A 49293-nucleotide genomic window follows, 5' to 3' on the forward strand; every position below is an offset into this window, starting at 1 on the left:
GCGTACGTCAGCGCCCCGGGTAAGCCTGCACCGCAGACTGGAACGCCGGTACCCCTCGAGCCGACGACCGCACCCATCGCTCCCACTCGCTGAGCAGGGCGGAGCGGCCAAGGAAGCGTGCAACGTCCGCTTCTGCCGCTAACGGTTAGTCCGGATCAGGCCCTTCGGCACCGCTACGGTCGGCGAATGGATGTGTTCCTCGTGTGGCACGTACGGCACGCTCGCAACCTCGATGGCTCGCCAACCGAACACCGTGACGAGGACGGCGAGCTGGCGTACGACGAGGAGTACGACGACTTCAAGATCATCGGCGCCTACGAGGATGAATAGGCGGCCGAAGCAGCGATGGCCCGAACCAGACAACTGCCGGGCTTCAAAGATGAGCCGGACTGGTTCATGATCGACGGCTATACGCTCGGGGAAGACCGCTGGACCGAAGGCTTCGTGAGCGAGCCACGCGAGTCTGACTGACCCGCCAGGCCACTGCCGTCAGAACGTCCGCTACTGCCGCGTTGAGTTCGCGCCCTGCCCGGGCGGATATGGTCGTCGTATGGGCATGGTGTTCGTGGGAGCTGCTCTCCTCCTCATGGCGTTCTTCGCCTTCACCGGGGGTGCACTGGCTACGACCATCGTGCTCGCTGTCGCCGGGCTCGTCCTCTTGGTGACCGGGGCCCTCCTGGATGCCCGTTCGATGGATGGCTGACTAGCCGCCAAAGCCTTCCGCTCATGCCGCTCGGCGAGCGCATCGACTGCAGTGGGCTCCGGGCGGACGTCAGTCCGGTGTGCCCTGGACGGCGGCCGTGAGCAGGACCACGGTGTCCTCGAGCGCCTCGAAGGAGTCCCACTGGAGCGGGATCACCGCGTAGTCGCCCGCGACCAACTCAACTGCATCGGACGCCGCAAGGACCCGCGCGCGGCCGCGAATCAACTGGAGCGTCACCTCGCCGGTGTTCTCGTGCTCGTCGAGTGTGTGGCCGGCTTCGACCCCGATCAGCGTCTGGCGCAGCGAATGAACGTGTCCCCCGTGGATGGTGACTCCGTACCGGCCGCTCGAGGCAGACCGAGCCTCGGCCAACAACTTCTCGCCCAGTACGCCGATCGCAACAGTCTCCATGGAAGTTCCCTTCGACAACCTCACCGTAGCGAGGCCGCGCGGTCGACGTCAGCCGTGTAGTCCTGGCAACCCCTCACCAAAACGCCCGCTAAGGTCTGGGCGCCAACGCAGTAGACCGGTGGACACTGGGGTGAGCGCTGACCAAATAGCCCGTTCACCGGCCCACGTGAATGGCCGCCGAGCGTCAGTTCGAGCTGATGCACGGGCCACAGCCGGGTTGCGACGCTTCCGCCGCGAGTTAGCGATAACCCTCACCCGCGCCGCGGCCCCAAATATCGGCGTTCGACGGCGAGGAGCGATTCCTTGCGGAAGCATGCGGCTGTGGGAATCCTTGGCTATCGCAGCGCCGACAGATCAGTGTTGCGCACCAGCACGGTGGAGAAGGCGCTCGCGGAGCGTCCCGCCGGGCTCACGCTGAGTTCACTAGCGCAGCGTCTAGGCCCGAGGTTCGATGTTGGCGACGTCCTCATCGTTCTGAATCGACGGCCGGATCTCTTCCTGAAGTGGGACGGACGCTGGCTGAGTCGGGGGGCCTCGCTCGACCAGAGTCCGCGGCAGCTCCGGTGGTCCTTCACCGATAGCCAAGTTCCCGAAGAGTGGCGGCTGTTCCACAACCCCTCCGGCGCCGCCGGTGGCTGGCGAACCTACCGTGAACGCATCCAGAACCGGGCGTTCGACCCTCAGACCGCACACATCGCTCTATCCGTCAATGAGGGCCGCCACCCTGGCTTGCGGCTTCACGTTGACCACACCATCTTGCTCGGGCGCGCAGCATGGGTGCTATGGGCGGTTACTGATGACGCCCATGTAGCCACCAGCCTGGAAACTTCCGGATTCTTCTTGTGGAAGCAGGCGGACCTTGGGGCGATGGTCGATGTGACCCATCGGGTGAAGCTAGACCAAGGGCCCCTCCTAGGTCCCGTGCTTGCGACTTGGGTCCTACGCACACCGCTGGAGGTCGCGGACAGCCTCACCTTTCTCTTGGTCAAACGCCTGGGCCTTTTGTCGCCAAAGTCCGTCCATCATCAGGTCGACACTGTTGACCTCGCCAAGAATGACCTACGAGCATTCCACGTGGCGCGACGACTTTGGCAAAGACGGCAAGCCGGTGAAACGATCTCACATTGCCTTCAATGCGGCCATGCGCTTTCCGATCCGAACTCGGCGGCTTTGGGTTACGGTCCGGATTGCGCCGCCCGCTTGGGGCTTGGCGTCGTGCGAGCATTGGCGCGAGGCCAGGACGGCGTGCTCCACATGGGAGCACTCCCCCTAACGACGGTCCGAGAACGGATGCGCCGTGAAACGGCGCCCAGAATCACGACGCGATCGACCGCCGGTCACCAAGCGACTAAGGAACCACCCCCAACGGCGAGTTGATCGACTCCAGCCAGTAGAACACCATGGCCGATGGGTCTTTGCGCCGCGAGCACGGCGCCGACCTCACCCCGTGAGTACCGTTACGGAATGGCCAGAGGTCACTGCGAGACGGCTTTCGCGTTGGCGGCTCAACAGGACGGGGTCGAACTGACCCGCGCCCGGGTCCCGTGGCTGAACCAACGTGGCCACTTCGGTCTGCCGGAACAGGCATCGCCCGCAGTCGCAGCCATGCGAGCCATCTTCGAGGCCCTCGGCGGGATTGAGTGGGAGATGGCAGGAAAGCGGATGACCGCTTTGCCCGGCGACTTCGTCCACCTCGAGACAGGAGTCTACGTCGAGGTCGACGAGAGCCAGCACTTCACGTCATTCCGGCTCGTCACCTTGAACCTGTACCCAGAGACCACTCCCCTCGGCTTCGATCTTCCTGAGTACAAGCGTCTCTGTCAGCAGCTCGCCCCACGCTCAGACCGGTACCGACGGGATAAGCCTGCTGTTGGATTTGGTCCAGGCGGCCGACAGAGGCAGCGCGCCTACAACGATGCGCTTCGAGACCTCATGACACCCGCGATGGGATATGCGCCGGTTATCCGCGTCGCAGCACCGGATGGCGACGGTGTGACCGCGTACGTGTCGGTCCGCACTCGCCTTCGAGCCGCCACCGGAATCGCATAGGAGGCTCGCGTCTTTTCGCCGCTTGTCGGCGTGCGGTTTCACCTACATGCCGATGAGCGGACAGCAGTCGGGCGTCAGTCTTCGGGAACTCGTGGGATTCCCAACGCATCGCTCACCCGTCATCTAGCCACCGGTAGCTGGCCAACGCCCAGTCGCCGCAGGGCTGAATCTCACCCGGGAGGCGATTCTGCTGAAGGTCCACGTATCGAGCTCGGGCCGCATCCCAGAAGCAGTGCTGCGGCAGTACCGCGACCTCGTCCAAGAACTCATGCCCCACGGTCTCGAAGTAGCCCTTTGTCCAGGGCATGCGGTTGATGAACACCGGGGGCAGCAGCAGCCGATCGGGCCGCAGCGTCACGGAGGACGGCTCTTTCCTTAGCGAGCGGTCCGCGTACACGTAGATGAGGTAGGAGAGCGGCATGGGCGCCGGCGTCGGCTGCGCTCTGATGACTCGCCCGAACAAGAAAGCGTGATCAGGTTGCATCACGAAGAGGTCGCCCTGTCGAGGCTTCCTGTTAGAGCGACGAAGAACCTTCAGGTTCGTCTGTGGCTGACGCACGACTTAATACTCTAGGCGCGGGCCGCTCATGCCGCAGGGCGGCCGATTTAGGCTCGCGGCATGGTTGCCTCGGTACTCGCGTTCGCAGACATAGCCGGGCTCTGGGATCAGGTTGCTGATGTCCTGAGGACCGAGGGCGCCCTTGTCACCAGGGACGGCCACATACGGACTGCTAGTGACAGCCGGGAATCGAGCGCGCTGATCTACGCCATAGCCCTCTCCCGGGAGGAGCGCGTCGGTCTTGACCGGCTCACCACTGCCAACGGCGACCGCGCCCCGGACCTCACCAGCTTCGAGGCGCTGATGGTCGAGTGCGCTTCAGGCGAGGAGGTCGCCCGGCTCGGGCGGCTGATCGCGACACGACTCCCCGCGCGGTCTGGTTCGTTGACAGCTCCGACCAAGCATGGCCAGCCAGCGCCGTTGATCCGCTCCGGCTGACCTTGACCTAGTCCGAAGGTGTCCGCTCATGCCGCTCCGCGAGCGCATCGACTGCAGTGGGCTCCGGGCGGACGTCAGTCCGGTGTGCCCTGGACGGCGGCCGTGAGCAGGACCACGGTGTCCTCGAGCGCCTCGAAGGAGTCCCACTGGAGCGGGATCACGACGTAGTCGCCCGCAACCAACTCAACTGCATCGGACGCCGCGACGACCCGCGCGCGGCCGCGAATCAACTGGAGCGTCACCTCGCCGGTGTTCTCGTGCTCGTCGAGTGTGTGGCCGGCTTCGACCCCGATCAGCGTCTGGCGCAGCGAATGAACGTGTCCCCCCTGGATGGTGACTCCGTACCGGCCGCTCGAGGCAGACCGAGCCTCCGCCAACAACTTCTCGCCCAGTACGCCGATCGCAACAGTCTCCATGGAAGTTCCCTTCGACAACCTCACCGTAGCGAGGCCGCGCGGTCGACGTCAGCCGTGTAGTCCTGGCAACCCCTCACCAAACGCCCGCTAAAAGGTCTGGGCGCCAACGCAGTAGACCGGTGGACACTGGGGTGAGCGCTGACCAAATAGCCCGTTCACCGGCACACGTGAATGGCCGCTGAGCGTCAGTTCGAGCTGATGCACGGGCCACAGCCGGGTTGCGTCTTTCCGCCGCCTGTGGTTTCGGCTGTGGCGCTCGAACGCAAGTGAGCTTCCTCGACCGAAGTGCGCATGGCATCAGTTGGCCTGGGCATTCTGGGTCTGTCTGTCCGTCCCACACTGCTGGCTATGGAGCGAGCATGCTGATCGATCACCTCATCCATGCCCATCCCGACCTCCACGCTGCTGTGGCTTTACTGCATCGCCACGTGGGTGTCGAAGCGACCGGGGGCGGCAAACACCGGGCCGAGGCACTCACAACAAGCTGCTTGCGTTGGGGCCGAGGACCTACCTGGAGCTCATTGCCCCAGACCCCAGCCAGCCGGCGCCGGCGACGCCTCGGCCTTACGGCGTTGAGGGCATCACCCAGGGAGGCTTGGTTGGATGGGCGGTCGCAGTCGACGACATCGAGGCCGCGCGTACGTACGCGCGCTCGCGCGGATTCGATCCCGGCCCTGTGGTCGACGGGCACCGGGAGGACGCAACCGGCAGCCGGCTGCGCTGGCGGGTGACCGCCAATGCGCAGGTTGCCGGCCTGATTCTGTTCCTCATCAGTTGGGGAGACACCCGCCAGCCGGCGGCCGATGCGCCGGTCGGCCTCAGCCTGAGTTCTCTATCGGTGGAACACCCCGATCCGGCTGAGATCAGAACGGCCTTGGCTGCGATGGGCGCCGACGTGGAGGTCCGTCGAGCACCCCGACCCGCGCTCGTGGCCCGGATTGACGGCCCCCATGGCGACAGGGAACTACGCTTACGAGGACTGCTTGGAGGCAGTCCACGGGTACTGCAATGCTCCAAGCGACCGTCACCGCAGCCGTCCGATCATGCCGACGTTGGTGAGTCGCGGTTCCCGAGCATGGGGTCAATACATCTCGTCCGGCGTCTGGGTGGACTCGTATCGCGTGCGGTCCGCGTGCTCGGTGCGCTCCTCCGACTCGGTGAGACTCGCGCGGGCCTGCGTCTAGGGTCATCGCTGCCTGCTGCCGGCTCCTCGGGAAGAAACTCAGCGCGGGTTCGGACGGGGTCCTTGGCAGGTTCTTGGCTCATCGCCGACAGTAGGCGTGGACGTTCCGCGATGCGACCGTCGCCCTTAGGCCCCCTCCAGCAGAACGCGGCCCTGCATGTGCTTGCCATGAACGCGGAACGCAGGCCAGCCGTGAGGTCCGGTCGAGCTCCGGCGGCAGGGGCTTCAGGCGAGTGGAGTGTCGCCCAGACCCTTCGCGAGGTCGCCGGGAGTGTCGTAGATGGCAATGGCACCAGCGTCTGTGAGCTCATCGTCGCCGAAGCCGCCCGACCGGACAACGATCGCGGGCATCCCGGCCCTCTTTGCCGCCTCGACGTCCCACACCGAGTCGCCGACCATCACGCTCGCCGCGTCGGGCGGCGCGCCCACCTTCTTCAGCGCCACCTGGAGCAGGTCCGGCGCCGGCTTGGATGCCTCGACGTCCGCGCTCGTGGTCCAGTCGTCGACGATGTCACGGGCATCGAGCAGGTCCAGGAAGAAGTCCACGTGACGCTGCTGACCAGAGCTGGCCAGCACCAGCCGGTGGCCGCGCTCCTTGATCGCCACGAGCAGATCGCGGGCCCCGGGCAACGGCGCCATCTCCTCCAGCAGCGCATCGACCTCCCTGCCCTGCTGCTCCCGCGCCTGGTCGCCGACCCTGCGCTCAAGGTCCTCGCCTCCAACAGCGATGACCACGTGGTCCCCGCCCATGCCGATCAGCCGGTGCAGCCGCCACACTGGGAAGGTCTCCCCCACCGAGCGCAGCGCCCGGTACCAAGCGAGCGCGTGATGGTAGTTGGAGTCGACAAGCGTTCCGTCGATGTCGAGGACGGCGATGACGGAGTCGGTCATGCTCACGAGGTACCCGCCGCTCCGCTGCCGAAAACGACACGGGCTCATCTTGCCCTTGTGGCCTAAAGGGCAGGTCGCTGGTAGGCGCATGTCATGAAGGGCCTGAAGAACAGCACCACGCCGTCGCTCTCCTCTTCCCAGCGGCCCAAAGAACGGCCGGCTACGGGCCCCACATCCCGCGATCGCCTCGTTCAAGCGGTGGTCGCAAGCCGCGTCTTTCCGCCGCGTTCAACGCTTTTGTTCGTGCGGATCCCCAGGCCTTGGGCCGATCTAGTGAAGCGCTGCAGATGGAGGTGGCGCCGATGCGGGCCGGATGATGCGCTTTGACATGATGCAAGCATGCCGAGACATGAGGCGCCGGGCAGCCGCCGCTTCGCTAGAAGCCCAACAACTCTGGAGGACGGCGGGCGTCAATGACTGAGTACCGGCCTTCAGCTCCATGCGCGAACTCGTTCTGCCCACGGCCGTCGACCCGCGCTGAGTCGTGATGCCCCCACCCGGTGATGTCGATGGGGACCAGCGAGCCGAGACGCGCGCCCTGTTGGCTGAGCTCGGTACTGCCAGGATCGCAGCCGGGCAGCCGGCACAGGAGATCGAGGAGGAGCTGGCCGAGGTAGGCGTCCAGCTCGGCTTTCCCGGTATCCAGGCGGCAGTTGGCCCCACAGGTCTGCTCGTCACCCTGACCGAGGGAGGTCCCACGACCTATCGCTCGGCTCCGCCCGGTTTGCGCCTCCACCAGGCCGCGAGCGTCCGCCTCATCCGCCACCAAGTGGTCCACGGCGAGCTGGGACCTGGCGCCGCCCGCGAACAGTTGGCGGCGGTCGCGCATCGTCCAGTCCAGCAACCGTCGTGGTTGCTCGCCCTGGCCTGGCCCGTGCTCGCCGTAGGGATCGCGCTGATCCTGCAACCCGGCTGGGCCAACGTCGCTGCGGCCGCGGCCGGCGCAGTCCTCGTATTCGGGCTCGTTCAACTGGCCGAGCGGTACGAAGTCGTCAAGGCCCTGCTTCCCACCCTTGCCGCGTTCGCCGTGTCCTTGGCCGTGTTCGGCGCCGCCAACGCCGGACTGCTCGGCGGTCCCTTGCGCACAGTCTTGCCCCCACTGGCGGTCCTGCTTCCCGGAGCGCTCGTCGTCAACGGAATGTCAGAGCTCGCCGCCGGGCACATGCAGGCGGGTTCGGCCAGGCTGACCTACGGTCTGGTGCAACTCGGGTTGTTCGCGCTGGGACTGCTCGTGGCCACGGCCTTGCTGCGTGTGCCGGCCTCGAGCCTGGTAAACCTCCGGGTGGACGAGATCGGCTGGGCCGCCGCTCCTGTTGGTTTGGTGCTCATCGGGTCGAGCATCTGCCTGATGGAGGGAGTTCCGCTGCGCATGCAGGGTTGGGTCCTGCTCGTGCTGAGTCTGGCCTTCGGGGCTCAGCTCGCCGGGCAACAGCTCGGCTCGATCGGCCTCGGGGGCTTCCTCGGGGCGATTGCGGCCAGCCTCGGCTCCAGCGTGGTCGAGCTTCGACGCCCACAGCTGCCCCGTCTCGTGCTCTTCCTCCCAGCGTTCTGGCTCCTCGTACCGGGAAGCCTGGGCCTTGTGGGTGTCACGGAGCTGGCTGCGGGTCGTGAGTCCGCCTCCGACGTCGCTCTCGGTCTGCTGGGCGTTGCCATCGCGATCTCTCTCGGCCTGCTGGTGGGCTCCTCCGTGGGCCGGGCCCTGCGCGGGCAGCTTGCTGCACCCGCCGCATAGGGGATCCGTTCGTTCCGTTTTCCGGGCACGAGGGCCGCGGCTTCCCGCCGCGAGAAGGCGTTGGTCGACGCCCTAAGCCAGAGATCGCCGCGGTCGCCTTGGCTTCCTCAGGCCGGCCCGGCGTCGGCGTGGGTGGCGGCGATGGTGATGAGCACATCATGGCCGAGCGAGGAATCGACATTGACGTGCAGCCCGAGGTCGATGATCCGGCCGTCGTTCGGATGCCAGTCTCGATCCGGTCGAGTGCGCCCGAGCAGCGGATCAAGGGCGTCGATCGTGGGCTTCCAGAGGTTGAGCCAGTTGCGGCGCGGACCGACGACGAAGGCGAGCTCCAGATGCACGCCACCCGGCGGGAGCTCGGTGGCGTGAGCCACCGAGGATCGCACCTGCTCCTTGTAGGCCTTGGTCTGGGACGAGGCACTGGTGCGCTTGGTGAAGGTCGTTTCCGGGGCGGCCACCTCCTGCGCGCGGACCACGAGGGGCCCGTGAGGTCTCCGCGTGTCGCTTGGTGCACCACACCGACACCAGGTCCTGGCTGCGCAGTAGGGTGGCGGGAAGGCGTAGTTGTCCAGGTCGGCCAGATCGATGAGGTTGCGCCCCGTGGGCAGGCCGACGTCGAGTCGAAGCGCCCACGGACCTCTCATGAGGGAGGGGGCGAGCAACTCGGCCGTGTCCTTCAGGTATTCGCGCAACCTGACTTGGTCGGGATCTGTGGCCTTGTTCCAGCTTGCCAGTTGCGGGGCCTTCCGGAGCGTGAGCCCCTCGCCTTCCGGTCGCGCGAACCACCGGGCGCCGATCACGGCCGATCCTCCATGCCGTTCTGATCGACCCACCACACCTCGATCTGCGCCGCGGCCAGCGAGCCGGCCGTTTCAGAATGCAAGTCGCGGTAGCGCGGGAAGTTCGGCAGCGCGACGACGCTGCGCCACGTCGGCTCCTTGCCACGCAACCGCATCGCGGCCAATATCGCCTGCGAATACCAGTGGGCGGCTTGGGTACTCGGCTGGGTGCGCTTGATCTCACCGGCGCGCGCTGGGTCGGCGTAACCGCGGCTGGGATAGCCCTTGACTTCGATACCGAGCGTCTGACCGTCGCGGGAGGCGATCACGTCGATGCCATGCTCCCTAGTCGCCGTGTTGGCCACCGACAAGATCCGCCACCCGTCGGCTGCCAGCGCGGTTACGACGGACGCCTGGACATTTGCCTCGGTGTGCCAGTCCTCGGATCCGGCCGACGCCTCCTTAATTGGTGCCGTCGATGTCAACTCAATCTTTGCCCGCGTCGGGGTACCAAGTTCCTGAGGGCTATCCTCCACCGCTGGCGAATGTCCGTCAGAGACCGGCAGGTGCTGAAGCTGTAGGGCCCGCCAGTGCTCAACCTCGTCCAACGTCGCCGCTCTAAAGAGGCCGCGGTCGAGCCGAGTGAGGAAGGGCTCCCTATGTGAGAACTGCGATCGGTCGCCGACGTTCCAGCACGCGCCACGGACATGAGTGCGCACAGTCCGCTCATTTGCCTTGGAGGGCGCATGGCGTCGAAACCACGACAACACCTCTTGGGACGTGAAAGTTCCAGGCTGACTCTTCGCGTAGCGCCGGAGCCAATCCCAGACTGTCAGCCGCTCGTTCTCGGCCACGTGTCAAGACTTGCACACATGATCAGCGGTGAAGTATTGCTAGCGGACCGGCCGCTGAGTTTGGCGCAGACACCCGCGTCTTACCGCCGCCAACGGGTGGCTGCTCCCCCGTCGTAACAGCCACCTACGGCTACGCACTCACCAAGGACGACGGCACAATCGGACTGCTCGGCATCGCCGGTCCTGTTGTTCGCGAGGCTCGACGCCAACTACCTCCGCCAGGAGCAGGCGTACCGCAAGCTCTACGTCGCAGTTGCCAACCGGGCTCCGAAGTCTGGCTGTCCTGATCCATCGCACCGTTCTACGGCGGCCTGGTCTCGATCGGGCTCCTCATCGCGCTGACCGCTTGACTCCTCTCAGCAAGCGCGCACCCGAGCCAGTCGGAACCAGTGGTCCGGTAGGGCACGGATGACTACCTTGACTGCGTGCCGATTCCGAAGCTCAACGAGCCGACGCGACGCGCCGGCGACAAGGGAGGTCCTTTCTCGGGTGAAGGACCCCTGCGCGTCCTCATCGACCTCCCTGCCGACCTCCGCCAGGTGGAAGCCGGCCCTTGGGAAGGCCCAACTGCGCCCGTGCTCGAGCACATCCTCTGGTCCCTCTGCCAGGGGTCGTCCGACATCGAGCTGCACTGGCTCGCCCAGCCCGGAGAGACCGGTACCGGCGCCGTCCACTTCCAGGAACCTGACCTGTCCAGCGACCACTGGCCGTTCATGTTCTCGAAGAACGACGGTGGCGAGTGGCTCGGTGCCGTCCCGATGTACCGCCAGCTCAAACGGATAGCTGACGAGGATCCCACCAGATCCCTTGACAGCTATGCCAAGGCAGCCCTGTCCGGAGACCTTCGCGCCCACATCACCGTTACCAACGACCCGGACTTACTCAACCTGACCGGCTTCTACGCACGCAACATCAACGCGCTGACCGCGGCGGAAGCGCTCGCGGTCGTTGGGCTGTACCTGCGCAAGGACGACCCGTACGTGGGCGCCTGGGCGCCCAAAGTCAGTTTCAACCTCGGTACGCACGACGCGGCCTGGGTCGCCGTCCGTTCCCAACTCCCCAGCGGGTGGCGGTGGAGCAGCGCCCTGGTCGACCACAGCAAGGCCACGGACGACGACTACGCAACGCTCCTCTTCGGGTCATTCTTCGAACGCCTGGTCCGGATGCTCAACCACCGGGACAATATCCACCGCGCCATCCTTCAGCGGGCCGACAATCAGACTGGGCACGACGCCACCGAGGCTCTCGACACCTTCATGTTCAACGTCGTTGGAGCTTTCGACGCCGCAGCCATCGCGGCCCACTTGGGAGCCGGCCGCCAGTTCGACGACCGCCGGAGAGCCGGATGGCAATCGAAGGACTGGCGCAAGGGACTTGGCGTGCCGCCCTTGTACGAGATGTTCCACAGGAACAGGCCCGCCGACGACCTCTTCGCCGTCTGCCGGCTCCTCCGCAACACAGTCCACGGCGCCGGCCTCGGTTCCGTGGTCGCCTCCAGCGGGTCCGTCAGAGAAACCCTTGTACGACTTCCGCACGCCGAGGCCGCCGAATTCGTCGACCGCCTGAGCCGCCTTGCGCCGGCCCATACTTGGGGAATCACCGAACGCCACCCTGAGCAGCTCTACGTCGACCCGTCCCGGCTCGTCGAAGGACTCATCCCGTACATCTTTTCGACCCTTGAGGAAGTCCTCGAACATACGCCCCTCGAAGACCTGGCCCGAACCGGTGTCGTTCGCGAGGGCGTCCCCACCGACGGCGCTTTCGACCTCAGCACCCGCACCCGCACGAGCCTCCTGTACGGTCTCACACCGCCATCGTGCTGAGCCGGATCAGTCCGCTCGGCGACCGGTCCGCCGGTCTCAGCCTGGCGCGTCATTCCGCCGCTTGTCGGTACGCACGGTTGTACCCACATGGCTCCTCTCTGTGTCAAGACGCAGGCACGAGTGGGGCTCTACGCTGGCTGATGGCGGGTCCGGGGAGTGGCTTGTCCGAAGAGTCGGTGGTGAGTTGTGAGCCGGCCGCGCTGGAGTCAGAGTCGTTACTCGGTTGCCCTCCCGGGCCCGTCCCGGCTGCCTTGCTCAGGTCTTCGAGCATGGTCGCAAAGACGAGGTCAGACAGGCGCCGTTTGAGGCAGCGCATGGCCTCCATGGATGACTTACCGGTCGCCTTCTTCCGGTCGAAGTAGGCGCGCCCCTCGGTCGCGTGACGCAACTGGACGGTGGCCATGATGTGCAGCACCCGGTTGACCGGCCACGAGCCGCACCCCGACTAGCCCGTGCCGCGGGCTAGTCGACGAAGGCTTGCTCACTTGAGACCGGCGAGCCGGACGCCGTTGACGATGTAGCGCTGGAAGACGAGCACGAGCACGATCGTCGGCAGGGCCGCGACGGTCGAGCCGGCCATGAGCATGCCCCACTCGTTGCCGCGCGCGGACCGGAACGTGGCGAGGTACTGCATGATCTGCGTCAGGTCGGGGTTCGACACGACGAGGACCGGCCACACGTACGAGTTCCAGTAGGCGAGGAACGACGCGATGCCCACGACGACGAACGGCCCGAGCGACTGCGGCACGAAGATCCGCAGGAAGATCTGCCACCGGGTCGCCCCGTCGATGAGCGCGGCCTCCTCCACCGCCGACGGCATGTTCAGGTAGAACTGCCGCAGGAAGAACATCTGCCCGCTCGCCGCGACGCCCGGGATGATGAGCACCGCGAGGGTGTCGAGCATCCCGAGCTTGCTCACGACGACGAACGACGTCAGCAGGATCGCCATGGCGGGGATGAACATCGGCGTGATGCAGACGACCCACCAGAGGCCCTTGCCGGCGAAGTCGAGTCGGGCGAACGCATACGCCGCCATGGAGTTCACGACGAGGCTCGCCGCGGTGAAGAGGACCGCCCCGACGAACGTGATCCCCATGGCGCGCACGAAGGCCGGGTCTTCGAGGATCGCGCGGTAGCTGTTGACGTTCCACACGTCGGGGAAGAACTGGAAGGGGCTGCGCAGCACCTCGGTCTGGCCCTTGAAGCCCGAGATCGCCATCCAGGCGAGGGGGAAGAGCGCGGTGACGGCGATGACGGCCGCGAGCAGGTAGGAGAGGAGCCGGCGCGGGGCATACCACTGACGGTTCATCGGAGGTCCTTTCGGTGACGCATCACGCGTCCGACGACTTCTCGGAGCTGACGACCCGGAAGATGATGATCGAGATGGTGCCGATGACGATGAACAGCAGCAGCGCCGCGGTAAGCGAGTAGCTCGTCGCGTACGGCGTCCCGTCGCGGAAGCTGTTGAAGATGTAGAGGTTCGGCGTGTTCGTCGCGTTGACGGGCCCGCCGTTCGTCATGACGAGGGGCAGCTGGAACTCCTGGATCGTCAGCGTGATGCCGGTGACGAGCAGGTAGAGGATGACGTTGCGCAGCGACGGGATCGTGATGAAGCGGGTGCGCTGCCAGAAGTTCGCGCCGTCGAGCTTGGCCGACTCGTAGTAGCTGTCGGGGATGTCGAGGATGCCGGCGAGCATGATGAGGGTCGAGACGCCGAAGCCGAGCCAGATCGCCGGGATCGCGACTGCCGGAAGGGCGCTGCCCTCGGTGTTGAGCCAGGCGATCGGCCCCTTGCCGAGCAGGCCGACGAACCAGTTCGCGACGCCCTCGTCCTGGTAGATGAAGACGAAGATGATGGCGGCGACGACGCTCGAGACGACCGCGGGCACGTAGACGATCGTCTTCATGAACGCCGCCATCCGCTTCGACAGCGTCGCGATGAAGCTCGCGAGCAGCAGCGCGAGGACGAGGATCGCCGGCACCACCATGAGCGCGAACCTGAAGCCGATCCCGAGGGACTCGTAGAACTCGGGGTCGGTGAGCACGTACTGGTAGAAGTCGAGCCCGACGAACTCGGCGTCCTTGTAGAAGCTGATCTCGAAGAAGCTGAGGTAGAACGCGTACACGAGCGGCCAGATGACGAAGATCCCGAGCAGCACCACCATCGGCGCGATCATGACGTATGCCGTGCGGTTCGACCGCAGGTGCCGCGGCGTCTGCTCGGACCCCCTGACGCGACGCCGGAGTCGACGACGCGACGTGCCGCTCGGGTCGGTCAGCTCGGTGGCCTGGGCCGTCGGCTGTGCCGACACGTCGATCATGGTCATGAGGGTCCTCCGGGTTCGTGCGTGGTGCTGCGTCGGGCTCCGGGAGGGCGTGGCCGGCGTGGCCGCCGCCCTCCCGGTGCCGGGTTGGTGCCGTGTTGGTGGGGCGATCAGCCCGCCTGTGGCGCGGTGCCGGCGAGCCGTTGTTGCTTGATGACGCGGTCGATCGCGTCCGTCGCTGTCTGCGTGGCCGTCGGGATGTCGGCCTTGCCCTTCATGACCGACTCGATGGCCGTGGAGAACGCGAGCGACACGTCGAACGGGTAGGCGGGTTCCGCCTTGCCGGTGGCGACGACCTTCTCGCTGATGATCTTCATGAACGGGTCGGACGTCGCGTCCTTGTCGGAGGCGAGGGCCTCGTCGACCGACGTGCGCACGGTGTATTTCGAGAAGCCGCTCTGCTTGAAGAAGTCAGCCATGATCGCGGGGTCACCGGCGAGCAGGTACTCGATGAACTTCGCCGCGGCCGCCTTGTTCTTCGACTTGGAGTCGACCGTGAGCGTCCAGCCGCCGAGCGTGGCGGTCGGCTTGCTCGGGTCGCCGTCGACCGACGGGAACGGCGCGACGGCGGTGTTCGGGATCATCTTCGGGTAGCTCTGCTTGAGCTGCCCGACAGCCCACGATCCGTTGGCCATCATCGCGACCTGGCCCTGGCCGTACGGCGTCGCGTCGGGGTAGCCGACCTTCGGCTGCTGCGGCATCCAGCCCCTCTGGAAGAGCGTCTGGTAGAGCTCGAAGAGCTTCGTGTAGCACGGGTCCTTGGCGTTGGCGGCGGACCAGTCGTCGCTGATCGGCAGGTGGCCACACGCGTTGTACTGCAGACCCCAGCTCGACCAGCCGAGGTCGGGTGCGACGGAGGCGATCGTCATGCCCTTGACGTTCCCCTTCGTCAGCTTCTCGGCCCACATGAGCAGCTCGTCCCACGTCTTGGGGGGCGTGTTCGGGTCGAGCCCGGCGGCCTTCACGAGGTCGGTGCGGTAGTAGAGCACCGTCGAGGGCTCGACGAGCATCGGGTACGCGTAGTGCTTGCCGCCGACCTGGACGAAGCTGCTGACGTTCGACGTGATGTCGCCCCAAGCCTTGTCGGGGATGAGCCCGTCGAGCTCGGCGAACTGGCCGTTGGTGACGCCGGCCGGGATGCCCCCGTAGTTCGTCGTCGCGACGTCGGGCTGCGTGCCGGCAGCCTGGGCGGCCTTGAGCTTCTGCGTCCACGTGTCGCCGGGGACGACCTGCAGCTTGACCTTGACGGCGGTCTGCGACGCGTTGAACTTGTCGACGTACGACTTGAACCACTTCTGCTGGTACGGCTCGAACTGCTGCTGCCAGAAGGTGATCTCGGCGGTCCCCCCGTTGCCGCCGTTGCTGCCGGCCCCGCCGGAGCCGCCGCCGCAGCCTGCGAGGACGAGCGAGGCGGACACCGCCGCGGATGCGACGAGGATCGTGAGTCTCCGTTGACGCATGGTCCTTGCTCCTCTGTTTCTCATGGTTGATGGTGCGGGTGTGTCGTGCATGTGCGCGTCCTAGGCCGTGCGCTTGAGGTCGGCGCGGTACCAGAGGACGTTGTAGGGGCCCCACTGCGAGATCGTGAAGTAGACGGTGCGACCGCCGTTCGTCACGTACCTCGGGTGCAGGTAGGGCGAGTAGAGCCCGGGCAGGTCGGCCTGGGTGACGAGGGGTTGCGGTTCGCCCCACGGCCCCCAGGGCGTGATGCCTTCGCGGATGACGGCTGCCTCCGCGGCACCGTCGGTGGAGGTCATGAGCCAGCGGCCCAGGTAGTCGTTCCACACGACCGACAGCTCACCGACCGTGCCCTCGACGACCCGGTGGGCCTTGGCCGGGTCGCTGCCCCAGACGGGCTCGCCGTCCTCGACGCCGGTGAGGTACGCGTACGCGTCGTGCCGCTCGACGTCGGCCTCGGCGACCCGCATGAGCGCGACGCCGCCGAAACGGCCGTGGGTGACGCCCCAGAAGTAGAGGGTGCCGTCGAGGTTGGTGACGCTGACCTGCACGAAGTTCGACGTGCCGCCCCAGCGGGGCGCGGCGAGTGGCGTCCACGTCTGGCCCCGGTCGGTAGACTTCGCGAGGCCGGCGTAGTTGGTCTCCCACTCGCCGGGGTCGCCCCAGTGGCGGACCGACATGTACGCGAGGTACATGGCTCCGTTGGCGGCGAACCCGTAGGTGGGAATGATCGTCATCTCGTCGTTGTCGACCTTCTTGCCGGGGATGACCTCCTTGGCCCGGCCCTGCTCGTCGAGCACGTAGCCACCGAAGGTGATGCCGTCGGTCGGGTCGGTGTCGGTGGTCCAGGCGAGCGTGTTGGACCGCCATTCGGTGCCGCCGCCGCCGAACTGGTCGGCGTCGCGCTGGCCGAACGTGTCGCCGAAGACGAACCATGTCTTGCCGTCGGCGTCGAACATCGAGCCGAGGTCCTGGCCGACGACCTGGACGTCCGCGGTCCGGTTCATCGAGTCGTGTCCGGTGAGCTGGGCGACCTTCGTCAGACCCTCGACGCCGGCGAGGACGAAGGGTGCCTTCGCGTCGCCGTCGAGTCGCCGGTCGGCGGCCGCCGGCGGGGTGCTCGAGCAGGTTGCCGTGGCCGCAAGCGCAAAGCACGCGAGTGCGACGGTGAGGACGAGGCCGGGCACGTCAGACCGCCACGTCGCCGCAGAGGTGCACGCGGACGCCGAGGGCGTCGAACATCGCCGCCTTGGCCGTGAGCGCGCGGTCCGCGGTCTCGGCATCGGGGGCGTAGACGACGTTGACGTGGTTCGCCTTGTGGCGGGCCATGAACTGGTCGCGGTCGATGCCGTGCAGCACAGCGTGCATGATCGGCCACTGCTTGTCCGTGGCCTCGAGGCGACGCTGCGTCTCCCCGGCGGGCAGCTCGACGGCGGAGGCGCGGCCCAGGTCGACGTGCAGCACGCCGTCCATGATGAACACCCGCGACCACACGACCTCACCCGGCTTCGAGACGCCCGAGAGCGTGCCGCCGCCGAGCGGGAAGAACATCGGGGGCTGGCGCATGCTGTACGACTTGTCGTAGCCGCCGTTGTGCGAGGCCGGCACCGAGCCGGAGATCTCGAAGACCCAGACGAAGTCGTCGCCGTACGTCTCGCCCCACCGCACGTCGTGCAGCGTCGTCGCGGGGTCGAGACCCATCGCGTTCCACACGCGGTTCGTGACGAGGGCGTCGACGGCCACCCCCCAGTCGACCTCGTTGAAGTGCGGGAGCGGCTCACCGGCATACAGCTCGCGGCTGCCGTCGCGGCTGGTGACCGGCGGGCGATCGCGGTTGTTGAGCAGGCCCTCGACGAGGTCGCTCGCCGGCACCGTGTCCTTGAGACCCTGCTGGTACTGGATGCCGACGGCGTCGAGACCGAAGTCGTCGGCGATCCGCAGGGCGGCGACGTACATCCTGAACTGGCTGCGCAGCTGCGCCTCGGTCAGCTCGGTCGCCTCGTCCGCGCCGAGGTGGAACGTGAGTCCGGCGTCCTTGAGCCAGGTATAGACGGCCTCGGCCTCGCCGTCGGAGACGCGGCTCATCTCGGCGACGAGCGCGCTCTGCGAGAGGCGCTCCTTGTAGATGCCGAGCGGGTTGAGCAGCTCGTCGTCGAAGATCGCGTTGTACATCCCCATGCAGCCCTCGTCGAAGACGCCGACGACGGCCTTGTCGCGGCGCAGCTGCTCCGCGAGCGCCCGACCGAGCTCGGACTCGGCGGACGCCGGGAGCTGCGGGAGGTCGCGCACGTGGCTCTGGTCGTGTGTGACGCGGCCGTCGGCCAGCCACGTCTTGAGGCCGTTGCGGGCCCACTCGTCGGTGAAGTCCTCGCTCCAGAGGATCGAGTAGTCGATGCCGGCCTTCGTCATCGAGCCGGCCAGGTTGAGCAGGCCGACGAGACCGGGGAACCGGCCCGACCAGTTGGCGACGACGAGGATCGGCCCCTCGTGGGAGCGCAGTCCGGCGAGCACGTGGTGGCTGTACTGCCAGACCGCCTCGACGACGACGAGCGGCGCGTCCTTCGGGATCGACCGGAAGACCTCGATGCCGCGGCGCTGGCTGTCGATGAAGCCGTGGCCCGTGTCTGGGTCGATGCCGTGGGCGCGCCAGACCGTCCAGCCCTGGGCCTCGACAGCGGTGGCGAAGTCGGCCTCGAGCTGCTGCTGCACCGGCCAGCACGTCGTGTTGGCGGAGAGGCGCAGGTCACCGCTCGCGACGGTGTAGACGACGCCCCGCTCGAGCGCGGGCGGCTCGTGGAGCTGGGGGATGGCATACGTGGTCATCGGTGGGTCCTTCCGGTGTCGGGACGGCAGTCAGGCACGGGTGGTCTCGCGCACGCGGGGGCGCGCGTCCTCGTGCTGGATGGCCGTGAGGGCGTGGGTGACGTCGGCGGTGCCGGCGTAGAGGTGGCGGTAGAGCGTGAAGAGCTCGTCGTAGCGCTCGCGCACGCGGGGGTCGGGTCGGGTCAGGGCGGCGGGAGGGTTCCACCCGCCGGTGTCGGTGCCGGTCGCGCGGGCGGCGAGCAGTGCCCCGCCGTAGGAGGCGCCGACGGTGTGGGTCGGCACGACCTGCTCGCGTCCGGTGACGTCGGAGACGATCTGTGGCCAGAGGGCGCCCTGGGTGCCGCCGCCGACGGCGACGACGCGGTCGATGGTGGCGCCGGCGCCGATCATCGTCTCGATGTTGTGGCGCACGCCGAGCGCGGTGGCCTCGAGGGCGGAGCGGTAGAGGTCCGCGCGGGTGTGCGACAGCGTGAGTCCGGCGACGACGCCGCGCGCGTCGGGGTCCATGATCGGGGTTCGCTCGCCGGCGAAGTAGGGCAGCACGAGCAGTCCGTTCGAGCCGGCTGGGCGCTGGGCGGCCTCGGCGACGAGCTGGGCGTGGCTGGTGCCGACGAGGTCGCTGATCCAGCCGGCCAGGGCGCCAGTCGTGGCCATGCCGCCGGCGAGGCTGCGCGTGCCCTCGAGCGCGCCGACCGGTCCCCAGAGCGAGGGCTCGGTGACCGGGCGGTCGACGGTGTTGACGAGGAACATCGTGGAGCCGTACATGAGCATGAGGTCGCCGACGCCGTGCGCGTGCACGCTGATCGCCTCGGCCCAGGCATCGACCGTGCCGGTGGTGACGGGGATCCCGGCGGGCAGGCCGGTGCGGGCGGCGGCCGCGTCGGTGACGACGCCGGCGACCTCGTCGGCCCACCGCAGGCGCGGCAGGTCGACACCCGGGGCGCACAGGGTTGCCCAGGGCGAGTACCAGTCACACACCTCGACGTCGTACATCGGGGTGCACTGGCTGGCGGAGTGGTGGTCGAGGACGTACTCGCCCGTGAGGTGGCGCACGAGCCATGAGCTCGGCATGTAGAGGCGGCGGGCCCGGGCGTACGCGTCGGGCTCCTCCTCGGCGACCCAGCGGACCTTGGCGCCGCCGGCCTGGCTCGTCAGGGCGGACCCGCAGCGGCGCAGGATCTCGGCGGCGCCGAGGGCGGCGTCGAGGTGCTCGATCTGCGGGGTGGCGCGGGTGTCGACGCCGTAGAGGATGGCGGGCCGCACGGGGCGGTCGTGCTCGTCGGCGAGCAGGACGCAGGGTCCCATGCCGCTGACGCCGACGGCGGCGACCTCGATGTCTGTGGCGCCCTGGAGCAGTTCCTGGCTGATGGCGACGAACTCGTCCCACCAGACGTCGGCGTCCATCTCGACCCAGCCCGGCCGAGGGCGGGAGACCGAGTGGCTGCGGGTGGCGGTGCGCAGGACGTCGCCGGAGGCGCCGACGAGCACTCCCTTGCTCGAGGAGGTCCCGATGTCGACGCCGAGGGTCGCAACGCTGCGCATGCGGGGAGTCTGTCAGAAATCGATTTCTCAGACAATGGCTTCGGGAATCGATTTCTCAGCGTGCCCTCGCAGCGGGTGAACGAGCCCACTCGACGCGTCCGGTCGGAGTGGCACTTCCACCCGTCAGTCGGTGTTGACGCGGACGGTGGCGAACGCATCACCGAGGACGGGTTCGTATGCCGCCGTGGCGCCCTCGGGGCCCACGGTGACGACAACGTGGCCCACCCGGTCGCCGGCGACGACGACCCAGCGGCCGGGGACGGGGGCGACGGTCAGGGTGTCGGCGACACGGTCGACGACCGCGCGTGGCCACGCATGGAGCAGCGCGAACGAGGCCATCGAACGGACGTAGTGGTTGCCGCACTCGACCTCGTTGAACGGGTTGCGTCGCATGCCGTCGTGGCGGTCGCGGACGTCGCCGACGACCTCGGCCGCGAGATCGTGCTCACCCTCCAGCGCGAGGCAGACCGCGGCCGTGTGCTCGAAGCCCGTCCAGACTTCCTCGCTGTACGGGAAGGGCCGGGCGGGCCGGTTGCCGCGGGGATACGTGCAGTTGAGCAGGCCGGCCTCATCACCGAGGGCGTAGCTGCGCATGTGGTTGACGTGCGCGGTGAGGTCGTCGCGGTGGTTCTCACGATTCACCGAGCGCACGGCGGTCGCGACGTGTGCAGGGTCGAGCCGGTCGTCGAGGCCGGAGAGCACGGCCATGGCGTGACCCGCGAGCTGGTCTGTGCCGCAGCCGGGTCCGATCTGGAGCACTGGTTCCACGAGGTCGTCGGACCCGACGAAGGGGCTGTCGCCGGCATACCGGATCCGCAGCCCCTCGGCGATGGCGTCTGCGGTGCCGGGCGGCCTGACGTCCTGCTCGTAGTAGTCGCCGTTGAAGAGCAGGGCGTCGGTGGCCCGGGCGCCGCGTTCGAGCAGGTCGGTGCACGTTGTCGCGAAGTCGTCGTCGCCGACGGCGGTGGCGAGGTCGACGCAGGCGGCGAGCGCGGCGAGGTACCACGACTGCCCGACTCCGTTGGGGCCGTAGTACTCGACGTCCATGGTGTTGTGCTGGCAGCCCTCCATGACACCGTCGCGGTCGGCGTCCCAGCCCTTCTCGACCCACGCGAACTCGAGGGCGCGACGAGCGTGGGGCCAGAGCGCACGAAGCCGCTCGGTGTCGCCCGACAGCCGCCACGTGCGGTGCAGCCGGACGAGCGCCCCCATCTGGCCGTCGGCCGCCGCGACGCGCCAGCCTGTGCCGGTGGTGGCGAGGGGGAGCCCCGCCCGGAAGCTCATGAGCCCGCGCTCGTCGAGGCTGTGCACGAGCTCGACCTCGCGCATCGACCACGCGAGGTCGGGGTGCAGCTGCTCGAGGGCGTACTGGTAGTTCCACACGTGGGTGCACGAGCCGTGACAGCTGCCGTGGTCGGCCATGCTGCCCTCCCAACCGAGGAACGTGCCGTCCTCGATGCGGAAGCACGTGGTCGAGCGCAGCACCGCGAGGTTCGACAGGGCCGCGTCCTGCACGGCCGTCGGCAGGTCGGACGCAGCGACGGCGCCGGTGAGGGCGAGGGTGCGTTTCTCGAGGGCGGGCAGGTGCGCCGCGACGTGGTCGACGACGTCTGCGGCGTCGACGAAGCGGGTCGCGTAGTGGTTGCCGACGACGTCCTCGGAGTGACTGTGGTCCGGTGGTGGTGCGAGGTCGTGTCGCCACCCGCGCCTGTTGGGCACGTGCCAGGCGATGACGAGGGTGACATCCAGGTGCTCCCCCGGCGCCAGCCGACGACCGGTCGTCAGGGAGCCGGTCGGCACGCGGGCCGGCAGGTCAGGCTCGTCGAGCAGCCCGTCGTGGGAGAAGTCCTGCCAGAAGTCGAGGAGCGAGTCGCCCCACGAGCGTTTCGCCCACGACGTCCGCGCGCTCGTGGCCTCCGCGTCGAGGAGGCTAAGGGCCAGGGTGCCCCACGACTCGGCGGTCGGGTCGACGGTCGTGCGCCCGACGAGCGTCGTGCAGCCGTTGCCGCCGACCAGCTCGTACCCGTTGCCGTCCGGGAGCTCCGCGCCCGGTTGGCGTCCGAGGACGTTGTGGACACTGGCAGCGAGGGACACGTCGAGGTCTTGGGCGCCCTTGTTGCGCAACCTGATCCGCAGGATCGCCACGGGCAGCCCGCTCGCGTCGGCGTCGCCGGGGACCAGTGGGTTGAACGCGCCGAGCGTGATGTCGAGCGGCACGTCGGGATCCGCGAGCGTGACCGTCCCGAAGGGGTATGCCGCCGCGAACGTCGCGCGCCGGAAGCGCGGCAGGCCATGGAGCGGGGTCGGGCTGCCGAGCGGTCCGTCGTACTCCGTGTCGGGCAGCACGCCCTCGAGGACGCGGGTCTGCTGACCGTCCCGCACGCCGTCCCCTGCGACGCGTACGCAGAGGAACGACTCGGGCGTGAAGCCCTTGGCAGGTCGGTTGAAGAGCTCCCAGTCGAGCAGGTTGCCGCGACCGCCGAGGCTGATCGTGCCGGTGCCGATGCCACCGACCGGGAGGGCGACCCGCCTCAGCCGGTCGGCGGCATGCGTCGTAACCGTGGGCCAGCCCCAGGGATGGGCGTCGGGTGCCACGTCAGGTCAGCGGGTCCATCGGCTCGCCGGCGATCTCGAGGTCGTCGAACGAGGCGGGGTCGGGCCGGTTCGTGACCGGGCGGTCGAGGTAGAAGAAGGCCGTCGAGGCGATGTCGTCGTGGAGCGGGTTGTAGCGGTGGCCCGAGCGCCAGCCGAGCGCCTGGATGTCGACGGTGAGGTCCTGCGCGAAGTGGATCGGGTCCATGACGTGCCAGCGGTAGAGGCCGAAGCGCTGCTGCGAGTGGTAGAGCCCGTCGGGACGAAGCACCTGGGGCATGCCGAGGTACGGCGTCGAGAAGCTCGTGTAGCCCTGGCCGGGCACGTCGAAGTTCCAGGCGCCGCCGAAGTAGTCCTCGGTGCCGGTGCCGCAGATCGTCGGCCACGCGCCATCGGCCAGGTCGCGGTCGCCGTCGACGTAGAACTTGATCTCGCCCTCGCCCCACCAGCCCGGACTGTTGACGCCCCAGGCCATGTAGGTGCCGACGTAGTGACCACGGCCCCCGATACCGGTCACGATCGGGTGGGTCTCGCGGTCGGGCAGCGGGTTGCTGCGGCGGTACTGCGCGTGGAGGTAGCCGGCGCCCTGCACCTGCGCCTCGACGTCGGGTCCGATCTCGTAGGTCACCTGGTAGTAGACGGTGGCGGTGCGGTCGGCGAGGTTCTCGATGGTCAGGCGGGCACCCTCGCGGAAGGGCATCGGCCAGTACGAGTTGAAGCCGCCGTGGGGGTTGCTCGCGACCACCGCGGAGGAGACCTGGGCGAAGTGGCCCCAGCCGTTGCAGAAGAAGTCGCCGAGCGGCACCTCGATGGCGGGCTCGCTCGCGCCGTCCCAGTACGCACGCAGGACGAGGCTGCGCCAGTTGCTGCGGTGCGTCGTGAGCCAGATGTGCGTGATGCGGCCGGCGCCCTCGATGCTCGCGAGGTCGAACGTGGCCTCGGCCTCGATGTCGACGCTCGGCGAGATCTTCCAGCCGACGCCGAGGTCGCGGGCGCACGCGGCGCCCGTGCCCTCGGTCGCCCGGCCGCCACCACCCTTCGCGCCGTCGAAGTTCTCCGGCGAGATGGACCGCGTCTCGACGGAGCGGAGGTTCGCGATGTCGGTCAGGGCTTGCGGCGTCATTGCCAGGTCTCCTGGGGGGTAGGGGCTCAACGTCAGCAATCGATTTCTCATGCGTGAACCTAAGTGACCTCGGGCGCCCGGTCAACCGGTGGTGTTACGCGTGCCGCTTCGAACTCGCCCGGATGACGAGCGACGTCTCGAGGACGACGGTCTCGGCGGGACGACCCCCGCGCCTCGTCCGCACGCGTTCGAGGAGCAGCTGCCCCGCACGGCTGCCGATGTCGTAGGCCGGCTGAACCACCACCGACATCGGCGGATCGACGAAGCGCGCCCACGGTGCGTCGTCGAAGGCGATCAGGCCGACGTCGCGCCCCGGGACGATCCCCCGCTCCCGGAACTCCTCGAGGGCACCGAGGGCCATGAGCGAGTTGGCCACGAAGAACGAGTCCGGAGGCTTCGCGAGCCGCAGGAGCGAGGCCACCGCAGAGCGCGCCGTCTCGGCGTTGTACTCGGTGTGCCGCACGAGCGAGACAAGCGGCCGACGCTGGGCCTCTGCCCAGGCGCGGCGATAGCCGTCGAGTCGCTGCTCCGCGGTCTCGGTCGATGATGGACCGGTCACGCAGGCGGGGCGCTGCCAGCCCTGCTCGAAGAGGTGTCTGGTGGCCTCCTGCGCACCGCGGGCCGAGTCGACGACAACCGTGTCGACGGGCGCGTCCAGGTGTCGGTCGACCGCCACGACGGGGATCGAGGCGGCCATGAGCCGGGAGATGTCGCTTCCCGCGCGGTTCGGCGACATGACAACACCCGAGACCTGCTCGCGCTCGGCGACGTCGAGGTAGCGGGCCTCCTTCTCGGAGTCGCCGTCGGTGTTGCACAGCACGACCGAGAATCCCTCACGCTGCGCGATGTCCTCCACGCCACGGGCGACCGCGGTGAAGAACGGGTTCTCGATGTCCGAGATGATCAGCGCCCACACGTCGGTGCGCTGGAGGCGCAGGCTGCGCGCCACCCCGTTGGCGCGGTAGTCGAGCCGGCGGGCTGCGTCGCGGACGCGCTGCGCCAGCGCCTCGTCGACGTTGGCCACACCGTTGAGGACCCGCGACACAGTGGCGGGTGAGACGCCGGCAAGAGCGGCGACGTCCTTCATCTTCGGCACGGTGACTCCTGGTCTCAGGCAACCCTCTCAATCGCAGCCTAGAGCCGAGAAATCGTGTTCGGGAACTGCGACTCGCTCATTGGTCGGTCGCGATGTGCTCCTCGAGAGCGTCGATCTTGCGCCAGGCCCGCTCCTCGAGCTTTCTCGTCGCGCGCTGCTCGTCCGCGTCGAGGTGGCCGAGGAGGAAGGTGGCCGCCTCACCGCTGGCCTCGTCGAGGGCGAGGTGGCGCAACGTCGCCCGGGTCATGACGGCGTCGTGGTGGTCACCCAACACCGACTGGATCCGCTTGGCGTGCTTGCCGGTGCGGCTGATGCGCTTGCCGGTGACCGGGGCGGCCGTCTCCGCTGCGTACTCCGCCCAGTCAGGCGCTCGGCGTAGGCAAGTCCTTTCGGCATTGCCAGGTCGAGCTATCTGGGACGGGACTACGGAGTCGAGCTCGTGCAGGATGCCCCTTGCGTCGTAGACGAGGGCGGTGTCGACGACGCACCGCCAGTCCGCCTCGGGTTCGCGGGGCACCCGGTAGCCCATCCGGCCCATGAACGACTCAACGGGAGTGCTTATGACTGAGCGGCCAAAACCGTGCACCCCCGCGCTCCGCCAGAAAGCGTCATCGCATGGGCGCTCTTTGGCCTGGGGTCGCAGTGCGTCCTTTCGCCGCTAGCCGCGCGCGGGCTGGCGGTCGCCGTCCGGGAACCGCCGAAGGCGAGTGCCTCCTTCAGCATCGCGTGGGCGCGACGAGCCAGGGTCCGCAGCGCGACGACGGTGCTGGTCGTTTCGACGTCCCACGCTGACTGAACACGCAACTTGGCGGCGGTGTTGAGCATCGCGGCGAGCTTCAGGCCGCGGAACCTGACTCGGATCCGTTCCGGCGCAGCGATCACGAGGCTGAAGACCTGCAGCTGCGCCTCGGTGGAGGCATTGATCGCTGAGCGGCGGGCGGTCAAAAGCACTGACAGGGCTTGGCGTTCGCCTCCGCTGCGTGGTGTCCCCAACCGCGGTCGCGCCATCGCCTCACGCGCGGCTCGGATCGCATCAAGGGGGTCCGACTTCGCGCCGTTGCGTCGCGCGGACCGCTTCGGACGGTCCAACTCGATGACGAGCTCCGATGACTCCAGCAGGTGACGGGTCAGACCGGCGCCGTGGCCGCCGGTTCCTTCGATCGCCCAGGCCCGCGACATCGGATAGTTGTTGGCGAACTCCATCAGCTCGGCATAGCCCGCGGCCGTTGCCGCGACGGTGATCTCGCCAAGGACACCACCGGTCGCGGCGTCGATGACCGCCGCGGAGTGGGTGTGGACGTGGGTGTCGACGCCGATGACGACATCGACCAGGTCACCTAGATCGGTCAGACTGTTCATGCGTTCTCTCCTTCGCCGGACGGGACGTGGTTCCGGTCCGGGACGAAGGCTCGGCAGGACTGTGATGAGACACGCCCGGCGCCGCTAACGCCGGGTGGTCAAGCTCCTAATCAGGCCAGCTCCTCCGACCGGGCCGGGGCCGGCGACCGCGAGCGGACACGTCGCACCAAGGCACGAAAGCCAGTCTTTCCGGGGGTCACACCCGCAGCCGCCAACCCACAGCCCATCACCATCAGGCTGCAATGGCGATCCTCACAGTCTTACCGCCGCGTCAGCGCGCCCAGATTGACGCTCTGCCCGGATCAGTTCGCGATATGCGTCAGATGGCGATTGCGCTTCATTGGAACTGGTGTTCTGGCTCGCGCCAGCTACGCGCGGGGAGCCTTGAGGCGCCGCCACATCAGGGATCCCGGCGCCTCGACACTGGCGCCGCATCCCGCCTTGACGCTGGCCCCGTCCGGTCGTTCCGGCTCAGGTTCGAACCCGCGCTCGGGAAAGGGGGACCCGGGGCGCGCTGGTCGTGACCAGGTTCTCGATCGTGCCGAGCCCCTCCACCGTCATCTTCACGCGGTCGCCCGGTCGCAGCGGCGGCGGCTCCATCGTCCCCGATCTGCCCCAGAGCTCAGCGAGGCAACCGCTGCCGCACGTTCCCGAGCCGAGCACGTCGCCGGCCCGAACCCACGTGCCTCGGCTCGCGTAGGCGATCATCTCCTCGAAGGTCCACGACATTCGACTGGTGCTGTCGCGGCCAACCGTCTCGCCATTGACCTGCACCTCCATGTCTAGCGACAGGAAACCCTCGTCGTCGCGGAGGTGTTCGAGCTCATCAGGGGTCACGATCCATGGCCCGAGCGTGCAGGCTGTGTCCTTCCCCTTGCTGGGCCCGAGCTGGATGGTCATCTCGCGAGCTTGCAGGTCTCGAGCCGACCAGTCGTTGAAGACTGTGTAGCCGGCGATGTGGTCACGAGCCTGCTCGGGCGTGAGGTTGTATCCGTCTCGTCCGATCACAACAGCAACTTCCAGCTCGAAGTCGAACACGTTGCATCCCGGTGGCACGGGCACCGCATCGTAGGCACCGACCATGGAATGCGGGTTGGTGAAGTAGAACGTGGGCGCTTCGTACCAGGCATCGGGAACCTCGTGGCCGAAGCGCCGCGTCACTCCTTCGAGGTGCTGATGGAAGGTGATGAAGTCTCGGACGCTGCGGGGAACGATGGGTGGCAGCAGCCGGACACTGGTGAGCGGCGCGCCCGGGCCGAGAAGCGCCTCTGCGACTGCATCCTTCAGCGCTCCACCCTCGTCACGAAGCAGATGGTCGAGGTCGGCCCCCTCGCGGAACTGGTACACGCGGTCGTTGGCGACGACTCCCGTCGTGCCGTCACGCCAGGCGGGCGTGTCTGCCTTGCTGATCTCGGTCCATCGGGCCAGACGCACCTCAGTGAACCTCGAGAGTCGTGGCAGGGGTCTTTCCACCCTTGCAGAACAAGGCCGCGACGAGGGCACCCACGGCACAGGCTGCTGCTGCGACGGTGAAGCCGAGGCCATAACCCTGCGCGAGCGCGTCCTGCGCGATGTGCGCGACCTGGGGTCCCATCGGCACCGAGGCGAGCGCGAGGGAGCCGCCTGCTTCCAGAACGCCGTGAGCGGGTCCGGCGACCTCGGGCGGCAGGCCGGCCGTGTTCAGGGACTCGGCCGCAAGGTGCGCGGCCCGGGTGAGGGCGATGCTGCCGATGATGGCCGGGGCGAGGGTCTGACCCAGGTCGCGCATCATGCTGGAGGTCGCGCTCGCCATTCCGGTCAGGTGGACCGGGACGGCGTTGACCGCCGCCGCGGTGAGCGCCGAGACCAGCAGGCCGAAGCCGAGTCCGTTGAGGACTAGGGATCCCAGGATGGGGGCGATGCCGGTCTTCGACACCGGGGTCGCGATGAGCCAGACGTCGGCTAACGCGATCGCGACCAACCCGCTTACGAGCATGACGCGGGGCCCGACGCGCCGCAGCAGACGCACAAGCAGAGGCCAGACGAACGGCGTGATGGCTTGGATGATCACGAATGGGATGGCGGCGTGGATGACGGTCTGGTGCTGAATTACGCCCAGGCGGATCGAGAGAGCGTAGGCACCGCCAAGGAAGCCGAACATTCCGATCACGGAGACCACGGCAGCGGCCGCAAACGCCCGGATCCGGAACAGAGACAGCAGAAGCAACGGGTGTTCTGCGCGCGACTCGACGAACACGAATGCAGCGAGCAGGACGACGGCGAGGAGGAACGAGGCGGCGACGAGCGGGTCCGTCCAGCCACGCTCCGCTGCCTCGATCACCCCGAACAGCAGGGCGAGAAGACCAGTTGCGATGGTCACCTGCCCCGGGATGTCGAACTGCCGAGGCTCCGGCGACCGCGAGTCGTGGGCCAACGCGACCATGAGCGCGAGGCTGAGCGCACCGAACGCGGCGGCTCCGAGGAAAGCCCATCGGAATCCGCTCCATTCGGTCAGTGCCGCCGACAGCGGCGGTGCAGCAAGTGCACCTGTCGACAGAGCGGTGGTCCACGCCGCCAGACCGCGCGCCCGCTGCTTCGCTCCTGGCGTGACAGCGGTGATCGATGCCAGCGAGGTCGGGAACATGGCTGCGGCGCCGATTCCAGCGATTGACTGTCCCACCCACAGGCCGTGCAGGGTTCCGCTGATTCCTGAGACCAAGAGCCCGATGGTGAGTGCGGCGGCGCCGAAGCTCAGGATCTTGCGGCGGCCGAACCGGTCGCCCAGCATGCCGAACGAGAGGCTGAACATCGCGATCGGAACGAGGAACGTCGCCGAGATCCAGGTGAGCTCAGATCCAGTGGTCCGCAGTCCCGCCTGCATCTCGCCGTTGATGGCGGCGGGAAGCACGAGGGCCAGCTGTGCCGCGAAAACGGCGCTACAGGCGGCGACCAGGGTGCCGGTGTGCGGCGGCGACTCGGAGACCGGCCGCGGGCGCATCGGGGTGTCCTGTTCACGAAGGATTGCCGTCTCGTCCATTTCATGCCTCCAGTAGTTCGGCCATGCAGCCGAAGAGTTGCGGCGGGTTCGGGACCTGGTAGTCTTGGTCGAGCTCGCCGTAGATGGCGTGCACGTTGGCGATGAGCCGTTCGGACTCGGGCGGGTTGCGGAACAAGGCCGGCTCGCCTTCCGCGATCTCGCGTGCCGCGCTGATTGCCGTCCTTCCGGCGTTGTAGCCGGCGGTGGCCACCGCGTGGACACGTTCGAGGTAGCGGCGGGCGGGTTCGAGGCACTGCGGGCCGGCGACAGGGCCGTGCCCGGGGACGACGGTGTCGATGTCGAGCATGGCAATGGTCTCGAGTGCGGCCAGCCAGCCGCTGACTGGACCGGCCCACATGATGGGAGTGCCCTCGTTGAAGACGATGTCGCCGGTGAAGACTGTCCGGGCGGAGGGCACGTAGACGATGACGTCGCCGTCGGTGTGCGCGGGTCCCACCTCGATCAGGTGAACCTCGACTCCGCCCACCTCGAGTACGAGGTCGCCGGTGAAAGTGCGGGTTGGGTAGCGTGGGTCGATTGCGTCGAAGTCGAAGTTGCCGAAGATGTCGCGAACGAAGGGGCCTGTCGGCGCAGCCGAGGTCAGGAGCTGGCGAAGTTGCGCGGGACCCACACGCCGCATCTCCAGGGCCGCGGCGACGGAGGCGACGATCTCGGCCCTGGGCAGCAGCTGGTTGCCGAACCAGTGGTCTCCGTTGGCATGAGTGTTCACGACAACCTGGATGGGTGCTTCGGCCAGCAGTGGACCAAAGTCCTCGAGCATCAGCTCTGTGAGGGACAGGTCGAACAGTGTGTCGACGAGAAGCGAGGACTCGTTCCCGACGACGAGGCCTGCATTGCTCAGGCCCCAGCCGCCATCGGGTTGAACCCACGCGTAGCAGCCATCAGCAATCTGCTCGCGGTGCGCGGCTTGGTGTGGGTGCATACCGTCTCCCTTCAAAGTTCGTTAGACTGACACTCATTCTTGGACTGAAGTCCAGCCAAAAGTAGCTGCGGCCACATTCGGCGTCAAGAGGTGGCGCCCAATGTCTGCTTGAATCGCTGTCGCGAGACGTGGTCGAAATGGAAGCGAGGTGGTTGCCCTGAGCGCTCCTGCACCAGTCGGGCGGCGGGCACGGAAGGTCCAGCTCAGTCGTGATCGGCTCTATGAGTCCGCGCTCTCGCTGTTCCTCGAGAGCGGCTTCGACGCCACGACGGTGGACCAGATCGCAGAGCGTGCGGACGTTGCGAGGGCGACGGTGTTCAACCACTTCCCGCAGAAGATGGCCTTTCTGGAGGAGTGGGGCGCACGGCGACGTGCCCTGGTCCGGGAACGCCTGCAGGCGCACCCGCAGGATCTCGGAACCGCGGCCGAGGAGTTGGCCGCATATCTGACTGAGTTCGCGCTGCTCAACGAGAGAACAAGGGATCAGACGCGCGCCCTGATGGAGCCGGCGCTGCGGCTGGGCGATGCTCTGCGGTCACCCACGTTGGACGTCGACCTGGCCCTCGCCGTCAAGCGTGGACAGTCTGCGGGCGAGTTCCGCGCAGACGTCGACGCGGACCATGTCGGCCAGCTCCTCACGGCCGGCTACTTCACAACCGTCCTCAGGTGGGCGGCCCAGGACCCCGAGCCCTTCCCGCTGCAGGAGCGTCTCCTGGAGAGTCTCGACTTGATCCTGCGAGGTCTCCGCTGAGCCTGCATCCACCGATCGGCGTGCCTGGCCGCGGATCGTGGCGTCGACGGTGGCGTGGGCCGGTTGAGGGCGCGGCCGGTCCGCCCGGCCTCTCATCCGTTCTGCCCATGGGCTTGATCCTCAGTCGTGCCCTCGCCGACAGGGGGTCAGGTCGTCGGTGCCGGTGGTGGCCTGCAGGCACGGGTCACAGTTGGTTCCAAGCCTGCTCCCAGGGCCAGCGTTGAGGTAGGTGCAGCCTCACCCGTCGCGCGGACGAAGCGATCCCCGCGGGGATCACGATGAGCTTGCGGCGGACGGTCGCGGTAGTCGATTTGGCCAGCGCTGGGCCGGCCACGGTCGCCGCAGCGCGGGTCAGGTTGAACGCGATCACCGCCAGCACGGGCCAGGCCGAGTTGGCGCGAACTTGCCCGAGGGCAGGTGGGCCAGGGCGGCGTGCTTCAGGGCGGCGTGACCCGCATTAGTCACTCAGAGGTGGCGCAGGCGGACGCTCCGACCGCGTCATTCCGCCGCGAGCCGGGCACGGGCCTCCAACACATTCGGAGTTGCCGCAGACCGTACTCCAGAAACGGTCCGTCTTGGAGACGGCGGGCGGGCTCGTCAGCCGTGCGCCATACGGAACGGGATCGGGGGTGGGTTCCGCCGACTCCCCCGACAGAACCCACCCCGTCAACTCCCCCACCGGTCCCCCGACCCGGCTATTGCTCCGACCATCCCTCACGAATCGGCCGGTCCCTCCCCCATGACGGCCACTCTGCCGCGCGGACTGCAAGATAGACAGGCCAGAACCAGCGTGTTTTCCGCAAGACTCTGGGCGCCAGTACGATCGACATTCCGCCGCGAGCCGGGCACGGGGCCCCTTGGCGTTCTTTGTCGGACCTGCCGATGGGCGGAAGTCCAGATTCAGCGGGCGCTTCCCCCAAGCGCCCGCGTAAGGCAGGGGCCTAGGACATACTTCGCAGCGTGATCGGGAGCCCGGGATGGCATGCAGCACGCGCGCGTGCGGCGCGTGTGCTGGCTGGCGCCTGGTTCTCGGCGAGCACGCTCGTGGCGGCGGGCTTCGGTCCACGTCTCACCAATGACGCGCTGACGTGGTCACTGCTGGCCGTTCCAGGTCTCGCCTTCGTCACCGTGACGCTCGTGCGCCCACGACCCCGCGTGCCCGCCTCGCTGCTCTGGTCGGGCCCGTGGTCGGCCGGGCTGAACTCCGTGACGCGGCTTCTGCGGCCCTACGCTCCCGGGATGCTCGCCGCCGCCGCCACCATCGCCGCGGCTTACCTCGGGGCTGGCTGGTCGCTGCTGCGCGGGGCGGGGCAGGGCCTGGGTCCGCTGCTCATCGGGCCGGACCCGTACGTGGACTGGACACTGCTCGTCGGCGGCGGTGCGATCAGCGCCCTATCCGGGTTTCTGATCATCCTGGTGGTCGTGCTTCCGCTCGGAGCCGCCCTCGATGCCCGACGGGCATGGGGCAGCGACCGACCGGGGGCACGGCGGCTACTCGCCTTCGCGGTCGCCTCGCTCGGCGGCGTGGTGACGATCGCGTCGCTCGTCATGGTCAACCCCGGCCCCGCCGGTGACGACGCCCAGCCCACTCGCAGCCGCCTCGAGAACATGGCCTGGGCGGCACGCGCGTTCGCGAGCCTGCTCCTCGGAGCGTTCCACTCACCCGCTTCCACACCGGCCACGTGGCTCGCACGCGCCGGCTTAGCGCTCTTGCTTGCATCCCTCGCCCTGTACTGGTGGCCAACCCGAAGACGCGCGACCTAGGCCCGCGCGAAGCGGGGCGCTGAAGCGATCCTCCAGAGCGCGCTCGTGCCGCGAGTGGCGGAAACACAAGGGCGCACGACGAGACACAGTTCTACGCTTCGACCATGGCTGAGCGGGTCATGTACCTCCAGCTCAAGACCGGCTACAACACCGACCGCGGGCCGGCTTGGATCGCTCGGGTGCGCTTCACGCGTAGTTGGCGGACGGCATACGTGTACGGCCGCACCTTGGCCCGCGTCACCGGGACCGCGAGGGCCAACTTTGACTCCAACTTCTGCGACGTCGACACGGGCGAAACGTTCTGGATGTGTGGGCCCAAGCGCGATCGAACGGACGGGCGCTACACGAGCCGGCAACCGCTCGTGGACGAAGACGCACGCGAACCGTACGAAGCCTTTCTTGACGGTTCGCCGCTTCCGGGCCGAGAGTCCGGGTAACCACGGTGGAGGAAGACGGCAGTCGGGACGAAGCTGCCGGCGAACCACGCAGCCCCGACAAGCAGCATCAGCCGAGCGACCCTGCCGAACCGCATCGACGCAAGGCCGGCACCGAGCACGACCACCCCGACCAGCAGGTCGATCGCATGGAGTAGACCGATCCAGGCCATGGGTCACCCGGTCAGCCGGCCCAGCGCAGAGCCGCTGAGCTCGCTCTTACCCACGAAGCCACGCGCGGGGCTGGCCGCGACACCGCGCGCCGTACGAGATGGCGCTGCGAGTGGAGGTCAGCACCACCGCACAGCGAGGCGCTTTGTCCGCGATGCGCTTGGATACGGCGAACCCGTCGACGTCGGGCAGGACGACGTCAAGCAGCACGACGTCGGGCAACAGGCGGCATACCAGCTCGGCACCGGAGGAGCCGTCCGCCTCCTCCCCGACGACGTCGTAACCCTCCGCCTCGAGAAGCGCTCGTGCGAAGGCTCGGAAGCCGGCGTGGTCGTCGATGATCACGAGGGTGCGTGTCATCGCGCCTTCCTCGTCAAGGTCCACGGATGGAGAGTCCACACGACTCTGGCGTCACACCGCCAGGTGCCCACGGGTGTGAGCGTCAGGGTCGTGCCGTCGAACGTGAAGGTGGCGATTAGGACGCTCCGGCGGGCCCCATACGGCTGGATTCCGCTGCTCGTGATCAAAGTCAGCTCGAACGTGCCGCCGTATACGCGGTAGTTGCCGACCCATGCCATGTTCGCGATCGCCGAGGGGGTGCCCTCGCGGAAGTACTCCGTCACTGCTCCGCCGGAGAGCGTGAAGCTCGCGTACCAGGTCCGGGGGTCGCTGGTCGCGGCCCCGTTGAGGTAATCGGCCCCCGGCCGGCCGTCGCAGAGGTGGCGGTCGTCGGACGAGAGCACCGTCTCGTACGTGCCGTCCGGAACCACCGACGCGACCGGGTGAGCCGGACCGGACCGCAGGACCCACGGGTTGGTCGTCCAGATGGCGGCGTCGCCGCACGAGCCGCCGCTCATGTCGCTGAGCCGAAGGGCGGTCCCGTCGAAAGACCACCTCGCGGTGAGGTTGTCGACCTGAACCTGGTCGCGCAGGGTGCGGTAAACCATGTCGTGCCCGACCTTCGGGGGCGCGGTCTGGCTGTCGATACGTTGACGCATCGTGAGCCGGTCGCCACGCACCTCGAGCGAGAACCAGGACTTTCGCCCCGGCGTGCCCTGCGCCGAACCATCCGTGCACTGTGACGTCAGATCGTTCTCGAGCACCATGTCGTAGGTTCCCTCCGGGAACGCCCCCCCGCCGGTACCGGGACCGGGGCCGGGGGCGGGACACGCCGAGACGTCCGGCGGCGCGGCGACGGAGGCCCGGAGATCGGTGAGCCGGTCGAGCATCCGGGCGTTGCCCGGGTCGTCAGCAATCTCGTCGTAAACCGTTTGGACGACATGGCGCAGGCCGGCGAGCTGCAGGTCCGACGAGGGCAGGAACGCGACATCCTGTCCACACAGCTTCGCGACGGCAGAGTCTTCCTCGCTCTGAGTCGCCTCGAGGGCCGCCGGAATCGCGTCCGTTGCGGCCGTGCGCAGTACCTCCCGCTGGACGTCGGTCAGCGCACGATAGGACGCCTCGTTGAGGACCACCGCCATGGCTTGCGGCCAGAGGTTGACGTTCGCGGTGACGTACTTCGCCTCGAGTCCGTAGAAGGTGCCGACGACGTTCTCGACCTGCTGCTCGTAGGCGTCGACCTCGGCGAGGTTCGCGCCGGACGGCATCCGTGTGAAGGTCTCCGCGAGGGTCGTCGCCGTGGCCTCCGGTATGCCGCCGCCCTGGATCCCGAGGTCGGCAAAGCGGAAGTCCGCGCGCTCCAGGAACGGTTTGCGCACCCCGAGCACTTTGCGCATCGGACCCGGCAGGACGGCGACCGCCACCAGGCCGTGCCCCTCGAGGCCGCGGGCCATCTCGAGCGGGATCCCCTCCGAGAAGATGCGCTCCTGCAGGACCTGGCTGTCGACGAGCAGCGGCGCCACGAGCGGTTCGAACGACGTCACGCCGATCAGGTCGAGCGCCCGCACGCCTACCCAGGCGCCCGGCACACGACGGCCCTTCACGTCTTCGAGGGTGCGCTGCTCGAAATCGATCTCACCCTGACGCCAGTAGTCGGTGAAGTGAAGGAGCAGGGACCCGTGCGACTGCTTCTTCACCTCCGCGGCATACGCCTGGACCTGCGCGGGCGCAACGTCGTTGAGCTGGGCGATCTCCAGCACGGTGATCTCTGGGAGGCCCCGGCCACCGGCTCGGTTGGGTGTCGAGGAGGCGCAACCGGCCAGGCCCAGCACGACGGCCGCCATGAGGGCCAGGCTCGACCTCGTGTCTCGGGTCACGGTTGGCACTTCCCTTCGGTGCCTCGAGGCTCAGATTCTCTCGCTTTGACGCCAGTGTCGTCCGGCCAATCGGTCAAGCGAATCAGTGCCAACACTGAGCCGGGACGCGCCGCGGGACGATTCCGGGTCTCATGACGCGGCCGGCGGCATGGAGGAGGCGCTGGCGAGTGGCTGCACGACCCGTCGCTCCAGGTGGCCTATCCCGTGGACGGGACCTATCGTGATGTCGACCTCGCGGCGGTGGACGTGACGGACCGGCCCGGGCGAGCGACGAGCCGGCGGCCCCGGTGAAAGGTCCTGGGGGCGAGCGCCGGAGCGCGCCGTCTGCCGTGGATCGCGGTGCATTGCGCCCTTCATGGCGCTTCGCGATGGCACGGATGCGGGGAAACACCAAGGCGGTGGTGTGCGGGTCGAGTGGTTGTCCGAATGTGCGAAGCGGCCCCTGAGTCGACTCTGGAAGTGGGATATCCGCAGCCCATCCCGCATCACATCGCTTGACTCCCAAGCGAATTCGTACTTCGAGAGAGAATGGTCATGAACCTTCGCAACGCCGCCATCGCAGTCGTCGCCGCCGGCCTGTTCGCCGTGCCGGCCGCCGCTACCGCTTCGCCAGTGCCGGATCCGCCGTCACGACGAGCCATTGACACGGTCCAGGTGGCCGTCGACGAGCTCACCAGGGCCTATGCCCACGCGCGGCTTTCGGACAAGCGCAGCATCCACAACGAGATCGTCCTGTTGAACAACGTCGGCCGGGCAGCGCTCTGACAGTTTCAACGTGCCGCCCTGACGCGAGAGACCCAGACCCCGTAGAGCGAGGTCCGGGCTTTCGTTGTGGCTGTCCTGTGGATGCCCGCCGTGATGATTGGCCTGGGTGATCGATCCAGTTCTGGGTATGAGCACACGGCGCGGACTCGCCCAGCTAACCCTCAGTCTGACCTAAACAAGCCGACCTGTACCTCCGGCGGGAGGCGCGTCTTACCACCGCGAGCGAGGCGCACCCCTTGGGCCGGTGTGCCGGATGCGGTTGCTATCCCGTGATGGCGGCGGACGCCGTCGATGGGGTGATCGCGAGGTGCGGTTGGCCATGCGGCATCGCGGAACGGGAGATGCGGGCGGCGCTGGCCTCGATGCTCCTGCACCTGCCGGCGGCCTGGTGGTCAGATGTCGCAGCCGCGCGTACCGTCTCGTGGATGCGCGGGATCCCCATCGGGACCATTGCTGTCGTCATTGCCATGTCCGCGTGCTCGTCGACGCCGGATTCGGAGCCGATGGAGCGCACGTCGGTTGGCGGCCAAGTGGTCACTGTCGGGGCCTCCGGCATGGACATTGAGTCGCGCCTCACGACACCCACAACGACCTCGGAGCGCGACGGCTCGTTCGTAGAAACCTTCACGATTGACCCCTCGACCCCCGACCAGCACTTCGCAGTGAGGACGCGCCACACGCCGGGCTCTCGGGCCGCGGGCGACGTCAAATGCTGGATAAGCGTGGACGGGCGATTGGTCTCGGAGAACGCCGACAGCGGAGAATTCGCTATCGCGTCTTGCTCTTGGTAGACGCGGGCGGCACCCGCTCCGGTGGTCCGAAACCCACCACGGTCGGCGGCTACCAGATCACCGGGTTGCTTGTCATCGTGCTCACGACTCTCTCCAGGCGTTCGGCCCAAGCCGAAGGGAGCGTCAAACCGCCGCTCAAGGCGCCCACTAAGGCCTATGTGCCCGCCGGAATCTCACAGCGCGTCCGCGGTAAGAGCCTGGATCGCCGGGCGCATCGTCTCCGCTCCCGCAACTTCCCGCTAGCGGGTCGTAGGCTCGCGCCATGAGCGAACGGGTTGCTGTCTACATCGACTTCGACAATGTGGTCATTTCCCGTTACGACGACATTCACGGAAAGCAGGCGTGGCGAGAGGACGACCCGCGCAGGCGTTTGCGATCCGCCTCTTCCACCGACCCAATCGACATGAAGTTGGCTGCGGCCCAGGTCAATATCGGGGCAATCATCGACTACGCGGCTTCCTTCGGCAGCGTCTCGCTGAGCCGGGCCTACGCCGACTGGTCGGTCCCCGCGAACGCGGCATACAAGGACGAGCTGATGGGACGAGCGCTTCACCTTGTTCAATTGTTCACCGCCTCTGGCGTCAAGAACGGAGCTGACATCAGGCTCGCCGTAGACGCCGTCGAGGACCTCATGCGCCATCCCGAGATCTCGCATGTGGTTCTTGTTGCCGGAGATTCCGACTACGTCCCACTTGCGCAGAGCTGCAAGCAACTCGGTCGCTATGTGGTCGGCATTGGCGTCGCCGGGTCGACCAGCAAGGCGTTGGTGTCAGCCTGCAACGAGTTCATCGACTACACCCACCTGCCAGGGGTCACTCCACCGCCGGCGACCAAGCGGGTAGTGGCGAGGTCGCCGGCCAAAAAGGCCGCCACCAAGAAGACTCCCGCACGCAGGTCTGTATCTGCGGACCCCGCAGCAGAGGAGGCGACGGACCTGCTCGTCCGTGCAATTCGGGTCGGCCTGCAGAAGGGCGATGACGACTGGGTCTACGCCGCTGGGGTCAAGAGCCAGATGCAGCGAATGGATCCGGCCTTCACTGAGAAGTCGCTCGGGTTCACAACGTTCCGAGAGTTCGTGGAGTCGCGAAACGACAAGGTGGTGTCCAAGCAGCACGCCAACGGACAACTGACCGTGCGGCTGGCCTGAGCTGCCGATCTGGCCGCGGTGGCCGCGGTGGCCGGCACACCGCCGCGAACCGGCCGGCAGCTGCCATGCGATGCACATGGTCCTTTCAGGACCTCCAGGTCGGTCTATAGCGTGAGGGGATGCTTGACTTGGGCGCCATCCACCTGGACGAGCTCGCAACCGCGCTCGCGGATCAGACGGACTACGACCACCGATGGCTGCTCAACCCGCGAACGGGCGAGGTGGCGTTCTGGACCAGCGACACCGGCATCGACGGTGAGAACCCCGTCGAGATCGACGAGCTGGACCTCATACCCATCGACCCAATCCCCTCGTACGTCTGGTACCAGGACATGGCCGACTTCGCCGAGGGCATCAGCGACGCGGCGGCCGGACGACGTCTGGCCGGCGCGCTTCACGGGCGAGGAGCATTTCGTCGGTTCAAGAACGAGCTCTATGAGGGATTCCCAGAACTGATCTCCTCTTGGCACACCCTGCGCGACGTGCGGGCACAGCGCCGCGCCGTCGATTGGCTCCTGGACCAAGGCCTCATAGCCGAGAACGCCGCTGAGACGTTCAGGGCCGACCACCCAGAGCCAGACCTGCTCTGATCCCACGCACGCGTGACGACAGGTGCCTGCAGCGGCAAGGACGCGTCACATCGCCGCGGGAAGGCGCCCGCTAAGACACGCCTGCGTCGTGCGCAATCGAACGCCGCTGCGAGCGCCGATAGTAGGGGTAGTCATGACCCATGAAGTCCCTCAAGGACCTCCTCGCGGAGGTGAAGAGCAACGGCATCGCTGCGACCGAGGGAGGGCTGGCGCGTCTTGAGCGCGACGCTCGCTTCTTCGGTTGGAGCCCCGTGGCCTCGCGCCCGGGCGGGAAGCCTTTCGAGGTCCTAGAGCCCACCAAGGAAGAGGACGCCCACCGCCGCTCGATCCGCGTGAGTACCGGCGGCCTTGTCAGCGCCGTCGACGAGAGCCTGCTGAGCGTGGCGGCGCCGCGCGCATGTGGTCGCGCACCGGCGTCAACAGCTCGCCCAGCGCCTGGGTCTGTGCGCCGGTCAGCGCGGCGAACAGCTGTTGGCGGAGGACCTCGACGTGGCCGGGAATCACCTGGTCGATGCGCGAGCGCCCGGCGTCGGTGATTGTGACGGTCACGCTGCGTTCATCGTCGACGGATGGCGCGCGGACGACGAGGCCGACCTTCTCGAGCAGACCCGCTTGGTAGGTCAAGCCACTGCGACTGTAGACGACGCCGTCCGCTAGGTCGGTCATGCGCTCGCTGCCCGTCGGTGAGTCGAGCGCGAGCCGCGCCAGGAGCTGGAACTGCACGTAGCTGAGGTCGCCGTCCTCGCGCAGCTGCTGTTCAACCGCGTGCCTCAGCAACCCCGCCACCTCCATAAGGGCGAAGTAGGCGCCCAGCTGGACGGAGTCGAGGGAGGACGAGGGCTTCCGCATGCAGCCCACCCTACAACTGTTTCACGTTCGAAGTAGTTGCTTCGAGTTTGAAGCAGTGCTATCGTCCTGATGTGCTTCACATTCGAAGCACCTACCCATGAGAGAGGTTCTGCCATGAAGGCCATCCGATTCCACGAGTACGGCGACACCGACGTCCTGCGCTACGAGGACGTCGCCGTCCCCGAACCCGGCGCCGGCCAGGTTCGCGTCCGGGTCGCGGGCACGACGTTCAACGGCGTCGACGCCAACATCCGCGCCGGCAACATGCAGGGCCCGATGCCACTGACGCTCCCGCACATCCCCGGTCTGGACCTCGCGGGAATCGTGGACGCACTCGGCACGGACGTCGACGGCCTCGCGGTCGGCGACCGCGTCGTCGGCTTCCTGCCCTTCGTCGTCGACGGAGCCTCGGCCGACTACGTCCTCGCGCCCGCCGAGAGCCTCGCCCCCGCCCCGACCTCGATCCCGCTCGCCGACGCAGCCGCGCTCCCCCTGGTCGGGCTGACCGCGTGGCAGGCCCTGTTCGAGCACGCGGACCTCACGTCCGGCCAGCGGATGCTGGTCAACGGCGCCAGCGGAGCCGTCGGAAGCTACGCCGTACAGCTGGCCAGGGCCGTCGGTGCCCGCGTCATCGCCACGGGCGCCGCGAGCAACGAGCAGCACCTGTTGGAACTCGGCGCGGACGAGGTCATCGACTACACCACCACCGACGCGAGCTCTGCGGTGACCGAACCGCTCGACGTCCTGCTCAACCTCGCACCGATCACCCCAGAGCAGCTCTCGGCTCTGGCCGCCCTGGTCGGTGACGGAGGCGTGGTCGTCAACACCACCGTCTGGATGCCCGCCCCGAGCGACGAAGCGCGCGGCGTGCGCGGCATCGACCTCTACGTCCGCAGCGACGTCCAGCAGCTCTCCGAGCTCGTCTCGCGTGTCGACCGTGGAGAGCTCGTGGTCGACGTCGCCGAGCGGGTCGCACTGTCGGACCTCGCCTCGGTCCATGCACGTGCGGCGGCGGGAACCCTGTCCGGCAAGGTGGTCATCGTTCCGGACCGCCAGTGATGACCATTCCGCCCGACGCGTCTTTTCGCCGCTTTAACCGGCCAGGTCCGCGGGCAGCTCACGGTCACGTACACGGAATCTCCCCGAACAGCCGCGGATTCGACCAGCTCGCCTTCGGGACGCTGACCGCGACCCGAATCGCGACGTAGCCTCCGTGCCACGCCCAGGACTGGGCCCCGGACTGGGCGCGCGTTGCCAACCCGAGCCGAGGCAGACGGTGGCCTGTCCGGCCTGCAGTGTTGCTGGCGGTGCATTCCCAAGCGCTCCAGGCGGAAGTCCCTTCGAGGAGAAGCCAAGGCCGTGAGGGGCCTGGCCTCCATCAGGTCAGCCCGAGCGCTGCCTTCTTCCGCCCAAGTCGACCCTCGCGAGCGTTCGGGGGTGAGGGCGCCCAGGTGGGTGCGCACCCTCGTCAGGGAAGAGCTCGATCTTCCCGGACCTGACCGCCTGCGACCTCAACGAAGTTGCGCTCGCGATGCGCGCACCGGGCTCCTCGACGCGATCGGCGCGACCCTGCCGGCCGCGTCGTGGCAACAGTGGCGGATCCACTGCGCCGCGAACCTGATGGCCACCACCCCGTAGTCGCAGTCGGGGTGGGTGAAGGCGCTGTTGCAGAGCGTGTACGACCAGCCCGACGCCGACGGCGTGAAGGCGTAGTTCGACCGGGCCCTGGAGGCCCTGCACGAGAAGCTGCGCGCGGTCGCCGAGCACCTCGAAATCGCCCGAGCCGACCGTCAGCGTCTAGCATCACAACCTAGCTTGGCCTCTGCCCGGCTCACGCCGTCAGTGGGCGACGCCGTGCCCCACATACCAAGAATTCGCCGACGCGCTGCGCTCGGCAGCCCCACCGGTTCCCACGGTTCCCTGGCCGCGACTCTGCTTGGGCAAACCGGCTGTCGGTCCGGCGGTCCGGGCGTATTTTGGTTCGAAGCGGGGGCCTACTCCTGAGAGGTTCCGATGGACCGTCTCGATCCTGGTAAGGGACGCAGTACGGTTGCGAGGGTTCCAGCGCGCGGCGCCAAGCAACGGCAGGCGCGCCCTTCTCAACCAGGTGCGCCATGGCCTCCCAATCGCGCGGGGGACGTGGCCCGCGAGAGTCTTCGTCGGGCCTGGCGATCCCGTTTGAGTACGGCGGGCTTTCTGCGCAGACAGCGGGTCCTCGCTCTGGCCGCCGTTGGGCTGACGGCAGTGAGTTCCGTGATGGTCCTGACTGGGTCCTTCGGTCCCACGTCCTCAGTGACAATCACTGACACGTTCGAGTTCTTGCCTGTGCCCCTTGCACTCTTTCTGCTTGGTCTGGGTCTAGCGGCCGCGTGTCTATCCGCTGGGTTTGGGGTCCTCGCTCGGGAGACCATCGCCGCCAGATATATCGGGGTTCTCCTCGTGGTCGGGGCGGTTGCACTAGTTGCGGGATATTCGATCCGATCTGGCCCAGGGCTCTGGATATTGCTTGGTCTTATGGCCGCATTGACGTTGGTGCTGGCCTGGTCAGTGACCGGACATCGGGTCTGGCCCATCACTATGACCCTTGTTGTGTCTTGTGTCGCGATGGCTTTGGGGCTGGTGACGCTCATTGGTCCGCAGGGCCCTACTGACAGCCCTCGCTGGTGGGCGGCCATTGCGGCGCATAACGTGGCCTTCCAGTTCGCCTATGTCGCGTTCGTAGGAGTCGTCATCCTCGCGCCCCTGCAGCTGCTGGGCCACTTCGCACAAAGGAAGCACCTCGTTCGGCCTTTTGCGGTCCTGGCACACAGACCCGTGCTGCTCGTTACGGCCTCCCTTGTTGCGGGTCTGTGCCTTGCGTGGGTTGCAGTCGGAAGGGCGAATAGTCCGACCGGGTTTGGCTTCTGGCTTGGGCCGCTCATCGCTAGCGCCGTTGCCCTACTCTTGGTCGCTCGCTCAACCTGGCGGCCGCTACGCGCAAGCGGGATGCCGTTCGCGGCAGGTGTGGTCGCGGTTGCCATCGCCTCGAAGTACGTGGTTCTGGGGGCTCAACCCTTCACGGGGTCGACGCCGGATCAGACGTTTGAAGCGGCAGTGCGGGTATCAGGCTGGGCGTGGGTCGTCCTGCTCGGCGGCGTACTCTGGCTCATTGGGCGGGAGCGTGGATTGACTTCCGGGGGACTCCTGCTGCTGCTCGCGTTGGCGGCGGAAGTGCTCTGGCGGACCGTGCATGTGGGGTTGGGCGCGACGAAGGTGACGGCTGCGGTCTTGATTCTCATCGCGGTTGGGTCCAGCGGGATTTTGCTCGGGTCCCGGCTGGGTTGGCCCGCGACTGAGCCCAAGCGACGGATCTTAGTGGCGTTCGCTCGGGCGGCAGCCTTGGCGATTGGCGCAGCGGCCATCGGGGAGATCGCTCCCGCGGCACTCGAAACAGCCCTGTACGGCGCGGGGGTCGTCCTGGCGTCACTCGGAGTCTTGCTGTTCCGGCAGCCTGGCCGGGGCCTCGCGGTCCCTGAACGTGGGGCGGTGTATCTGCAAGCTGCCGCGGCTGCATTGCTCTTGGTCACCGCTCAGGCGCTGCTTGCCTCCACACCGCTCGGCGTCACCATCGCGCTCGGGGCGGAGCGGGAGGTCGCGGATCTGATGGTGCTCCCGCTCCTCGTCGTGCTCGCCTCGTTCACGCATCGGACGACCGCGCACGTGTGAACGAATGCAGCGGGATGCTGTCAACACGCAGACGTTGCCGCCACCCGGGTGCGCAGGTCGCATCATTCCGGCGATGATCACCGGTCGACTGTCTGGCAAGTCCATTTGAGGGTCCCGCGTTCCGTTCCCCACGACAGCGAGACTTCGGCGAACCCACCGCTCCCTTCCCACGGCACCTCGGGAAGCGTGAACGTACTGCTTTCCTCCGGCGCCACGTCGCGTGGCCTACCTGAGCCTTGGTTGTCGCCATGGCTCCGTTCAACGTCAGCGGTCACTGCCCTGGCTGTGCTCTTCCCCGCGTTCCGAACGTGGAGGTTGCCGGACCGGCACCACGAAACCACCCACTGAACGTCGTGGCGCTCTCGAACGCGCCGCTCAGGTCGGCGAGCCCACAGAAAGGCAGGGACGTCAGTATGACGCCGCCGCGTCTTGACCGGGCGGCAAAGGGGAGTCATACGGATAGGGAGTCGACGACGCTCGATGCCGTCGATCACGGTCGTCGATCACGGTCGTCGGGCACGAGGACGGGGCCGCTGCGAGCCGGCGTGTACGACCTCATCCGCAGCAACCTACTTGCTGAGTCCGTCGTACTGCTGCTGCGCCATTCTGTCCCGCTGCGACCGCCGTTCCGAGTCGACGTGAACCGAGCCGGCCTGAACCACAACTGTCTCTAGTGTGCCCCGCCGCCATTCCCCGAGGTCGTCACGTCGGAAATCCACCGCCTGTCCGATCGCTCGTCCAAGACCCAGTTCAGCGGCCTGCATCTCCGATTGGACCCGCGGATCCACGATGACCGTTACATGGACCTCGTAGATGTAGTCGTCGAACCCATCCCACCAGGAATCGCCGTACGCGATGGACATGTCGGCCGAGCCGATCAGTGCGCTCGCCAAGGCCTCTTGCCCGTCCCGCCTCAACCTTGCCGCCACATCCGCGAGCAGAGAGTCTTGACTGTCCAACTGGGCCGCTGTGCCGTCCGCCGCCTCACCGGACGCATTCATTCGCTGGCCATCGGCGTTGTTCAATGGAACCCCTAGATCGAAGCGACAGCACTCCACAGGCCAACCAGCATGGCGGGCGCCCGATTGGCGCACGCTCGGACGCAACAGGAGCGTCTCGCGGGCGACAACAGTCACATCGTCGGAGAAGGCGCCCGGGCACGTCTCGGTTTTGTAATAACCGATCGAGCGAGGACTAAGCCCGTTGGCGGGGAGGCTCCCGGTGTCGCCGTCGATGGCTCGGGGCCTGCGCCACCCTCGGTGCCACGAGACGGCGGTCGCCTAAGCCGGAGCCGCACGCACGGACGCGCGGCCGGCGTCCGAGTGGGAGGGTGCGGAGCTGCGTTGACTCGATGGTCGGTACGGCGCGTCCTATCGCCGCGACGCGGGACGAGCCTCGGGCCTTAAGGGTCTCCAACACATTCGGAGTTGCCGCAGACCGTGCTCCAGAAACGGTCCGTTTTGGAGCAGGGGGCGGGCTCGTCAGCCGGAAGGGGATCGGGGGTGGGTTCCGCCGACTCCCCCGGCAGAACCCACCCCGTCAACTCCCCCACCCGGTCCCCCGACCGGCTACTGCTCCGACCATCCCCCACGAACCAGCCGGTCCCTCCCCATGACGGACACTCTGCCGCGCGAACTGCAAGACAGACAGGCCAGAACCAGCGTGTTTTCCGCAAGACTCTGCGCGCCAGTGCGATCGACATCCCGCCGCTTGTCGGCGCGAACGGCTTCACCCACATGCCGAGATGAGCACGTTGGCGTCAGGACCAATCACGACCGGCGAAGATGCCTTCACCAGGTCGCCAGACCGCCCAGGCCTCGTCTCGAAACGAGTCCTGGTGCACCTGCAACTGTGCGATCTCAGGGCCACCCAGGTCGGATGGTATGGGGTTCGTGACGATCTCACCAAGACCGAAACGGATCACCAGTCCGGCCTCTGGCGATTCGTCTGTGGAGAGCACCTCGTGCGTGATGAAGGCGCAGAGAGCGTCGCGGTAGCCACGATCTCCGAAATGCAAGGTGGCGTCGCCGATGGTGACCGTCGGCCAGGCGTAGGCCGAGAATCGTGCAGCACTGAAGTCGAGTTGGACGTAATCCATGACGAAAACCACTGACCCGAGTTCCTCTTCGACAAGGGCTTGGAGAAGGGATTCGCTCACGCCAGTGATCCTTGCAGGTTGAGACTGGCAACATCCTCAAATGCCTCGCTGAGTGCGCACACGTACCAGAGAACGCACGCGTGTCCTACGGGGCGCACCACGCTGTGGCGACACCCGTCAACTCAACCAAGTGAGAATCGTTCTTGCGGTCTCGTCGGCCGAAACATTGGTGTTGTCCAATCGCAAGCACCGGTGCTGGCCCAGCAGCCGCTCCCCGGGCATCTCGTGTGCGTACTCTGTAAGGCCCGTGTTCATGACGTGCTGTTCCAGCTGACGAACATTCTCGTCCGACCAATCCACGTCGCGCTTGGAGCGCTTCTCAGCGAGCCGGTGTTCAGTCCGGTTTCGCTCCAATCGCGTTTCGAGACTGGCGTACAACTCGACAAACGACACGAGTGCACCGGCATCAACGTATGGGCGCAGGTAGTCACCGACTTCACGAGCGTCTTCCTCGAGCTCGAGCGCCCATGTGTAGGTCAAGACCAGGTCGGCGGCCGATCCGGCGGCTTCCGAGATTATTCGGCGCCGGAACTCCCCCAGTAGGGGTCGCCGACTCCTTGTCGTGCCGGATTAAGCGCCACGACAGCACCCGCGCAACACCCTCAACTGCCGCTGATCGCGCGCCGCCTAGAACCACTGAAACATGTGCCTGAACCACCGACCGATTCTTTGAAGGGGCCCTGCGTTCGCCTGCCAGGCAAGCTCCTCTTGCACCGAGGACTGTGTTACGTACGCCATCAGAGGGTCCGGACCTTTGCCCTTCACCAAGTCGCCCTGAAAGATCTTGTAGGTGATGCGCCAAGACGCAACGCCGAGGCGTTCGCCGGCCTCAAGGCGAGTGATCGCGGGCTCGCTTTCGACGCCTGAGGTCTCATATTGCTGCAAGTCCGCCAGCCGCGCCTCGTTCGGCCGGGGCGGGCGGACCTTGTTCACGAACGCCGGATGCATGGCGCCCAGCCGCAGGTAGGTCTGTTGAGCATCCACGATGCTGACCCCATTGGCGCCGCCCGCGAATCCAGGCGCGCGCGACTCGTTTGGGTCGTCCTCCCAAAAGCAGACTGGACACAGTTCGTAGGCGTCCCGCTCGGTAAGGTCCGGTGTCCACAGCATGGGCACGCTAGACGGCCTGTCATGGCTCCAGCATGTCAACCGGAGATGAGTCTCCATGCGGGCCCTCTGTCATGCCGCATGGAGAACATCCCGGCCAGATTGATCACGGCAGGCTCGCGCCGACTCCGGAGTGGCGTGGCGTCCCCGCCTGTCGAAATCAGCCTGGGCCGTTCGACGTGGGACTGAGAGGCTGCAATAGGTGGCGACGAGAGGGAGAGCACGATGAGCAACATCAAGGTGCTGGTGTCCGGAGCGAGTATCGCGGGGCCGGCCTTGGCCCACTGGCTGCACCGCCACGGTGCCGAGGTGACGGTGGTCGAGCAGGCGCCGGAGCTGCGGATGGGCGGTCAGGCGGTCGACGCCCGCGGTGTCGCGAAGGAGGTCATCCGCCGGATGGGTCTCGACGCCGTCGTCCGGGCGGCCTGCACCAACACTCGTGGCGCGCACACGGTCGACGCCGACGGAAACGTGCTCGAGACCTTCCGCGCCGAGGACGACCAGGGCGACGGATACGTCTCTGAGATCGAGATCCTTCGTGGCGACCTGACCCGGATCCTCTACGACGACACCCGCGATCACGTCGAGTACGTCTTCGGCGACCGGATCGCCGACCTCGTCCAAGACGACGACAGGATCGACGTCACCTTCGCGAGCGGCCACCGACGCCGCTTCGACCTGGTTGTTGGTGCCGATGGGCTGCACTCGTCCCTCCGGTCGATAGTGTTCGGGTCGCGGGAGCGGTTCGTGCGCCACCTCGGTCTGGTACTGGCCTTCTTCACGGTGCCCAACGTGTTCGGGGTGGACGGCTGGTTGCTCGACCACCGGCAGGGGGGTCGCTGGGCGGGGTTGCGGCCGGTCCCGGACCAGGCCAAGACGATCGCGATGCTGTCCTTCCCCGCCCCGGAGGACCAGTTCGACCACCGCGACGTCGAGGCGCAGAAGCGCCTGCTGCGCGAGCACATGGCGGGCTTCGGCTGGGAGACCGGGCGCATCCTCGCGCACGTCGACGAGGCGCCGGACTTCTACCTCGACCAGGTGGCCCAGGTCGTCATGGACCGCTGGTCCGTGGGGCGGGTCGGGCTGATCGGTGACGCAGCATTCAGTGCCTCACCGATGTCGGGCGCGGGAACCGGCCTGGCCTTGGTGGGCGCCTACATGCTGGCCGGCGAGCTCGCGGCCGCCGGCTGGGACCCCCCGGTCGGGTTCGCCCGATACCAGGAGCGGATGCGCGACTACGTCGAGGCCAACCAAGAGATCGGACGCATGCACGTCGCGATGCTCACCGCCGACCCGCAGACCGCCCCGGCCGGGGAGCCGGACATGGAGGCGATGACCGCTCTTATCGAGCGGGCGGTGACTGGTCCCGCGCTTCCCGAGTACGAGCGCGTGTAACGAGCGAGCCCAGCCGATCCGCGACCAGTCACCGAAAGGACGATATGCACGTCACCACTGTGACCCGCACGCGGCGCGCTATCGCTCAAAGCCTTCGACGGATAACGAATCGATGCCCATACATGCCGGATCCCTCGTTCGGGCCTTGACGGATGAGGCGCGTCTCACCGCCGCCTGAGGGGCTGCTCATAGTTGCACCTGCTAAATCGCGCCATGCGCTCACCGAGACTTTTCCTGCTGCGGCCGCCGACCTTCGCTCTTGGCCTGACCACTTCGGCGAGGACTTGCGGGCTCGTGCACGGTTCGTTCCGATGGATGTGGCGCGATACCCGGCGACGGGACGTTCACAGGAGGACAGTTGATGGCAGCCGCGCCCTTCCGGGCGTCGGTGAAAGGATCTCGGGGACCCACGCGTGGGAGGCCCAGTTATGCGCAGGTCACGTGGCGCCCTGTTCGGCGTCGTCGCAGTCGTCCTCATCACCGGATCAGCCGGGAGCGCAGCAGCGAGCAACCGCTCGAGCAAGGCGCCTCTGTCATTCTCCTCCACCAGCCGGACGGCCATCGCCGAGTTCGACCACACGGATGGTTGCCTGCGCCGCGGCGTCACTGTCTTCGGTGACAAGACATCAGGGAAGACACCCTCCAAGGCCCCCACGACCAGCACCTTTGGCTTCCTGGAGGTCTGGGTGGATGACATCTGCTCGGATACCCGCCTCAAGGACGAGTGGGGACCGTTCCGCCCCACGCGCATCACCGTCACCAACACGAACTCGGCCGTCCTTCGGGGCACGGTAAGCATCGGCGGTCTTGAGGCCCCACCATCGGAGCGGACGACATACCTGGTCAACCTGTCCTGGAGGCGCACCGGCACCGTAGAGCGATCCCGCGGGATGCACAACGTGAAGAATCCGGACGGGACCCACATCCTCGATCGCAGCATCTTCACGTTTGCTGCCGCCTCGGTCACGGGGAGCATCGCGACGAAGAAACAGCCAAGTGTCAATATCCTGGCCGGCCTCGATGCTGCGGGCCAGCTGCAGTACTTGCGCGAGAGCTATCACGTCCTGCGTCCGCAAGGGAAGCCGCCGGCCTGAGGGTCGCGCCGGCCAGCCGGGGACGGCCGGCGCGAGCGGCGGCGGTTACGTCTCGGGCGAACCACTCATGATCATTGCTGCCAAACGTCATCCCGCGATCCGCTCGTTTCACGCGAAGGCGCGTCTTACCGGCTCCCTTCTGTTGTCAACCGGTGGCGTCGAGTGTGTTGATGCGGTCGGTCTTCCGTGGCGTGGGTGCCGGGCGTAGCGTCGGTTGTGCGGGTCCGGGAAGTGGCTGATCC

At 67.4% G+C, this 49293-nt stretch carries 44 protein-coding genes and 3 pseudogenes; 19 read left to right on the top strand and 28 right to left on the bottom strand.

Annotation, left to right across the window (positions count from 1 at the left end):
- The first annotated feature begins 186 nt into the window (after positions 1 to 186).
- Entirely contained in the window at positions 187 to 330 is a 144-nt protein-coding gene (locus ACFQU3_RS19390) for a hypothetical protein (protein ID WP_385912796.1), read from the top strand.
- A 220-nt stretch (positions 331 to 550) separates the two neighbouring features.
- Entirely contained in the window at positions 551 to 703 is a 153-nt protein-coding gene (locus ACFQU3_RS19395) for a hypothetical protein (RefSeq protein ID WP_385912798.1), read from the top strand.
- A gap of 69 nt (positions 704 to 772) precedes the next feature.
- Here ACFQU3_RS19395 and ACFQU3_RS19400 read toward each other — a convergent pair whose 3' ends face one another.
- Positions 773 to 1114, bottom strand: coding sequence for a LuxR family transcriptional regulator (locus tag ACFQU3_RS19400; protein ID WP_385912800.1), 342 nt, complete (start codon positions 1112 to 1114; stop codon positions 773 to 775).
- Positions 1115 to 1981: 867 nt separating this feature from the next.
- Here ACFQU3_RS19400 and ACFQU3_RS19405 point away from each other — a divergent pair.
- Positions 1982 to 2491: a DUF6011 domain-containing protein gene (locus tag ACFQU3_RS19405; protein ID WP_385912879.1), complete on the top strand. Its 510-nt coding sequence runs from the start codon at positions 1982 to 1984 to the stop codon at positions 2489 to 2491.
- Positions 2492 to 2578: 87 nt separating this feature from the next.
- Entirely contained in the window at positions 2579 to 3163 is a 585-nt protein-coding gene (locus ACFQU3_RS19410) for a hypothetical protein (protein ID WP_385912802.1), read from the top strand.
- Between the two features lie 112 nt (positions 3164 to 3275).
- On the opposite strand, the gene ACFQU3_RS19415 is transcribed toward ACFQU3_RS19410, so the two are convergent.
- Positions 3276 to 3722 (bottom strand): Imm26 family immunity protein, encoded by a 447-nt coding sequence (locus ACFQU3_RS19415; protein ID WP_385912804.1) that lies wholly within the window; start codon positions 3720 to 3722, stop codon positions 3276 to 3278.
- A gap of 60 nt (positions 3723 to 3782) precedes the next feature.
- Between ACFQU3_RS19415 and ACFQU3_RS19420 the strand changes: the two genes are divergently transcribed.
- Positions 3783 to 4160: a hypothetical protein gene (locus ACFQU3_RS19420; RefSeq protein WP_385912806.1), complete on the top strand. Its 378-nt coding sequence runs from the start codon at positions 3783 to 3785 to the stop codon at positions 4158 to 4160.
- Positions 4161 to 4234: 74 nt separating this feature from the next.
- Here ACFQU3_RS19420 and ACFQU3_RS19425 read toward each other — a convergent pair whose 3' ends face one another.
- Positions 4235 to 4576, bottom strand: a complete 342-nt coding sequence (locus ACFQU3_RS19425) for a LuxR family transcriptional regulator (protein ID WP_385912808.1) — start codon at positions 4574 to 4576, stop codon at positions 4235 to 4237.
- A 301-nt stretch (positions 4577 to 4877) separates the two neighbouring features.
- Between ACFQU3_RS19425 and ACFQU3_RS19430 the strand changes: the two are divergent.
- A pseudogene (locus ACFQU3_RS19430) lies at positions 4878 to 5447 on the top strand (VOC family protein); the annotation flags it as partial.
- Positions 5448 to 5984: 537 nt separating this feature from the next.
- Here the strand turns inward: ACFQU3_RS19430 and ACFQU3_RS19435 are convergent.
- Entirely contained in the window at positions 5985 to 6650 is a 666-nt protein-coding gene (locus ACFQU3_RS19435) for an HAD family hydrolase (RefSeq protein WP_385912810.1), read from the bottom strand.
- 541 nt (positions 6651 to 7191) lie between these two features.
- Between ACFQU3_RS19435 and ACFQU3_RS19440 the strand changes: the two genes are divergently transcribed.
- On the top strand, positions 7192 to 8382 hold the full coding sequence (locus ACFQU3_RS19440) for a threonine/serine exporter ThrE family protein (RefSeq protein WP_385912812.1): 1191 nt from the start codon (positions 7192 to 7194) through the stop codon (positions 8380 to 8382).
- Positions 8383 to 8489: 107 nt separating this feature from the next.
- Here the strand turns inward: ACFQU3_RS19440 and ACFQU3_RS19445 are convergent, their stop codons facing one another.
- Both ACFQU3_RS19445 and ACFQU3_RS19450 read right to left on the bottom strand, forming a co-directional pair.
- Positions 8490 to 9182: a hypothetical protein gene (locus ACFQU3_RS19445; RefSeq protein WP_385912814.1), complete on the bottom strand. Its 693-nt coding sequence runs from the start codon at positions 9180 to 9182 to the stop codon at positions 8490 to 8492.
- Complete coding sequence (locus ACFQU3_RS19450) at positions 9179 to 10015, bottom strand: hypothetical protein (RefSeq protein ID WP_385912816.1); 837 nt, start codon at positions 10013 to 10015, stop codon at positions 9179 to 9181. The genes ACFQU3_RS19445 and ACFQU3_RS19450 overlap by 4 nt, the downstream gene beginning before the upstream one ends.
- 425 nt (positions 10016 to 10440) lie before the next feature.
- On the opposite strand from ACFQU3_RS19450, the gene ACFQU3_RS19455 reads away from it, so the two are divergent.
- Entirely contained in the window at positions 10441 to 11838 is a 1398-nt protein-coding gene (locus tag ACFQU3_RS19455; RefSeq protein ID WP_385912818.1) for a hypothetical protein, read from the top strand.
- Positions 11839 to 12319: 481 nt separating this feature from the next.
- Here the strand turns inward: ACFQU3_RS19455 and ACFQU3_RS19460 are convergent, their stop codons facing one another.
- The 14 genes from ACFQU3_RS19460 to ACFQU3_RS19525 all read right to left on the bottom strand — a co-directional run bounded on the left by ACFQU3_RS19460 (position 12320) and on the right by ACFQU3_RS19525 (position 30129).
- Positions 12320 to 13147, bottom strand: coding sequence for a carbohydrate ABC transporter permease (locus ACFQU3_RS19460; RefSeq protein ID WP_385912820.1), 828 nt, complete (start codon positions 13145 to 13147; stop codon positions 12320 to 12322).
- Positions 13148 to 13169: 22 nt separating this feature from the next.
- A complete protein-coding gene (locus tag ACFQU3_RS19465; RefSeq protein ID WP_385912822.1) occupies positions 13170 to 14165 on the bottom strand; it encodes a carbohydrate ABC transporter permease in 996 nt (331 codons plus the stop codon).
- Positions 14166 to 14272: 107 nt separating this feature from the next.
- Complete coding sequence (locus tag ACFQU3_RS19470) at positions 14273 to 15622, bottom strand: extracellular solute-binding protein (RefSeq protein WP_385912824.1); 1350 nt, start codon at positions 15620 to 15622, stop codon at positions 14273 to 14275.
- A 60-nt stretch (positions 15623 to 15682) separates the two neighbouring features.
- The gene (locus ACFQU3_RS19475; protein ID WP_385912826.1) at positions 15683 to 16807 is read right to left on the bottom strand and encodes a DUF4185 domain-containing protein; all 1125 of its coding nucleotides are present in this window, start codon (positions 16805 to 16807) and stop codon (positions 15683 to 15685) included.
- A gap of 1 nt (position 16808) precedes the next feature.
- Positions 16809 to 18443 carry a fucose isomerase gene (locus ACFQU3_RS19480; RefSeq protein ID WP_385912828.1) on the bottom strand — a complete coding sequence of 545 codons (1635 nt, stop codon included), beginning with the start codon at positions 18441 to 18443 and terminating at the stop codon, positions 16809 to 16811.
- 30 nt (positions 18444 to 18473) lie between these two features.
- On the bottom strand, positions 18474 to 19985 hold the full coding sequence (locus tag ACFQU3_RS19485; RefSeq protein ID WP_385912830.1) for an FGGY-family carbohydrate kinase: 1512 nt from the start codon (positions 19983 to 19985) through the stop codon (positions 18474 to 18476).
- Positions 19986 to 20108: 123 nt separating this feature from the next.
- Positions 20109 to 22580, bottom strand: a complete 2472-nt coding sequence (locus ACFQU3_RS19490; RefSeq protein WP_385912832.1) for a GH116 family glycosyl-hydrolase — start codon at positions 22578 to 22580, stop codon at positions 20109 to 20111.
- 1 nt (position 22581) lies between these two features.
- On the bottom strand, positions 22582 to 23700 hold the full coding sequence (locus tag ACFQU3_RS19495; RefSeq protein ID WP_385912834.1) for a glycoside hydrolase family 172 protein: 1119 nt from the start codon (positions 23698 to 23700) through the stop codon (positions 22582 to 22584).
- A gap of 94 nt (positions 23701 to 23794) precedes the next feature.
- Positions 23795 to 24787 (bottom strand): LacI family DNA-binding transcriptional regulator, encoded by a 993-nt coding sequence (locus ACFQU3_RS19500; protein WP_385912881.1) that lies wholly within the window; start codon positions 24785 to 24787, stop codon positions 23795 to 23797.
- An 85-nt stretch (positions 24788 to 24872) separates the two neighbouring features.
- Entirely contained in the window at positions 24873 to 25334 is a 462-nt protein-coding gene (locus ACFQU3_RS19505; protein ID WP_385912835.1) for a CHAD domain-containing protein, read from the bottom strand.
- Between the two features lie 20 nt (positions 25335 to 25354).
- The gene (locus ACFQU3_RS19510) at positions 25355 to 26155 is read right to left on the bottom strand and encodes a transposase (protein ID WP_385912837.1); all 801 of its coding nucleotides are present in this window, start codon (positions 26153 to 26155) and stop codon (positions 25355 to 25357) included.
- Positions 26156 to 26626: 471 nt separating this feature from the next.
- Positions 26627 to 27502: a fumarylacetoacetate hydrolase family protein gene (locus ACFQU3_RS19515; protein WP_385912839.1), complete on the bottom strand. Its 876-nt coding sequence runs from the start codon at positions 27500 to 27502 to the stop codon at positions 26627 to 26629.
- A gap of 88 nt (positions 27503 to 27590) precedes the next feature.
- Positions 27591 to 29171 carry an MFS transporter gene (locus tag ACFQU3_RS19520; protein WP_385912841.1) on the bottom strand — a complete coding sequence of 527 codons (1581 nt, stop codon included), beginning with the start codon at positions 29169 to 29171 and terminating at the stop codon, positions 27591 to 27593.
- Between the two features lies 1 nt (position 29172).
- Positions 29173 to 30129 (bottom strand): MBL fold metallo-hydrolase, encoded by a 957-nt coding sequence (locus tag ACFQU3_RS19525; RefSeq protein ID WP_385912843.1) that lies wholly within the window; start codon positions 30127 to 30129, stop codon positions 29173 to 29175.
- A gap of 133 nt (positions 30130 to 30262) precedes the next feature.
- On the opposite strand from ACFQU3_RS19525, the gene ACFQU3_RS19530 reads away from it, so the two are divergent.
- Complete coding sequence (locus tag ACFQU3_RS19530) at positions 30263 to 30865, top strand: TetR/AcrR family transcriptional regulator (protein WP_385912845.1); 603 nt, start codon at positions 30263 to 30265, stop codon at positions 30863 to 30865.
- Positions 30866 to 31049: 184 nt separating this feature from the next.
- Here the strand turns inward: ACFQU3_RS19530 and ACFQU3_RS19535 are convergent.
- A pseudogene (locus tag ACFQU3_RS19535) lies at positions 31050 to 31315 on the bottom strand (transposase); the annotation flags it as partial.
- A 510-nt stretch (positions 31316 to 31825) separates the two neighbouring features.
- On the opposite strand from ACFQU3_RS19535, the gene ACFQU3_RS19540 reads away from it, so the two are divergent.
- On the top strand, positions 31826 to 32629 hold the full coding sequence (locus ACFQU3_RS19540) for a hypothetical protein (RefSeq protein ID WP_385912847.1): 804 nt from the start codon (positions 31826 to 31828) through the stop codon (positions 32627 to 32629).
- Between the two features lie 104 nt (positions 32630 to 32733).
- Positions 32734 to 33066, top strand: coding sequence for a hypothetical protein (locus ACFQU3_RS19545; RefSeq protein ID WP_385912849.1), 333 nt, complete (start codon positions 32734 to 32736; stop codon positions 33064 to 33066).
- Between the two features lie 216 nt (positions 33067 to 33282).
- Here ACFQU3_RS19545 and ACFQU3_RS19550 read toward each other — a convergent pair whose 3' ends face one another.
- Positions 33283 to 33594 (bottom strand): response regulator transcription factor, encoded by a 312-nt coding sequence (locus tag ACFQU3_RS19550; RefSeq protein ID WP_385912851.1) that lies wholly within the window; start codon positions 33592 to 33594, stop codon positions 33283 to 33285.
- Positions 33591 to 35450 (bottom strand): hypothetical protein, encoded by a 1860-nt coding sequence (locus ACFQU3_RS19555; protein WP_385912853.1) that lies wholly within the window; start codon positions 35448 to 35450, stop codon positions 33591 to 33593. Before ACFQU3_RS19555 ends, ACFQU3_RS19550 begins: the two co-directional genes overlap by 4 nt.
- Positions 35451 to 35984: 534 nt before the next feature.
- On the opposite strand from ACFQU3_RS19555, the gene ACFQU3_RS19560 reads away from it, so the two are divergent.
- The 3 genes from ACFQU3_RS19560 to ACFQU3_RS19570 all read left to right on the top strand — a co-directional run bounded on the left by ACFQU3_RS19560 (position 35985) and on the right by ACFQU3_RS19570 (position 38743).
- Positions 35985 to 36215 carry a hypothetical protein gene (locus ACFQU3_RS19560; RefSeq protein WP_385912855.1) on the top strand — a complete coding sequence of 77 codons (231 nt, stop codon included), beginning with the start codon at positions 35985 to 35987 and terminating at the stop codon, positions 36213 to 36215.
- Positions 36216 to 37268: 1053 nt separating this feature from the next.
- On the top strand, positions 37269 to 38153 hold the full coding sequence (locus tag ACFQU3_RS19565; RefSeq protein WP_385912857.1) for an NYN domain-containing protein: 885 nt from the start codon (positions 37269 to 37271) through the stop codon (positions 38151 to 38153).
- 119 nt (positions 38154 to 38272) lie between these two features.
- Entirely contained in the window at positions 38273 to 38743 is a 471-nt protein-coding gene (locus ACFQU3_RS19570) for a UPF0158 family protein (RefSeq protein WP_385912859.1), read from the top strand.
- A 351-nt stretch (positions 38744 to 39094) separates the two neighbouring features.
- Here ACFQU3_RS19570 and ACFQU3_RS19575 read toward each other — a convergent pair whose 3' ends face one another.
- Complete coding sequence (locus ACFQU3_RS19575; RefSeq protein WP_385912861.1) at positions 39095 to 39592, bottom strand: MarR family winged helix-turn-helix transcriptional regulator; 498 nt, start codon at positions 39590 to 39592, stop codon at positions 39095 to 39097.
- Between the two features lie 114 nt (positions 39593 to 39706).
- Here ACFQU3_RS19575 and ACFQU3_RS19580 point away from each other — a divergent pair, with 114 nt between their 5' ends.
- The 3 genes and pseudogenes from ACFQU3_RS19580 to ACFQU3_RS19590 all read left to right on the top strand — a co-directional run bounded on the left by ACFQU3_RS19580 (position 39707) and on the right by ACFQU3_RS19590 (position 43297).
- Positions 39707 to 40651: an NADP-dependent oxidoreductase gene (locus ACFQU3_RS19580; protein ID WP_385912863.1), complete on the top strand. Its 945-nt coding sequence runs from the start codon at positions 39707 to 39709 to the stop codon at positions 40649 to 40651.
- A gap of 456 nt (positions 40652 to 41107) precedes the next feature.
- Positions 41108 to 41380 (top strand): annotated as a pseudogene (locus tag ACFQU3_RS19585) (transposase); the annotation flags it as partial.
- A 900-nt stretch (positions 41381 to 42280) separates the two neighbouring features.
- Entirely contained in the window at positions 42281 to 43297 is a 1017-nt protein-coding gene (locus tag ACFQU3_RS19590; RefSeq protein ID WP_385912865.1) for a hypothetical protein, read from the top strand.
- Positions 43298 to 43866: 569 nt separating this feature from the next.
- Here the strand turns inward: ACFQU3_RS19590 and ACFQU3_RS19595 are convergent.
- The 4 genes from ACFQU3_RS19595 to ACFQU3_RS19610 all read right to left on the bottom strand — a co-directional run bounded on the left by ACFQU3_RS19595 (position 43867) and on the right by ACFQU3_RS19610 (position 46565).
- Entirely contained in the window at positions 43867 to 44322 is a 456-nt protein-coding gene (locus ACFQU3_RS19595; protein WP_385912867.1) for a hypothetical protein, read from the bottom strand.
- A gap of 734 nt (positions 44323 to 45056) precedes the next feature.
- Positions 45057 to 45455, bottom strand: coding sequence for a hypothetical protein (locus ACFQU3_RS19600; RefSeq protein ID WP_385912869.1), 399 nt, complete (start codon positions 45453 to 45455; stop codon positions 45057 to 45059).
- Between the two features lie 117 nt (positions 45456 to 45572).
- Complete coding sequence (locus ACFQU3_RS19605; RefSeq protein ID WP_385912871.1) at positions 45573 to 45935, bottom strand: hypothetical protein; 363 nt, start codon at positions 45933 to 45935, stop codon at positions 45573 to 45575.
- Positions 45936 to 46082: 147 nt separating this feature from the next.
- Positions 46083 to 46565, bottom strand: coding sequence for a CPCC family cysteine-rich protein (locus ACFQU3_RS19610; RefSeq protein WP_385912873.1), 483 nt, complete (start codon positions 46563 to 46565; stop codon positions 46083 to 46085).
- Between the two features lie 222 nt (positions 46566 to 46787).
- Here ACFQU3_RS19610 and ACFQU3_RS19615 point away from each other — a divergent pair, with 222 nt between their 5' ends.
- Together ACFQU3_RS19615 and ACFQU3_RS19620 are read left to right on the top strand one after the other, a co-directional pair.
- Positions 46788 to 47957, top strand: coding sequence for an FAD-dependent monooxygenase (locus ACFQU3_RS19615; protein WP_385912875.1), 1170 nt, complete (start codon positions 46788 to 46790; stop codon positions 47955 to 47957).
- Positions 47958 to 48385: 428 nt separating this feature from the next.
- Entirely contained in the window at positions 48386 to 49051 is a 666-nt protein-coding gene (locus ACFQU3_RS19620) for a hypothetical protein (protein WP_385912877.1), read from the top strand.
- The last annotated feature ends 242 nt before the right edge of the window (positions 49052 to 49293 follow it).

This window comes from Terrabacter sp. GCM10028922 (genome assembly GCF_042666095.1).
Taxonomy (GTDB): domain Bacteria; phylum Actinomycetota; class Actinomycetes; order Actinomycetales; family Dermatophilaceae; genus Terrabacter.

Excerpts from the sequence above, each read along its gene's own strand:
- ACFQU3_RS19390 (WP_385912796.1), top strand. The coding sequence starts at position 187 with ATGGATGTGTTCCTCGTGTGGCACGTACGGCACGCTCGCAACCTCGAT.
- ACFQU3_RS19395 (WP_385912798.1), top strand. The coding sequence starts at position 551 with ATGGGCATGGTGTTCGTGGGAGCTGCTCTCCTCCTCATGGCGTTCTTC.
- ACFQU3_RS19400 (WP_385912800.1), bottom strand. The coding sequence starts at position 1,114 with ATGGAGACTGTTGCGATCGGCGTACTGGGCGAGAAGTTGTTGGCCGAG.
- ACFQU3_RS19405 (WP_385912879.1), top strand. The coding sequence starts at position 1,982 with ATGGTCGATGTGACCCATCGGGTGAAGCTAGACCAAGGGCCCCTCCTA.
- ACFQU3_RS19410 (WP_385912802.1), top strand. The coding sequence starts at position 2,579 with ATGGCCAGAGGTCACTGCGAGACGGCTTTCGCGTTGGCGGCTCAACAG.
- ACFQU3_RS19420 (WP_385912806.1), top strand. The coding sequence starts at position 3,783 with ATGGTTGCCTCGGTACTCGCGTTCGCAGACATAGCCGGGCTCTGGGAT.
- ACFQU3_RS19425 (WP_385912808.1), bottom strand. The coding sequence starts at position 4,576 with ATGGAGACTGTTGCGATCGGCGTACTGGGCGAGAAGTTGTTGGCGGAG.
- ACFQU3_RS19435 (WP_385912810.1), bottom strand. The coding sequence starts at position 6,650 with ATGACCGACTCCGTCATCGCCGTCCTCGACATCGACGGAACGCTTGTC.
- ACFQU3_RS19460 (WP_385912820.1), bottom strand. The coding sequence starts at position 13,147 with ATGAACCGTCAGTGGTATGCCCCGCGCCGGCTCCTCTCCTACCTGCTC.
- ACFQU3_RS19465 (WP_385912822.1), bottom strand. The coding sequence starts at position 14,165 with ATGACCATGATCGACGTGTCGGCACAGCCGACGGCCCAGGCCACCGAG.
- ACFQU3_RS19470 (WP_385912824.1), bottom strand. The coding sequence starts at position 15,622 with ATGCGTCAACGGAGACTCACGATCCTCGTCGCATCCGCGGCGGTGTCC.
- ACFQU3_RS19480 (WP_385912828.1), bottom strand. The coding sequence starts at position 18,443 with ATGACCACGTATGCCATCCCCCAGCTCCACGAGCCGCCCGCGCTCGAG.
- ACFQU3_RS19485 (WP_385912830.1), bottom strand. The coding sequence starts at position 19,985 with ATGCGCAGCGTTGCGACCCTCGGCGTCGACATCGGGACCTCCTCGAGC.
- ACFQU3_RS19495 (WP_385912834.1), bottom strand. The coding sequence starts at position 23,700 with ATGACGCCGCAAGCCCTGACCGACATCGCGAACCTCCGCTCCGTCGAG.
- ACFQU3_RS19500 (WP_385912881.1), bottom strand. The coding sequence starts at position 24,787 with ATGAAGGACGTCGCCGCTCTTGCCGGCGTCTCACCCGCCACTGTGTCG.
- ACFQU3_RS19505 (WP_385912835.1), bottom strand. The coding sequence starts at position 25,334 with ATGGGCCGGATGGGCTACCGGGTGCCCCGCGAACCCGAGGCGGACTGG.
- ACFQU3_RS19510 (WP_385912837.1), bottom strand. The coding sequence starts at position 26,155 with ATGAACAGTCTGACCGATCTAGGTGACCTGGTCGATGTCGTCATCGGC.
- ACFQU3_RS19520 (WP_385912841.1), bottom strand. The coding sequence starts at position 29,171 with ATGGACGAGACGGCAATCCTTCGTGAACAGGACACCCCGATGCGCCCG.
- ACFQU3_RS19545 (WP_385912849.1), top strand. The coding sequence starts at position 32,734 with ATGGCTGAGCGGGTCATGTACCTCCAGCTCAAGACCGGCTACAACACC.
- ACFQU3_RS19550 (WP_385912851.1), bottom strand. The coding sequence starts at position 33,594 with ATGACACGCACCCTCGTGATCATCGACGACCACGCCGGCTTCCGAGCC.
- ACFQU3_RS19560 (WP_385912855.1), top strand. The coding sequence starts at position 35,985 with ATGAACCTTCGCAACGCCGCCATCGCAGTCGTCGCCGCCGGCCTGTTC.
- ACFQU3_RS19565 (WP_385912857.1), top strand. The coding sequence starts at position 37,269 with ATGAGCGAACGGGTTGCTGTCTACATCGACTTCGACAATGTGGTCATT.
- ACFQU3_RS19570 (WP_385912859.1), top strand. The coding sequence starts at position 38,273 with ATGCTTGACTTGGGCGCCATCCACCTGGACGAGCTCGCAACCGCGCTC.
- ACFQU3_RS19575 (WP_385912861.1), bottom strand. The coding sequence starts at position 39,592 with ATGCGGAAGCCCTCGTCCTCCCTCGACTCCGTCCAGCTGGGCGCCTAC.
- ACFQU3_RS19580 (WP_385912863.1), top strand. The coding sequence starts at position 39,707 with ATGAAGGCCATCCGATTCCACGAGTACGGCGACACCGACGTCCTGCGC.
- ACFQU3_RS19610 (WP_385912873.1), bottom strand. The coding sequence starts at position 46,565 with ATGCTGTGGACACCGGACCTTACCGAGCGGGACGCCTACGAACTGTGT.
- ACFQU3_RS19615 (WP_385912875.1), top strand. The coding sequence starts at position 46,788 with ATGAGCAACATCAAGGTGCTGGTGTCCGGAGCGAGTATCGCGGGGCCG.
- ACFQU3_RS19620 (WP_385912877.1), top strand. The coding sequence starts at position 48,386 with ATGCGCAGGTCACGTGGCGCCCTGTTCGGCGTCGTCGCAGTCGTCCTC.